The sequence below is a fragment of the Gemmatimonadota bacterium genome (assembly GCA_022560615.1).
GTDB lineage: Bacteria > Gemmatimonadota > Gemmatimonadetes > Longimicrobiales > Gaopeijiaceae > UBA1138.
Genome location: JADFSR010000035.1, coordinates 1 through 45,068, shown reverse-complemented (window position 1 = coordinate 45,068; position 45,068 = coordinate 1). Strand labels below are relative to the sequence as shown.

Here is a 45,068-nt window from a genome sequence, read left to right as displayed (position 1 = left end):
AGCCGTCTCGAGCTTCGAGACCGTTGAGGTCGTGCGAGCAAATCTCCTGATCAGCGCGGAGGCCACCGGGACGGTGGAGCCGATCCGCGAGGTCGAGGTCAAGTCGAAAGCGTCCGGAGAGATTCTCAGGCTGCACGCCGACATTGGCGACGAGGTACGGCCTGGGCAGCTGCTCGCGGACATCGACCCTCGAGACGTGCAGAACCGTTTCGATCAAACCGAAGCGGACCTCGAGGTGGCGCAGGTGCGGCTCGAGATTGCCGAATCCCAGATCGATCGCTCGACACTTCTGCTCGAGCGGGACGTCATCACGGCTCAAGAGCACGAAGGGGCTCGGGTCGAGTATGCCAACTCGAGGGCCAACCTCGTGAAGGCTCGCACGAACCACGAGCTCGCGGTGCTCCAACTCGAGGACGTGCGCATTACGGCGCCTATGACGGGCACGATCATCCAGAAAAACGTCGAAGAGGGCATGGTCATTCAGTCCGCCTCCGGTAACGTGTCGGGTGGCACCACGCTCTTCCTCATGGCGAATCTCGGCGAAATGCAGGTGCGCACGCTGGTCGACGAAACAGACATGGGTCAGCTGAGACCCGGGATGGTCGCCAACGTAACGGTGGAGGCATTCCCCGATCGCACCTTCCAGGGCGAGGTCCAGAAGATCGAGCCGCAAGCGACCGTCGAGCAGAACGTGACGATGTTCGCGGTCATCGTGAGCATCGACAATCGCGGACGGCTCTTGATGCCGGGCATGAACGCTGAGGTCGAAGTGATGGTGGATGAGGCTGTGAATGTTCTCGTCGTGCCCAACAACGCGATCGTGAAGACGACCGATGTCGGTCCGGCGGCGATGGCGCTCGGCCTCGACGTGGAAAACATGGATCTGACCGCGTTCATGGGCTCCGGCAGAGGTGGCTTCAGCAGAGGTGGCTTCAATAGAGGTCGTGAGGGAGGTCAAGGAGCTGGCCGCGGCGGCGACGGTGCCCAGCGCGGCGGCGGTCAGAATGCCGGACGTGGTCAGCGGGGCGGGGGCGACGGACAGAGCGCTGGTTTTGACGGTCAGCGCGGAGGCGGTCAAGGCGGAGCTGCCGCCGCTCAAATGCAAGCGCTTCGAGCTCAACTCGAGGCAGGAGAAATCACCCAGGATGAGATGCGCGCACGCATCCAGAGTGCGATGGCGGGTTTCGCTGGCTCCGGTGGAGAGGGTGGACCGCCGCGCCAGTCCCGGGCGGCGGTCGTATTCGTAATGGGTGCTGACTCGGTGCCGGTGCCGCGACAAGTGCAGATCGGCCTCAACGACTGGGACCGTACGGAGATCGTGAGCGGCGTCGAGGAAGGCGAGGTTCTTGTCGTCGTTGGCGCTGCGCAGCTCATGGCCCAACAGCAGGCGTTCCTCGACCGCATGCGGGAGCGCATGGGCGGGGGTAACCCGTTCGGCGGTTCGACACGCGGCATGGGCGGTGGACGCGGGCCTCGCAGGTAGCGGCTGATCCATGCTTGTCTTCGAGATCATCGCGGTCGCGATGGGCGCGATACGCGCCAACGCCCTGCGCTCCGTCCTGACCACCCTCGGCATCGTTATCGGTGTCGGGGCGGTGATCACCATGGTCGCGCTCGGTGAGGGAGCGCAGCAGCGCGTGCAGCAGCAGATCGAGAGCATGGGTACCACGGTTCTCACGATCCGTCCCGGCCAGCAGTTCTGGGGGGGTGTCTCGCGCGGGGACGCACGGTTGAAGATCGAAGATGCCGAGGCCCTCAGGAGTGCGACGATCGGGCTCCTGAAGGTGTCGCCTGAGCTGCAATCGCGGATGCAGGTCACCTACCTGCGTTGGAACTCCAGCAACACGCTGATGGGCGTATGGCCGGAGTACTTCGAGATCTACCACCACGAGCTCGTCGCCGGGCGCTTCTTCACCGAGGGTGAACTGCGCGGGCGCCGACGTGTCGCCGTCCTCGGGCACAATCTGCCCACGAGTCTCGGCGAGACTCCTCCCGAGTTGCTCATCGGCCAGACGATTCAGCTTCGGGGCATCCCCTTCGAGGTCATCGGGGTGCTCGCGGAGAAGGGCGACGCCGCCTGGGTGCGGCCGGACGACCAGATATTCATTCCGCAGTCCACGGCACAGTTTCGTGTGATGGGGGGCCGTGACCGGCTGAACGCGATCTATGCCGCGACGCAGCACACCGAGGAACTCGACAAGGCGTACGGCGAGATCGATCGAGTCATGCGTCGAGAGCATCGCATTCGCCCCGGCGAGGAGGCGGATTTCAACATCCGCAACTCAGCGGACCTTCTCGCAACGTTCAACGAGACGAACGAGACGTTCACGCTGTTGCTGGCGGGGATCGCGGCAGTGAGCCTGCTCGTAGGGGGCATCGGCATCATGAACATCATGCTGGTGTCGGTGACCGAGCGCACTCGCGAGATCGGTGTGCGCAAGGCGCTGGGCGCGACGCGCCGCGCGATCATGACCCAATTCCTGGTCGAGGCGCTCTTCCTGTGTGTCCTGGGCGGCGTCCTGGGGGTGGCCGTCGGCTACGGGGCGGCGGAGATGATGACGAGGATCGCCGAGTGGGAGACGGTTGTGGCACCCCAGTCGGTGGCGGTCGCGCTCGGCTTCAGCGCCGCGATCGGGCTCTTCTTCGGCATCTGGCCCGCGCGTAGGGCATCTTTGCTGGATCCGATCGACGCCCTACGGTACGAGTAGCTATCTCCGCAGGAGAACCGTCCTGGTCGCCCCCTGGCGAACCAGCGTCAGTGGGATCGTCGCGTCGGTCCGGGACAGTGCCAGTCGCAGGCCCTGCACCGACCGCACGGCGATGCCATCGATCCGGGTGATGACGTCGCCGGGCTTGATCCCCGCTGCCGCCGCAGGCGTCTCGTTCGGCACGTCGGTCACGAGCACGCCGCCGTCGACCTGGAAGTATGCCGCCAACTCTGGGCGCAGATCCATCACTTCAGCGCCTATGGCTCGGTTCTGACCGAGTAGGTAGGGCGCGAGGGGTCGAAACTCGGCTCTCGGCTCCCTCTCCCTCTCCTGGACCCTTCCCGTCGAGAAGGACAGCGCGTAACGGTTGCTCGCAGTGGAAACGGTCGCCTCTTCCATTGCCTTCCGAAGGCCCGAGGAACGCCGCGATAGGTCCTCCAGTACGCCGCGGATCTGCACGAGCTGCCGGTCGTATTCGTTGCCGCGCAGGGTGCCCGAAATGCGCATCAGGTCACGGAGCCGCTCTTCCTCACGCGCCCGCACTTCGCGAAACGAATTGTTCAGTTCGTCCATCTCCCGCTGCAACGAGTCGTGCTGCTCGCCGGGAAAGACGAAGAACGCGAACGGTGCTTGGACCTCCTGGGTCACCCAGCTTCGCGCTGTTGTGCCGAGTCCGGGGAAGAGCCACCGGTCGTCCGGCCGTGTGGGCTCGGTCACGCGACCCACAATGACTTCGCGCGCCCTGATGCGGGCGATCACAGGGTCCGGGTCCGGGGGGTCTACCGCCACGTCAACGAGCGGGACGTTGCGGCCACGGGCTTGCACGAGCCGCACGCGGAGCGACTTCATCGCCCGAAACGCGGTCTCGACCATGGAGTCCGGCTGGAAGCGAAGCGTGTACGTGGGCGCGGGCTCGGCTCGGAAGCGATCACCCGCCCTCAGATCGATCTGGTGCCGTCGTCCGTCTCTCACGTACACGATGTGCACAGGGTCACCGGGATCGAGATACAGCCGACTGGCGACGTTCTCGAAGCCCCTCACGTCACGGATGTCGTTGATGCGGAGAAGCACGTCTCCGGCTCGTAGCCCCGCGGCGCGTGCCGGGCTCGGATCGTTCACGTCCGTGATCACGACGGTAGCTGTCGCGCCATCGCTGGTGGTCTGGGTCCTGACGACGGCGATCGAGATTCCGATCCATCCCGGCGACGCGTCCCCGAAGCGCGCGTCGGCGCGTTGCGCCGGCACAGACGTGGGCATCAGGATCAGCGCTCCGACGGCCGCAAGGCGGTACAGCGTTCGAAGGAGCATCAGAACCAGTTGTCCCGGCTCGCCACCAACCGGGCCGTGGCCTCACGCTCACCGAGCACCGAGACGAGCAGCCCGTTCAGGAACAAATCACCCGGAGCCTGTCGGACCGCCGCCTGACTGACAGCGGCCAGGTGCTCGAGCGCCGCGTACCGACTCATCGGATCGACCCCGGCCTCGATGCCGGACCGTGAGATCAGCAGTTGTTGATACCGAGTGATCGCTGTCACGTAGTTCTGTTCGGCCACCCGCACCGCTGACGCCCCTTCTTCGACGCTCGTGGTATTCGCGAAGAATGCCGCGTTGGAGAGCATCGCGAGCTCGCCCAGCGGCTCCGCCGCGCCCTGCGATGTGAGCAGCGCGCCTGCGCCGGTCCCCGAGAGGAAGAGCATGATCGCGGCGGCGGCTCGCATCCACGCCGGTGTCTGAGCGAGGCCCATCTTGCGGAATAGTCCGGGGTCCTCCACTAGCCCTTCGGAGCGCAAGCGCGCTTCGAGCCCATGCCAATCCCCCTGAGGAGGCCTGATCTCCGGCAGCGAGCGCAGCGCATCCGTCTGACCGCGCATCGCCTCCAATTCTGCGGAGCATGCCCCGCACTCGGCGATATGGGCCGCTTCCTCGGGCCGGGGAGCGTGATCCACCAGCCGTGCCAGCGTCTCAGTGTTTAGATGCTCCATGCTTCTGCTCCATGTTCCTGCGCTGCGCCGTGCAAGACAGTGAGCATCTCTCTCATCTTCGCTCGCGCCTTGAACAGCTGTGACTTCGATGTGCCGGAGGTCACGCCCAGCGTGTCTCCGATCTCCTCATGTGTATAGCCCTCCACATCGTGGAGGATAAGAACGCGTCTCATTCCATGCGGCAGCTCGTCTAGAGCTCGCTCGAGCCGCTGTTGCAACAGTGCATCGCCTCCGCGGGGCGCTACCGGTACCTGGTCGGGTACCGGTCCTTCCCGCTTCTTTCTGGTCTCCGACTTCCGGAGTGCCTGCAGCGCCGCGTTCACCGCGATCCGGTGCAGCCACGTCGAGAAGCGCGCGTCACCTCTGAACGTCGGTAAGGCCCGGATCGCTCGGATCCAGGCCTCCTGCGCATAGTCTTGAGCCAGATCATCGTCGCCGGCGATTCGGCGCACCACGGCATAGACCCTTGGCGAATACCGGTCGTACAGCGTCCGGATCGCTCGGGCGTCACCAGCTGCGGCCAGCCGGATCAACTGACTCTCAGAAGGTCCCGCAGAGATCTCTTTCATTCCTTCGCTTCGATGCGCCGTATCCCGCACAGGGTTGCTTCTACGTGTGTAGATGTCGTAGGCCCCACGCGGATGTACACTCCATGGTGAATGTACACTTCACGAACGATGCCGCTGGCGCGTCCGACGTTCAAACGCCTAGTCTGAATCGATGACTCGCTTCCGCGACCTTGCAAGGCGGTACGGCGTGCGCATGCCGGCGCACGGCCCCACCCGCGGAGTCCCACGCCCGGGACAGGCGTTGGGATTCGTCGCCTTCGTGGCGCTTCTCTTCCTGTTCCTGGGCGTTCGTCTTCAGATCATGCTAGGCGAGAGCGGCCTGCTCGCCGCGGAGTGGCTTCTGCTCTTCGTGCCGGCGCTACTCTTCGTCTACTTGGGGGGCTTCGACCTCGGTCGCACGCTATCGCTCGGCCGCCCCACTCGGCGGGGCGCACTGGGAGCCTTGCTGCTCATCGCGGGGGCGACCCCGGCCGCGTGGTTTGTCGGGTGGCTCCAGACGTTCTTCCTGCCTATCCCTTGGGAGACTCTCGAGGGTCTCGAAGAGCTCGTCACTGCGGACAGCGCGGGGCGACTGGCGTGGCTTCTACTCCTTCTCGCCGTGACGCCCGCGTTCTGTGAGGAGATCGTCTTTCGGGGCGTGCTTCTCGGAGGTACGCGCGCGCTCGATCCATGGCGGTTCGTGCTGCTCAACGGCGCCATGTTCGGCGCGTTCCACCTGTCGTTTCAGACCGTGATCCGGTTCCTCCCGACTGCCTCGTTGGGTATCGTCATTGCATGGGCTGTGTGGCGCACCGCCTCGATCTGGACTGGTGTGCTCATGCACCTCGTCAACAACGCGTCGATCGTCGTACTCGCTTCCATGCCGATGTCGAGGGAGCTCCTGTCGGATCCCGAGGCTCCCCCTCCGCTCTGGCTTGTTCCGTTCGCGGCGATCGCACTGACGCTGGGGGTCCGCGTGCTGCGTGCTGAAGGCGCGGAATCCACCTATGCAACACGAAACGAGAGAGAGAGCTGATGTCGGAGCAGACGCCCCTTCCCGGCGCCACCCACCTCGAGTGCACGGGCTCCGGCGAAGTCGTCGAGAGCGAGCAGTTGATCGGGTTGTCGGCTGCGGGCAAACCGCTCTTCGCACGGTACGACCTGGACGCCATCGCCGACCGGTTCACGCCGGACGCTGTCGCTGGGCGTGAGGCTAGCCTCTGGCGCTACGAAGAGGTTCTTCCTGTTCGGGATCGTTCCGCCCAGGTGAAGCTGGGGGAGGGTTGGACGCCGCTCATCGACGCCCCACGCACCGCGTCACGTCTCGGAGTCAGCAAGGTCTGGATCAAGGACGAGGGTCAGAACCCGACCGGGAGCTTCAAAGATCGGGGCCTCTGCCTCGCGGTTTCGCGAGCCCTCGAGCTGGGCGCGAAGGAGCTCGCGCTTCCCTCTGCGGGCAACGCTGGCAGTGCTGCCGCGGCGTACGGAGCCGCCGCCGGTCTCCCCGTGCACGTTGTCGTTCCCACGGACACGCCGAGGCCGATCCTCGAAGAGATGACGGCGTTCGGCGCGGACGTTCAGCTACTCGATGGCCTCATCAGTGACTGCGGCCGAGTCGTGAAGCAAGGTGTCGAGCAGCACGGATGGTTCGACCTCTCCACGCTCAAGGAGCCGTATCGCGTGGAGGGCAAAAAGACCATGGGCTACGAACTTCACGAGCAGCTGGGCGGGCGACTTCCCGACTCGATCGTCTACCCGACCGGCGGTGGGACCGGTTTGATCGGGATGTGGAAGGCATTCGACGAAATGGAGCGCTTGGGGTGGATCGGCTCCGAGCGACCCAAGATGTTCACCGTGCAGGCCGCCGGCTGTGCGCCGATGGTACGGGCGTGGGAGGCCGGTCGCGAGAGCGCCGAGACGTGGCAGGGAGCCGCGACGTACGCTTCGGGGCTGCGTGTGCCCGGTGCAGTGGGGGACTTCCTCATCCTGCGGGCTCTCCGGGAGTCTGGTGGTGGAGCGGTTGCCGTCGCGGACCATGTGATGGCAGAGTGGGTCCGACACATCGGGACGGACACCGGCATCTTCGCGGCGCCGGAGGGTGGCGCGACGGCAGCCGCAGTCCCCATGCTGATGGAGAAGGGCTTGATCTCTGCAGACGACGAGGTCGTGCTCTTCAATACGGGAAGCGGTCTCAAGTACGTGGGTATGGAGCCGATCGATTAGAAGGCTGTTGAAGAAGTACAGTGGGCCGCGCGCGTGGCGCTTGCGCGCGTTCAGGCAAGGAACGACGAGGAGTCGTAGCCGAGCTACGGCGACGAGGAGAGACGATGGATCAACCGCGTAACCGCCATGCGCCCAACGCCATGGCAGATTTGAACACACAGGTCTGTGGGTTGGGGTGGCACGGCCCCATCTCCGTCGTTGGGGCTCCTAGCCGTAGCGACGGCTATGGCGTCGTCGCCCCGCCTAGGACCTGGGGCCGTGGCATCCCCAACGCGGCCCGCTGTACCTCTTCAACAGCCTTCTAATGGTCGCACTCTTCTGGCTCGTCTTCTGGACCGGACTGGTTCTGCTGGCCTTCGCGGCTGGCATCAGTCTCCGGCTACGCTTGCGTGAGCACCTGCGCCCTCGAATCCCGGTGGTCGACGACGAGGCCCTCGATGCGATCCTGATTACGGGGACCCTGACCGCCGATGAAGATGAGCCGCTCGACATCAGAGAGATCGATGAGGAAGAGCGAAAGTTCTGGTCCGAGAGCTGGGACGAACCTGAGGAATGGTGAGCGTGGCGCAGTTGCATGTGCCTAGTCTTCAGCGCGGCTCGAACCGGTAGTAGATGCCGGGGAGCGGGACCCACCTGCGGTTGAGTGGCCGGTCGTCTTCGGGGTCGGTGCGCCGAACCCAAAGCGCTCGGCTGACGTTGATGCTCGCGCCGAGCGAGTGTGCGCCGGCCACGTTCCAGTCGACACCCACGGGCGCTCTCAGCACGGCTGCGAGGCCGAGTCTCTCGTCCGACGGCTTGGCCGCGACCACCCACAGGCCCGCGCCCACGAAGGGTCTCACGGCGTTGGCCCCAAAGTATTGCTTCACCACGAGCGAGAGACTCAGGTCACGGAAGGCCCACGTGCCCACGGTCAGGTCGAGGCTGCGGTTGCCGTCGAAGTACTCGAGCAACAGACCCACCGTGCTCACGCCGCCAACACTGATGCCTATACGGATGCCATCGTCGTCCGTCGAGCTCTGACAGCGCGCCGCCGAAGGGACGTACGCCGAGGCCGAGATCAGCGCTGTGAGAAGGGCGAAATGCCGCATCGTGGTGGGGAAAGACGTGGGGAGTTGGGTCATGGGAGCCGGAGTATAGACAGGAGGTCGGGACGGGTCCACGGGCGGTCTCGCCTCCTGCGTCCGGCCGGTTTCGCCAACGTCTCTTGGCCGTGCTGGTGTCTGTCGGCGCCCCTCCCGACGCACCGCCGATGCTCTCCAAGCGACTTCCGGCAGCTGTCCTCGAAATCGTCCCGCCGGACGCGGTCCGAACGGTGCCGCTCGGTCCGGGTGGTCGTGTACCGATACCTGTAGTCCGCCAAGAGGCCGGGGGCTGTGCAGGGGGCGCTAGTCGAGGGGTTTGGGGGCGTAGCGATTCTGCCTGGACACCGACGCTGCGGGCTGCTCTCTTCTACGCTCCGTGGGCACCAAGAAGCCCACCCTTTCAGGAGGCGTTATGTCCCGCGAAAAGACCAGGAGCCCCGGAAATCTGGGACCCCTCGCCTTGATGACCCTCGTTGCTACGGTTGTTCTGTCGCAACCGAGCGGCCTTTTCGCAGCGGCCGCGGTACCCGCTCCCTTGCTGCAGCAAGCGAGTGACACGATTCCGCTGGCACCGATCGAGGTCCGGGTTCTCAGGACTCCCATCTTGCAAAACGCGGCGCCGCTCTCCGTCTCGGCGTTGAGGGGGAGGGATCTCCAGCGCGGACGAAGTGGCTTCTTCTTGGGGGACGCGCTCCAGCTGTTGCCCGGTGTCCAGGTACAGAACCGCTTCAACCCGGCCGTAGGAGAGCGCGTGGCGATTCGCGGGTTCGGAGCCCGAGCCCAGTTCGGACTCCGAGGGATTAGGGTGATCGTCGACGGGATCCCAGCGACGCTCCCCGATGGACAGAGCAGCCTCGATCATTTGGATATCGGCTCGCTGGCGCGAGTCGAGGCCCTCCGAGGGCCAGCGTCGGCGCTGTTCGGAAACGCTGCGGGCGGGGTGCTTTCTTTTACGACCCGGGATCCCGCGACGATCCCGTTCGAAACAGAAGTCATGGGCGTGACGGGCAGTGACGGGTTGTGGCGCGGACAGTTGACCGCGTCCGGGACGGTGGAGAACACCGGTTACCTCGTGACCGTGTCAGCCCAGAGGTGGGACGGCTATCGGACGATCGCTGCGGGATCGCCCCGCATCGATACGCTCGGCACGAACTACGGAGGGTCGGACCGGCTCGGGTTCAACGCGCGAGTCACGACGCCGCTTGCGGGAGGCGAGCTGTCGCTGACCGCCAACGTATTGGATCTGGACGCCGAGAACGCGGGATCGAAGACGGATGACTTCGAAAGCGATGTCTACCGTCAGATCAACGACCTATATCTCAGATTCAGAACCGGAAAGACACTGCAGCAGCAGCAGGCTGGTGTGCGCTGGGCAGGCCCTCTGGGAGATGCGCTTCAGGCGGACTTCTCGGCATACGGCGTGCACAGGACCATCAACAATCCGATCCCCTTCGACGTCATCGATCTCTCGAGGAAGGGAGGGGGCTTTCGCGCCCAGTTGGGCAGTACCGTTTCGGCCGGCTCTGCGGACTTCAACTGGCAAGGTGGATTCGACTACAACTTGCAGAACGACGATCGATCGGAGATCGCAAGGGGGTTTGGGACGGGTCAGCCTGCGGCGGGAGCCGCTCCCTTCCTCGATCAAGCTGAGGATGTGCGGAGTGCGAGCGTCTTCCTTCAGGGAACGCTGAAGTTGGTGGGCGGAGCGATCGTTCTAGCGGGCCTGAGGTATGACAACCACGACTTCACAGCCGACGACCGCGTACCTGTGACCCCGGAGAACCCCGACGACTCGGGCACGCGGACGATGGATGCGGTGAGTCCTTCGATCGGGATCAGCGTACCGGCGGGGCCGTCCGTCAACCTGTTCGCCTCGTTCGGCACGGTGTTCGAAACTCCGACGACGAGCGAACTCTCGAATCAACCGAACGCCGCCGGTGGCTTCAACCCGGACCTCGATCCGATGAGAGGAGAGTCCTACGAATTGGGGATCCGTGGTAGCATGGGGTCGAACGCCGTCTTCGAAGTGACCGGATACCAGACGAATCTCCGAAATGAGCTCGTCCGTTTCGAGGTAGAGGGTCTCGACGACGTGAGCTTCTTCCGAAACTCGGGCGAGTCGCGGCATCGCGGTCTGGAGGCGACACTGTCTGTTGCGTCCAGTGACGGGGTCGTCCGGGGAGATGTGAGCTACGCGCACATAGACGCTCAATTCGAGCAATATGAGTTGGGTGGGGACGACCTGAGCGGCAACCAGGTTCCCGGTGTGTCTCCGAACCGAGGCCAGGCTGTCCTGCGCTTCAGCCCGGGTCGGGTGTGGGCGGAGATCGCCGGGACGTATATGGATGAAGTGCCGGTGAACGATCGGAATACGACGACGACACCCTCCTACTTCCTGGTGGACCTCAGGGCTGGGCTCGACGAGATCACCTTGGGCAACATGAACCTCTCCCCCTGGGTCGCGCTGACGAACGCGTTGGACAAGGACTACATCGCTTCCGTGGCGGTGAACGCGTTCGGTAGCCGATTCTTCGAGCCTGGACCCGATCTGTCGTTCCAGGTCGGCTTCCGAGCATCCTGGGGAGGCCGCGACTAGGCTCTACCTGCCGTCCTCGATCGTCACCGTGACGATCGCAACTTCGGCACCCCTTCGCACAAGCGGGCGCCTCGATGCGCCGGCTCCATCCGACCGCGCGACGTCCAGACGCAGGCGCGATCCATGGGGGACATCACAAAGCACGAAGATGCCGCGCGAATCGGTCATCGTCTCAACCGTCGTCCGGTTTTCTTCTGATCCGAGTGTCCACTCCCGCGCGACCTCTCCGCCAAGGCCCCGGGGCACCGCGAGCAAGGGCGGCTTGTAGTCGGCGGTTTTCAGCCACGCCAGCTTTACCTCGATGTTGGCCTGGGGCCGACCCGCCGCGTCGGTCACCCGGCCGAACAGGGGCGCCGTCTGAGGCGGCCGAGGCTCTCCGCCGCACACCTCTCTCAAAGCGTCCGCGAGCGTCGGCACACGTAGGCTGACGTGAGTCATCTGACCGAGCACGCTCTCGACTTCCGTGACCGGGGCCGGCAAGCCGAGCGTGTCGAGCAGTGGGTGCCGAACCACGAGCTTGTGCAGGCCGCCTGCGAGTCCAGGCAGCAAAAACGACCCGTCGGGCTTGATGTCCCCTTCCTCGCCCGTATCCAGCACGCGAACGGTAACCGATAGGGCCGGTCCCACCCGGATGGAGTCTTGTACGGAACCCGAAATCGTTGCGGTGGACGATTCCAGCACGATCTCGCCCGAACGCTCGGTGACCCGCCACGCGACGCCGCCCTCCTCCCTGTACCCGCGCCGACGCAGCCGGCCGTACGCGTCGACCGCCATGATCGGCATGCGGATCCACCACTCACGCACGATCCAAGTCCCGTTGGGCAGTCGCGTGAAGGCCACGTGCCCGCCCGGCTCACCGATCTCCCTGCCCGGGGAGACATTCACGTATGAAAACTCCAGTCGGTCCAGCTCGGCGGTTTCCTCGTCGAGCCACAAGACGCCCTTGATGTCCGGGAGCGTCCGGCCCTCGATCGGCTCGAACACCAGACCGATCGAGCCGGCATCACCGCGACGCACTCCCATGCAATGCGTGTCGAGGAAAGCGTCACTCAGGAACGCCTCGGCATCCGGAGCGTGGTAGATGGTGCCGGAGTCGGGATCCTCTTGAACGAAGCCCTTGGCTACGAGCTCCCCAGCGGGCAGGCTGACGAACGGGGCGTTCGTCGAGCCCCGACTAAAGGACCGCTGCTCGTCCAGGATGTCATCTCCGCTTCGGTCGAGGTCCCGAATGAAATGCAGCAGCGTATAGCGGTAGATCCCCGTCGACTGGGTCCACGCGGCGGCTTCCAGCGCCTTTCGTGTCTCGGCCCACACTCGGGCGGTGACGCGCCCCTCCTCGGGCCGGACTTCGCACCGTGGTGAGCCGGACACGTCGAGCCCGCGAAGCCGGATGGGACGGATCGGTACATCGATGCGCCGGAACGTGCCGCGCACCGGTACGTCGAACGGATCCGTCGTCAGGCTCGAGTACCCGATCCGGTCGACGCGGACGTAGTAGCGGCCGGGGTGGTCCGCCTGCGTGATGAACCCGCCGGTGGCGTCGGTGAGCACTCGGTCGACCACCTCGCCGTCGACGTCGAAGAGAACGACCATCGCGCCGGTGAGAGGGGTCCCGGCGCCGTCCTCCGCTACGACACCTCGCACGGTCTGCGCTGCGGCGTGACCCGCGAGCGCGAGCAGGCACGTCACCCCAAGGCATGGAATTCGCACGCGTAAATCATAAGTCGTGAGCGAGCTTGCCGCTTGCCCTAGCAGCCGGTGGTACTTCTACCACGGGCTGCTGGGGTGCCGATGCCCGGTGGCGGCCGCTAGTTTGCCGCCATGAGCCAACTCCCGACTCTGGACGGCCCTTCGGTCGAGACCTGCCGGCGCAGACGTGAGGCCGTTCTGAGCCGACTGGGCTCCGCAGTCATGATCTTGCCGTCCGCCCCGCAGCGGTACCGCTCGAGAGATACCGAGTACAGGTATCGCCCTGACAGTGAGCTGTACTACGTCACCGGGACGACGGAGCCGGGAACCCTCCTTGTGCTCGTGGGTGGGGACGATCCACGCTTCGTTCTCTTCGTCCGCCCGCGCGATGCGAAGGAGGAGCGGTGGGCAGGTCCGCGGCTCGGGCCCGATGCCGCGGCGGAGCGATTCGGCGCCGACGAATGCTACTCGGTGTCGGAGATGGAGGACAGACTGCCGGGTCTGCTGCAAGCGGGTGATCGCATCCACTATCGTCTGGGGGCGGGCGACCGAGCGGACGACTTCGTTCGCCGAGCCCTGGAGCAGGCGCGCGCCAGCGGCATGCGACGGGGCACCGGACCCCGCGGGCTGGTCGATCCCGGTGAGATCCTGGATGCGTTGCGTTTGCGGAAGGATGCCGAGGAGATCGAGGCGATCCGAGCCGCGGCACGCATCAGCGCCGAGGGTCACCGGTCGGGCGCTGCTGCCATCGCGGCCGGGGTGGGGGAGTGGGTCGTGGAGGCTGCGGTAGACGCTGGGTTCAGGGCCGCGGGGGCCATGGGACCGGGCTTCGCGACGATCGTCGGGTCCGGCGCCAACGCATGTATCCTCCACTACGTGGAGAACCGAGACACCATCGCCGATGGTGCGCTGGTCTTGATCGACGCCGGAGCCGAGGTGGCGCTGTACAACGGAGACGTCACGCGCACGTATCCGGCTGGCGGTGGCTTCTCAGACACGCAACGCGACGTCTATCGAATCGTCGAAGCCGCGCGCCGGGCGGCGGTGGAGCAGGTTGCCCCGGGGGTCACGATCGCCTCGGTTCACGACGCTGCGGCTCGTAGGATCGTCGACGGGTTGGTGGGGCTCGGTGTGCTCTCGGGCTCCACGGAGGAGCTGCTCAGCGAGGCTACGTACCGACCGTTCTTTCCGCATCAGACGTCTCACTGGCTCGGGCTCGACCTGCACGATCCCGCGGACTACGTGGTAGCGGGTGAGTCGAGGGTGCTCGAACCGGGCATGGTCTTCACGATAGAGCCTGGTCTCTACTTCCGTCCGGGTGTCTGCGAAGAATCCGCTCCTCGGTTCTCGGGCATCGGCGTGCGCATCGAGGATGACGTGCTCGTCACCGACGAGGGCTGCGAGGTGCTGACCGCGTCGCTACCCACGGCCGAGGACGAGGTCGAGGCTCTGGTAGGCGCCCGTTGACGACACCCGCTGCCGGACGTCACGCCCTTCTGCTCGAGCGTCTGCACCAGCCCGGTCCGCTCGTGGCCGTGGAGTTACGGCCCCCGCGGTCGGATCTAGAGGCCGAAGACGGCATGGGCGCTTGGATCGACCTGCACCACTCACTCGGCCGGCTGACCAGCGACGACCTCTTCGTCTTCCTCACTGACAACGCGGTGGGGGCGGCCGAAGAGGAGAATCTCGCGCACGTCGGCGCGAACGCGGGTGACGACGTCGACCTGCGCCGCATCATCCCGATTCTGACCGCGAAGCACACGCTCGACTACTGCATGATGTTCGCATCGCGCGCGAAATCCGACGGATTCGATGCGCTCACGGTCCTCGGAGGCGACGAGTCGGTCGGTGTGCCGCGTTGCGTGCCTCACGGACGCGACCTCCGCGAGCTCCTGCGCGGGCGACTCCCTGACCTGGTCCTGGGAGGGTGGGCGAACCCGCACCGCGACGCCGAGGAGCAGGTTGCGTTCCTGGCGGCGGACGACGCCCACGCGGACTTCGCTCTGACGCAGGTCGTTTCGCATCACAGCCTCCAGGGGGTCGAGCGCTTTCTGGAACGCATGCACGCGGTCGGGGCGACGGTGCCCACGGTATTCGGGGTCTTCTTCTACCGCAGTGCCAACGCAAAGACTCTAGAGGTCCTCGGAGGCTTCTTCCCGGTCCCGGCCGAAGAGGTGACGCGCGAATTCGAGAGCGCTTCCGCTGAGGAGATCTGCGCGCGTACGATTCGCGCGCTGCGACGCGTCGGGGCCGAGAAGGTCTACGTCAGCAACCTGGGGAACCGCGGCGCGGGCCGTCGTCTCCGCAGGATCTTGGATCAGGTTTAGCTTTAGCAGCTCCCCAGGGCTACACAGGCATCAAGCGGTCGCGCTGACGCCTGCCTCACGAAGCACGCGCAGCGCTACGTCGACGCGCCGGCTCGGGGCGCTGAGGTGGAATCCTTGCACGTGCGGCCGCACCGCTTCGATCATCTCGAGAGCGATGAGCACGCCTTCCTCGAGGGCGGCGTCAGAACCGCTTTCCTGGGCGCTGCGCATGCGCTCGACGATCTCGTCGGGTACTACCACGCCCGGCACCTCGCACGCGAGAAACTCGGCGTTGCGGAGGTTCAGGAAAGGCCAAATCCCCGCGATGACCGGGATGCTTCCGCTTCCCACGCGCTCGAGGAAGCGCTCGAGTGCCTGCGGGTCGAAGATCGGTTGCGTGACGGCGAAGTCGGCCCCGGCCTCGACCTTGTACCGATAGCGTTCGACTTCGCGCTCTTGATCGACCGCGCCGGGGTTGGCCGCGACGCCGTGCACGAACTCTGTGGGTGTCCCGATCGAGTTGCCGCCCGGATCGATGCCGCGGTTCAGACCGTTCATGACGTTGGTCAGCCCGATGGAGTCGATGTCGAAGACAGCAGTCGCGTCCGGGTAGGGACCCTGCAGCAGCGGTTCGCCACTGACCACGAGAACGTTTCGAATACCCGCGGCGGCGGCTCCCAGGAGGTCCGAGATCATGCCGAGCATGTTGCGGTCCCTACAGGTGTAGTGAACCAGCGATTCGATGCCGACCTCGTGTTCGACGATCAGCGCGGCAGAGAGAGCGCCCATTCGGCTGACCGATCTCGGATTGTCCACGATCGCCAGCGTGTCGACCCCCGCGACCTTCAAGCGCCGGGCGGGCTCGATGAGCGCGACTCGGTCCCAACCGCGCGGAGGAATGATCTCCACCGACACCACCGGCTCTCCCCGAGCCAGCTTGCGGCCCCATGCGGAGCGAACATCGAGCGGTACCGGTTCTCGGGCTGCCTCGACGCCTGCTGCCGCCACGGGCTCGGCGACGACGACGCTCTTCGGTTGCACCGAAGCTACCGCGATCCGGATCTGCTTCACGTGGTCCGGGGTCGTGCCGCAGCACCCCCCTACGAAGCGCGCGCCGGCATCGATCATGCGCTTCGCATATTGCGCCATGTATTCGGGGCTGGCGAGATACATCTTCCGATCTCGCACGGTGCGGGGCAGGCCGGCGTTGGGCTGAGCGATCAGCGGCAAGTTGGTCACCTCTGCCATCTCCTCGATGGCATCGAGCATGACCGCTGGGCCGACCGAACAGTTGAGGCCGACGACGTCGACTCCAAGCTCGGTCAGTTCACGGGCGATCAGCGTCGCGTCGTTTCCATAAGCGGTCTTGCCGCCCGGCCCCACGGTCATCTGGGCTATGATCGGCAGGTCGCTCAGTCCTCGCACGGCCGCGACCGCGCATCCGATCTCGCTCATGTCTGAGAACGTCTCGAGCACGAATCCATCGACCTCCCCCTCGAGAAGCCCGTTCACCTGTCTTCTGAAGAAGTTGACCGCCTCGTCCCGCGCGGTCGGGCCCCATGGCTCGATGCGAATGCCGAGCGGGCCGATGGCGCCTGCGACGCTAGCGCGGTCGCCCGCAGCGGCTCGCGCCAGCTCGGCGGCTACCCGGTTGATCTCTTCGGTTTGCTCGGCCAACCCATACGACGACAGCTTCACCGGGTTGGCGCCGAACGTGTTCGTCTCGAGAATCTCGGCGCCGGCCGCGACATACTCGTCGTGGATCTGACGCACGAGCTCGGGTCGGCGCCTGTTGAGCTCGTCGTAGCAAACGTTGACGAACACACCTCGGCCGTAGAGCAGCGTACCCATCGCGCCATCGAATACGTGAACGAGGTCGTCCTCGATCAATGCTCTCACGGTGTGTCTCCTTCCGGATCGTAACCGAGATTGGGCGACAACCAGAGCTCCGCTTCTTCCATGGTCCACCCTTTTCGCCTGGCGTAATCCTCGACTTGATCGCGCGCGATGCGGCCCACGCCGAAGTACACCGCGTCGGGATGCGACAGGTACCAACCGCTCACGGATGCCGTCGGGGTCATCGCGAAGCTCTCTGTGAGCTCGATGCCGAGCGACTTCTCGACGTCCAGCAGCTCGAAGAGTGTGCGCTTCTCGGTATGGTCCGGACACGCGGGGTAACCGGGGGCCGGCCGGATCCCTCGGTACGTCTCCCGGACGAGCGCGTCGTTCGACAACTGTTCTTCCGGAGTGTACCCCCACAGTTCGCGGCGGACGCGTTCGTGCATGAGCTCGGCGAGTGCCTCCGCGAGCCGGTCCGCGACCGACTTCACCAGAATCGCGCTGTAGTCGTCGTTGGCGTCCTCCAGCTCGCGCGCCATCTCCTCTACGCCAATGCCGGCCGTAACCGCGAAGCCACCGACCCAGTCGGGTTTGCCGGCGTCAGCCGGAGCGACGAAATCCGCCAAACAGCGGTTCGCCCTCCCACCCTTCGCGAACTGTTGACGAAGATGGTGGAGCACGGTGAGGCGTTCTGTGCGGTCAGCTGATGTGTACAGCTCGACGTCGTCGCCGATCGCGTTGGCAGGGAAGAAGCCCACGACGGCGCGCGCGCGCACCCGACCATCGGTTACGAGACGGTCCAGGAGCGCCCCGGCATCGGCCCATAGGCTCTGAGCCTGTTCGCCGACGATCTCGTCGTCGAGGATCGCCGGATATTTGCCTGCCAACTCCCAGGCCTGGAAGAAGGGCGTCCAATCGATGTATGGCCGCAGTTCCGCGATCTCCACGTCGAAGACATGAACCCCTTGCCGCAACGGTGCTGGCGGGTCGTACGAGGACCAATCCAGCTTCTCGGCGCGCTCGCGGGCCACCGCGATCGACAGCAACTCTGTTCGAGCGGTGCGCTGCGCACGCCGCTCGCGCTCGGACTCATAACCAGCTCGCACCTCGGCGATGTAGCCGTCTCGACGCTCTTCATCGAGCAGCGCGGACACGACCCCGACCGCTCGGGAGGCGTCCAGCACGTGCACGGTCGCGCCGTCGTAGTTGCGCTCGATCTTCACAGCGGTGTGCGCCTTTGATGTCGTCGCGCCCCCGATCAGGAGCGGCGTGTCGAAGCCCGTCCTCTGCATCTCCTTGGCGACGTGCACCATCTGGACAAGCGACGGTGTGATCAGCCCGGACAGGCCGATCACGTCGACCTTCTGCGCGCGCGCGGTTTCCAGGATGCGCTCGGCGGGCACCATGACCCCGAGGTCGATCACCGAGTAGCCGTTACACTGAAGCACGACGCCCACGATGCTCTTGCCGATGTCGTGCACGTCACCTTTCACCGTGGCGAGCAGCACGGTGCCCTTGTCGGTCGCGCCCGACTTCTCCGCTTCCAGGAACGGAGTCAGGTACGCCACCGCCTTCTTCATCACTCGCGCGCTCTTCACGACCTGTGGCAAGAACATGCGTCCGCTGCCGAAGAGGTCGCCGACGACATTCATTCCATCCATGAGCGGGCCCTCGATGACGTGGAGCGCCAGCGGAAGCTCCTGGCGCGCTGCTTCCGCGTCCTCCTCGACGAACTTGTCGATGCCCTGCACGAGCGCGTGCTTCAGCCGCTCATGAACGTCGAGCGTCCGCCACGTCAGGTCCTCCTCGGTGCGGCGTTCCGTGGTGCCGGACCGGTTCAGAGCGATTTGAGTGAGGGTTTCGGTGGCGTCTGGAGATCGCGCGAAGAGCACATCCTCCACGGGCTCGAGCAGCTCTGCTGGAATCTCATCGTAGACCGGCAAGGCACCCGCGTTCACGATGCCCATGTCGAGCCCTGCGGCGATCGCGTGGTAGAGGAAGGCCGTGTGCATCGCCTCTCTCACCTCTGGGCTGCCCCGAAAGGAGAACGAAACGTTGCTGATGCCGCCGCTCGTCAGCGCGTGCGGACACGATTGTTTGATTTGCCGTACCGCCTCGATGAACCGGATCGCGTATTCGTCGTGCTCTTCCATTCCGGTTGCCACGGCGAAGACGTTGGCGTCGAAGATGATATCCTCGGGAAGGAAGCCCTCTTCGTCTACGAGGATCCTGTAGACGCGCTCACAGATCTCGACTTTGCGCTCAAGGGTGTCCGCCTGGCCCTCTTCGTCGAACGCCATCACGACTGCTGCGGCGCCGTACCGGCGCACGAGGCGCGCTCGCTCGCGGAACGTGTCCTCGCCGTCCTTCAGCGAGATCGAATTCACGACGCCCTTGCCCTGAAGCGTCTTGAGGCCGGCCTCGATCACGTCCCAGTCGGAGGAGTCGACCATCACCGGGATGCGCGCGATCTCCGGCTCGGACGCGAGGAGGTTGAGGAAGCGCGGCATCGCGGCGACTCCGTCGAGCAGCCCCTCGTCCATGTTCACATCGATGATCTGGGCTCCGCCCTGCACCTGCTGACGGGCGACCTCGACCGCGGCCTCGTAGTCACCTTCCTCGATGAGGCTTGCGAAGCGCTTGGAGCCCGAGACGTTGGTGCGTTCGCCGACGTTCACGAACAGCGAGTCAGGACCGATCGTCAGCGGCTCGAGACCGGACAGCCGCGTACGTCGAGGCGGCTCGGGGACGGTGCGCGGCGCCCGCCCCGCGACGATATCTGCGATCGCCCTGATGTGGTCTGGGGTCGTCCCGCAGCAGCCGCCCACGATGTTCAGGAATCCCGCGTCCACGAAGTCCGACGTCACGCTCGCCATGTGCTCCGGAGTGTCGTCGTATTCGCCGAACTCGTTCGGAAGCCCTGCATTGGGATAGCAGCTGATGGGAAGCCGAGCTACGTCGGACAGCTCTTCCAGGTGCGGTCGCAGCTGGTCGATTCCGAGCGCGCAGTTGAGCCCTACACTGAGTAGCCCGCTCTCGCGACCCGGTCCCGGGTGCACGCCGTGTACGATCGCGTTGTAGAACGCCTCGGGCGTCTGGCCGGAGAGCGTGCGCCCGCTCTGGTCGGTGATCGTCCCGGACATCATCACCGGCGTATCGACCCCCGCTTCGGCGAGCACCAGAGAGAGCGCGTACAGCGCCGCTTTTGCGTTCAGCGTGTCGAACGCAGTCTCGATGAGAAGGATGTCGACTCCGCCTTCGAGCAGGCCATGCGCCTGTTCCTGGAACGCGCGCACGAGCTCATCGAAGGTGACGTTGCGCGCGCCGGGATCACCCACGTCGGGCGAGATGGATGCCGTGCGGTTGGTGGGGCCGAGCGCGCCAGCGACCCAGCACGTGCGGGAGGGATCGCGCGCCTCGATGTCGTCCGCGGCGTCGCGCGCGAGACGGGCGGCCGCGCGATTGAGCTCACGTGCGATCTCTTGCAGCCCGTAGTCCGCGAGTGAGATCCGATTGGCGCTGAACGTATTGGTCTCGATCAGGTCTGCGCCCGCCTCCAGGTACTCCACATGGATCCCGCGAATCAAATCGGGCTGCGAAAGGCACAGGATGTCATTGGCTCCGAAAAGGTCGGAGTCGGTGTCGGTGAAGCGCTGACCGCGGAAGTCCTCTTCGCTCAGATCGTGATGCTGGATCATGGTGCCCATGGCGCCGTCGAGGACGAGGATCCTGCGCTGCAACTCTTCCCGAATCAAACGGGCCCGACCCGCGGATGACGCCATTGATCCCTCGACAAAAAAAGGCCCCTCGCGACAGTGCGCGACGGGGCGTTGGTCTTTTAGCTCGTTCGCGGGCTCATCACCGTGGACGAATCCCGCGGGCCGCAATATTCCTCAAATCGCCCCAAAATCTACTCACAGGAAACTAGCGTCGGTCACCGGGAGCGCCAAGTTGACGGGGCGCGCGAGCCAAGCCACCCGACACCAAACGAAACGACTCATGAAACGCTGGCCTCCCCGACCCAGTCTCGGCACTTCGTTCTACAAGGCACACGGTTTAGGGAACGACTACCTGGTCTTCCGGGAGGGTTCGGCTTGGGCGGCGACTCCCGAGGCGGTCGAGGCCGTGTGCGATCGGCACCGGGGTGTCGGTTCAGACGGGGTCGTGGTGCTTCTCGCGGACCACGATCTCGACGGAATTCGGTTGCGCATGTTCAACCCCGACGGCAGCGAGTTCGAGCGCAGCGGGAACGGACTGCGGATCATGGCGTCGTACCTCGCGCGGGAGGGCCTCGTGGGCGAGGCGCCCTTCACGGTCGAGGTCGGTGGGGCTCAGATCGAGATGACCGTCCACGGGGTTCGGGGAGCCACATACGATGTCTCAGTCGACATGGGGCGGTGTCGCGTCGGGCCCGAAGCCGTCGGTCTGGAGGCGACCGCGCTCGAGGCGCAGGGGGGGCTCACCGGTCCGGATGGCCTGCCGCTCCACGTCGTCCCGGTCTCGGTGGGCAATCCACACCTAGTCACCCTCGTGCCCGACCTCACCGAAGAGCTGCTCGAGAGTCTCGGCCCCTTCCTGGTATCCCACCCCGCTCTGAGCGACGGAGCGAACGTACAGCTCGCGACGCCGCTCGGTCCCGGCCACGTCCGAGCGCTCATCTGGGAGCGGGGCGTAGGGCGCACCAGTGCTTCGGGCACGAGCGCGTGCGCGGTTGCGGTCGCGGCGGTGGCTGAAGGGCTCGTGGAGGCGGGTGACGTCACGGTGGAGATGCCCGGCGGCTCGCTGGTGGTATCGGTGAGCTCCGAGTACCACACCGTCTTGCGCGGGCCGGTCGAGGAAGTGCTGAGCGGCGAACTAGCGGCAGGGTGGGTCTCGAGATTCGCGGCGCCTGTAAGCTACTAAGCTGCGATCACCGATCAGGGAGCACCCTTCGGTCAGGTGCGTACTCGCGCCAGGAGTACCAGAGCCGCCCCAAAAAAGACGAAGTTGGGGAGCCACGCCGCCATGAGCGGCGAGATGGCTCCCGCCTCACCGACCGCCCCGGAGATCTTGAGCATCAGGATGTAGACGATCACGGTCCCGAGCGAGATGCCTATCCCGTAGGCTGTCCCACCCCGCTGGTTGCTCGTCGCCAGCGGCGCACCGAACAAGAGCACGACGAGCGTTGCGACCGCGAGCGACAGCTTCTGCTCACGTTTTACCAGCAGTTCCGCGGCATTGCCCCCCGTGCGCTCGAGGATGCCCGCGAGGTGACCGATCTCAGCGTAGGTCATCTCGTCCGGCTCACGCGGAGCTTCCAACAGCTCGTCCGGTCTCTCGACCATGTCCCGCATGACGAGGCGATTGAACTGGATGGACTGCTCCGCCGAATCGGCCGTGAGCGTGCGCAGATAACCTCGCTGCAACCTCCATCCTTGTATTGAGTCCCAGACCGCAGACTCCGCGAGTATGTGCAGTCCGGTCGAACCGTCCTTGGGTGGACGCTCGATCACTACCCCCGTCATGCGCCCGTCGCCGGCAGTGAGTCGACCGATCTGCCATGTCAGACCGCTCTCGGAGCGGTAGACGAAGTCGGTGCGCCAAGAGCGCCGCGGATCCTCGTTTCGTAGGATCGCCGCGGCGATGCGGTTGCCGCGCGGCTCGAGCTCGGTGAGCGCGAGCGCCACACCGGTGAGCAGCACGCCCATCACCACGATGGGCACAATGATGCGATGAAACGAAATGCCCCCGGCTTTGGCCGCGACGAGCTCACGGTGGGTCGTCATTCCGTGGACCGTGAAGACCGCCGCGATCAGGGCAGCGAACGGGAATGACCATTTGATGAACATCGGCATCATGAACACGTACGCCTCCGCGACCTCGGCGACGCTCAGGCCGCGATCGATGAAGTCGTCCATGTTCTCCGTGATGTGGCCGATGACGAGGAGCGGGGGGCCGGCGAACACGAAGACCAGGAAGTGGCGCAGGAAGGTCCCGGCAACGAGCCGGTCGAGAATCCGGATCACGGGGCCACTCCTTCTCTCCGGCCTCCCAGGAGGCGCGCAAGGCTGTCGCCCGCGTTGCTCAAGAGGTCGTCGAGCATGCCGCCGCCACGGATCGTAGAGCCCGCGCGTCCCATACGGCTGACCAAGACGATGCCGACGATGAAGAAGACCACGTTCGCCATCCACATCGTGACTGCGGGGCCCGCGATGCGGCGGTCCGCGAGGATCTCGCCGCCGATGAGTCCGGTCCAGTAGATGCTGAAGATCATGCTCGATGCCAGCACGACCATGCCGACTCCACCCCGCGGGAAGCGCATCGCGAGGGGCGGGCCGATCAACGTGAAGACGATGCACGCGAAGGCGATCGCGAGCTTCTTGTGGATCTCGACCCTGTAACGGTAAGCGGTCTGTCTCAGCGACGCTGCCCGGATTGCGCGTGTGCGGCTGGAGATCACAGCGCCCTGGGTGACCGCGTCCCGGGAAAGCAGCGTTTCACCGTCCCCGGTGACCGCCACCAGTCCGCGCACGCGCCCAGCCCGCAGCTTCGCGACCGCGGCCGAGTCGTCGCTCGTGGGCCGCCCCAGCGCCAGCCTCACGGCCTCCAAGGTCGCGGCCTGACTCTCGCTCCGCACTGAGTCTAGCTCGATCTCTCTCGCCCTGGCGTTCTCGGCGAGCAGAGCGAAGCCCATCTCGCGGTCCGAGCGGTCGGTACCACCGAAGCGCCGCACCAATTCGTTCCCGACACCGCGCAGCGGGATGATCTGCTTCTCGAAGTAGAGGCGTTGGAAGCCCCCTACGCGGTCGCTCTGCACCTCGTGCACGACGCCGTCGTAGAGCGTCAGGTAGAGATCCGTCTTCTCCTCATTGAAGACCATCTCGCCGCGCGCGGCGTACGTCGTGCGCCGGCGGATCGGATTATTCCCGTCGAAAATCGTGACTTCTTCCAGCGTACTCTCAACGGGGTCGATGCGCGTCGCGATCAAAAAGTACCTGTCGAGCCCCGATTCGATGGGGATCTCGTTTACGATCTGCTCTCGCAACTCAAGCGTCGGGCTCTTGCGAGCGATGTCCACCATGAGGTTCTTTAACCGATGGTTGGATTCGGGCAGCACGACGTCGTTGAAGTACAACATGACGCCTGTCATGAGGGCGCCCATGCCCACGAGAGGTACGAGGAGGCGCGCCGGGCGAATGCCTCCGGCGGACATTGCGGTGATCTCGTTTGACGACGTCATGTCGCTGAATGCGTAGAGCACCGCCACGAGCACCGACATCGGGAGGGACAACGCGATCGTATGAGGTAAGGAGAGGGCCAGAAACTCAACAACCACCTGCCACGGGAGCCCTTTGCCCAGGAGCCCCTCGATTCGTTGTGCGACTGCGTTGAGGAAAAGGAGCGCAGTCAGCGTCGAGAGGGCGAACAGGAAGGGGCCGACGTGGACCCTGATCAGGTATCTGGTAAGGACTCCCATGCCCATCGAAGCGTCCGTGAAGTCGTGGCTGATAGTGTGTCGGCCACTCCCTACCCCGCGTCCGACCCGTCTGTTCGGCCGCTGAGGGAGCTCGTGCGCGTTTTTTCGCTCTTGCTCGGGCTGGCGTTGCTCATGCCGGTGCTTCCAGCCAGCGCCGGGACCCGTGCGCACGCGGCCGTTCCGAGCCTCGAGATCGGGCTCGACACGATTCTGCGCAGTGACCTGTCAGTCCCGGCGACGACCGTCCGTTCGGGCTTGGTCGCCGCCGCGGACGAACCCCATGTGCGGCTCGGGTTGAAGCGAATCCCCGTGTACGAGGGCCGCCTGGGGCTTCGCGCTGCCCACGAAGCGCCCGGTCTGGTCCTTGCGAGGCTTCCCTCCGCCGTCGCCGCCCCTCTGCTCGACCCGACCCAACTGTGGAGGGTGCTCACCTTCGGGCAGAACGCGGCTGATTCGACGTTGTTCCTGCCGGCCGCGCCAGAACCAATTCGTCGTGTTGGCGAAGCTCCAGCGGCGCCGGACGCCCCGCCGAGGTTTCAGAGCGAATACGCCGACCTGGCTCTGATGGTCACGAGCCGGATGGAGGTCGGCGGGGAGTGGGCGCGTTTCCGGCCGTGTGACGAACGGTTCAAGGTCAGTTGCAGACCCAATCTCATACCCCAACTGAGCCCCGAACTGCGGTTCGGCGTGCAGGTCGATGGCACCATCGCGGACCGCATCCGCGTGGATGTGGACTTCGACCAATCGCGCGAGTTCGATGCTTCGAACCGCATCAACATCTTCTACGAGGGTCGGGAGGACGACATCCTGCAGCGTGTCGAGGTAGGCGACGTCGACTTCCGGTTGCCCACCAACTCCCGCTTTCTGACCGAGGGCATCCCCGCCGGGAACTTCGGGTTCCAGGCGGAGGGACAGCTCGGCCCGCTGGAGTTCCAGTCGGTGTGGGCGCAGCAGAGGGGCGACCTGAACTCGCGCCAGTTCAGGCTGACGGGTCTCGGCGACCAGCGCGGCTTCGTGCAGCAAGACACGCTGGTGCTCGATGATGCGGACTATGTGCGGGGTCAGTTCTTCTTTCTGGTCGACCCGCGCGAGATCGACGAGTACCCGCACGTTGACGCGTTGGCCTTGGATCCTGCGTCCGCGCCGCCGTCCGTTGCGCCAGGATTCGACCCGATCCAGCTGTACCGCTTCGAAGACGATCCGGTCTTCCAGCAGCAGGTCGAGGGATTCATCCAAGCGGATGCGGTCGCCGAGAACGAGGAGGGCGCCGTCGGCGAGTCCGGCTGGTTCCGATACTTGCAGCCCGGCCTCGATTACTTCGTGCACCCGAGCGGACTCTGGGTGGCGCTCCGATCGCCGCTGCGAAGAGACGAAATGCTCGCGGTCACGTACGTGACCGCGGTCGGGGATACCGTCGGGGACTACAACCCGGAGAGGATCCACAACGCGGGCGGGCGCCCCACGCTCAAGCTGCTCAAGGCGTCCGGGGCGAACCATCAACCTGGCCGGCCCACGTGGGACCAAGAGATGCACCAGGTCTATCGGGTTTCGGGGTCGCCTGACGTGGAGCACTCGTCAGTGGAGCTCACGATTTCACTCGGCGAGCTGTCCGCTGGCCGAACGTTCAAGCGTGGCCCGACGGGGGAGGACGTCACGTTCCTCAGACTCTTCGGCCTCGACGAGGAGGCTCCCGTCGATGCGCTCGACCCCTCGTTCGTGTACTCGCCGGGTGCGGAGTTTTTCCAGGAGCAGCCACCGGTGCAGGGGACCTTCGTGGTTTTTCCCACGCTGCGTCCCTTCGCCGTGCCACCGCCGCTTCCGGCCTTGGGGCTCACGGACCTCGAAACCAGCCGGATTCTCGGAGAGGACGCCAACGGGCGGATCTACGAGGAAGAGGACCCGTTCGAGCGTGACAACGCGGGCCGGTTTCGGCTCACGCTAGGGTACCGTCTGCGCAGCCAAGGCGTCATCTCGTCCTTCTCGCTCGGGGCGTTCGGGATCCGAGACGGGAGCGAACGCATCTTCCTCGGAGACCGTTTGTTGACGCAGGGGGTCGACTACGAGATCGACTACGACGTCGGCCAGGTCCGGCTGCTCGAGCCGGACCAGCTTTTTGCCGCGAACCCCGACGCCCCGGTTCGTGTGACATGGGAGCAGCGTGCGTTGTTCCAGGTCTCGCCGACCCAGGTGTTCGGCATCAGCACACATGCCGACCTCGGTGTGGGAGGAGGCGTCGACGTGCTAGGGCTCTACCGCTCGGAGCGCTCCGTTGTCAACCGGCCGATTCTCGGGACCGAGCCCGGGGCGACGTTGCTCGGTGGGGTGAGCGGGTCCTACCAGACTCGGGTGGCGTGGCTCGACCGCGTGCTCGACGGGCTTCCCGGGCTGCGCCTCGACGGCGAGACCTCGGTTTCCGTGAACGGCGAGTTCGCCGTGTCGTTACCGAACCCCAATACCAAGGGTCAGGCGTTTCTCGACGACTTCGACGCCCGGGCTCAGCTCCCGGTGTCGTTGCTCTCCTACAACTGGCAGTTGGGGAGCGCGCCGACCCAGAGGGACGGAGCGGAGTCGACTCTGCCGGCCTCGCTCGACGCCTCGACTGCCGTCCCCCTGGTCTGGCAGCACTCCTGGGTGGTCGAGTCGGTGGTCGGTGACAGCGTCGGGGTTCACGAGGGCTTCTTCCCCAGACTCGACATCGACCGAGAGATCCGGGTCGCAGGTGCGGAGGTCCGAGAGCCCGGAATGCTCCTGTCGTTCGGGCAGGGGCCGGTGCGGGAGCCGTCCTGGCGTTCCATCACGACCTCGCTGTCCACGAACGGACTCGACCTGACCAAGACGGAATTCATCGAGTTCTATGCGTCAGGTGCGCGGGAACTCACGCTGGTGATCGACCTCGGCACAGTCAGCGAGGACGCGTTCTTCATAGACTCGCTCGGGAATACGTCCGGCCTGCGCGCCTCGACCGGAGAGCGATGGGGACTTGGTCTGCTCGATCAAGAGGCCGATCCCCGGCTTGGAGAGATCTGGAACGACGAGGCCGACTCTCGCGGCGTCTGGGACGAGACCTGCGAGGGTCAGCGCGGTCGGATCTACCGGATCGCCGACGTGCGCGCGCCATGCACTCGAGGGAACGGGCGCCAGGATACCGAAGATCTCGATCAGGACGGCAACCTGGACGTACGCGAGCGACACCTCCGCTACGTGGTGCGCCTCGATGGCACGTCCCCTTTCTTGGCTCGCACCAAGGAGGAGACCGGCACCGAATTCCAGCTGTACCGGATCCCGATCCGGGGCACGGATGCGATCGAGGTCGGTGGTGCGTTCAGCGATGCGGATCTGCGAGCGGTGCGGCACATGCGCCTTACCGTTTCCGGGGCAGAGAACCGCCGCCTGCAGATTGCCCGCATGAGACTCGTCGGCTCCCGCTGGATCAAGCGAGCCGGAGAGGGCGTCTTGAGCGGCATCATCGGAGACACGCTCGTGGGCTTCGGCCGATTGGAGGTCGCCTCGGTCTCACGGGTCACCGAAGGGGACGAATACGCCTCACCGCCGGGCGTGCTGGAAGAGCTCATCAACCCCACTTCGGCGTTTTCAGGGGAGGGCATCGAGTTCAACGAGAAGTCGCTCGGCATCCGCTTCGAAGACATCCCCGCGCACAGTCGCGCCGAGGTCTATCACCGGTTTGCGCAGAGGCCGCGCAACTTCCTGGCTTACCGGCGCGCGCAGCTGTGGGTCGTCCCTCGCGAGGGCGACTTCGGACCCGACCGACCGCACTACTTCTTCTTCAAGGTGGGGAGCGACGCGGAGAACTTCTACCTGTTCCGGACTCCGCTGCAGGCTCCGGCGAGCTCCGCCGGCGTCACCCCGGGAAATTGGTTGCCGGAGATCGTGATCGACTTCGTCGAGTGGTTCGATCTGCGCCGCCGCGCCGAAGAGGCTCTCCTGCTTACGCCGCGTGGTCCCGGTGATCCACCGGTGACGGTCTGGGGCTCCGACTCGACGTATGCGGTGGTGCTCAAGGACCGCGGACGTGCGCCGAACCTGGCCGCCGTGCGGGAGCTGTCGATGGGGGTTTGGAACGAAGGCATGTTGCCCATCTCCGGTGAGATCTGGATCGACGAGCTTCGATTGGGCCGGCCCGTGCGGGACGCCGGCGTAGCGACGTCGGTAGACTTCGAGTTGGATGGCGCGGGCGTGCTCACGACCCGCGCGAACCTCACCAGTCGGGGTGCGTTCTTCCGGCAGCTCCGTGACGACCCGACGTACCAGAACGACCGCACCATCAACGTAAGGTCGACGCTCGCACTGGACCGGTGGATGCCGGCGGAGTGGGGTATCGATCTGCCGGTCACGCTCGAGCACGACCGTGCGACGCAGGCACCCCTCTTCCTCGCGAACTCTGACGTGCGGGCTGATCGCTTGGAGGGTCTCCGCGCCACGGACACGCGCCAGACCAGAGTCGGTCTCTCGTTCCGGAAGCGGACGCGGTCCGCGAATCCATGGGTCGGCCTCGTCGTGGACGGGCTCAATGCCCGGCTCGCGTATTCGACAGTGGCCGGCTCCTCCGTCACGACCGAGCACGACGCCAGAGCCGTCGATGCGGGATTGGCCTGGGCTCGGGACCCTGGTGTGCGCGACTTTGCCGTCGTACCAGGATTCGCCACCGACGCGGTGCGCGCGCTGCTCCCCGGCTTTCTGGAGGAGAAGGTGCTGGGCTCGCGCTTTCGGTGGAGCCCTGAACGTGTTTCGATCGGGACGAGCTATTCGAGGATCGACAACCGAATCCTGCGCTTCGACCGCATCACCGAGCACGCGGACGACTCGCTGTCGCTCGTGACGCGAGCCCCGCGCGAGGCTTTTCAGACGGCCACCGATGTTCGCTTCAGACCGTTGCCGCCTCTCTCGGCGAGCATCACGATGGCGAGCGTGCGAGATGTGCTCCCGCCGGAAGAAGCCGTGAGCGACGAGCGCGTGCGCGAACTCATACGGGCAGAGCGGACTCGCGCTGCGGGCCTCGACCTCGGGTGGGAGACCAGTCGCTCTCTACAGACCCGAGTGTCCTTCGGGCCGAGTGTGCTCTCATGGCTGAGGAGCGATTTCGATTGGAATACGGTGTACCGGACCGACCGCAACGCGAATCTTCTGGATCGTCAGATTCTCGACGGTGACACCACTCTCGCTCTCGCTCGTAACGCGAGCGGCCGGCGGGACTGGCGAGCGAACTTCTCCCTCGACCCCACTCGGATGGTCGAGTCGTGGCTCGGTCCTGGCCAGGAGGACGATCCCGCGAGTATCGCTGAGTTCCGGTCTGCGATCCGCGCTCTGCGTCCTCTCACAGTGACGTACCAGGACGGAATCGTCTCGCGATTCAATCGCGACCCGGTCGACCCGGGGCTCGGCTATCAGTTCGGCTTTGGAGGCCCCGAGGGCTTTCGAATCATCGAGGGCGATACTGCTGCGACGTTCACGGACCGGTCTGCCTGGACGCTCGGCTGGGGCGTGGTGCTCCCGGGCGGCTTCGGTATCGACGCTGGCTTCCAACAGACCGAGGCCACGACGCTGGACACGCGCAGCGATCGCCGCACGGTGCTCAAGCGGTGGCCGGACGTGCGCGCTCGGCTACCTGCGTTGACCCTGCCGGCCGCGACGAAAATTCGGTCCGTTAGCCTCTCTTCGGGGATTACGCGCATCGAGCGAGAGACCGAATTCGGCGGCGGCGGCGTGCAGCGCCGCTTCGACGAGGACGTGCAGATCCCGATCAACCTCTCGGTCGCCTGGCGGGGGACCCTCGTGACGAGCTACCGGGGGGCGTTTCGAGAGGGGCGCGGCGTGGATCCGACCGGAAACACGGAGCGGGACCGACGTGAGCACCACATCACGGTGTCCTCGCTGTTCGTCCCGCCTGGCGGGCTCGCTCACCGCCTCGATCGTGCGGTCAGACTCTCGCTGATCGCCGGATACACATCGGAGCGTGAGTGCCGCACGACCACCGCTCGCCAGGAATGCGTCGCTTTCCTGGACCAAATCCTCAGGAGCGTGAACCTGTCGCTGGACACCAGCGTCAACGGTTTCGAGATAGGAGTTCAGATGAGCTACGATGACCGTCAGTCTTTCGTCGGGCAGCGTACCGGATCGACGCAGTTCCAGCTCATGCTGTGGGGGCAGCTCCAGTTCTCGGCGGGCACGATCCCGCGGCGCCCGCGTGGTCCGTAGCGTCCGTGGTAGAAGTACAGCGGGGGCCGCCACCCGTGCTACGCACGGGTCCCCGGGTGCCACGGCTCCAGAGGGGAACCCGCGCGTAGCGTGGGTCGCGGTGCGACGACGCCATAGCCGTCGCTACGGCTAGGAGCTCCAACGACGGAGATGGGGCCGTGCCACCGTAACCCACGTCCTGGAAGATCATATGTCACTCGCGGTGTTGGGCGCAGGGGGGTCGCGGCCCAATAGGTCGTCTCTCCTCCTCGGACCACCGCCTTCGGCGGCGGTGCCCGCTACGGCTACGACTCGTCGTCCTTCCTACTCTTGAACTCGCGAGACCCCCGGGTACCCGCTTGCGGGTGGCGGCCCACTGTACTTCTACCACGGGCTGCTCCCGTCCGACCCCTCGGGACATGCGGATGTCCCCGCGGCGACGTCAATTTTCTAGATGCACGACTCCGATTTCTAAATGCACGATTCCGAGACCCGAGCACTGCGCCGGACCGCGCTGTTGTTGCTCGCCGTGAGCGCCGTGCGCTGGGCTTGGCCGGTCGGGGGCGTGGCACCGGACGTCGCCGAGGTGACAGATTCCTTGCTCGCGGTGAGCCAGGAGGGGCTCGCGGATGCTGAGCGCAGGTCCCGGCCACTCGAGCCAGGCGAGCGCATCGACCCCAACCTTGCGACTGTCCAGGAGCTGGATCGGCTCCCGGGGGTCGGTGCGGTGGTGGCGCTGGCGATCGTGGCGGAGCGAGAGCGGACGGGTCCGTTCCGCGACGCCGCCGACCTATCGCGTGTGCGCGGCATAGGTCCGGCCACCGTCGCGAAGTTCGAATCCCACATCGCGGTGTCGAGGCCCCTCCCGGCGCCGCGGGGCCGCCCGCGGCCGCCCCGGACGTCCTCTGCGCCCGCCGTCGACATCAATCGCGCGACGGTGGACGACCTGATCGCGTTGCCTGGGATCGGGCCAGCGCTCGCCGCACGCATCGTCGACATGAGAAGAGAACAGATGTTTGCGAGCGTTGAGGATCTGGTGCGTGTGCACGGAATCGGGCCTGCCACGCTCGAGCGACTGCGTCCTCTCGTGACTGCGGGTGGGAGCCGACGATGACGCCGAGGTCGGTTGGGCCGCAAGGCCGATTGGGCGTTCCGCCATCTCTCTTGTAGAGTGACGGTACGCTTTTGTATTGTTCGTTGGCGGCGCAGCGTCTGCGGCGCCCCCCGCGATGTCCCACAGTTAGGATTGCTCGCCGATGGGAGCCAAGGCTGTACAGGAGATTCGTCTCGGAGACCTGTTCGTTCGTGAAGGCCTGATCACCGAGGAGCAATTGAAGGAAGGCCTCGCCGTCTCCAGGACAGAAGGCCACCGGATCGGGTACGCGTTGGTCCACCTGGGGTTCGTCCAGGAGCAAGAGCTCACGCGGATGCTCGCGAGGCAGTACCGCGTCCCTGCGGTCGACCTCGACAAGGTCACGGTGGACGAGAAGATCCTGAAGCTTATCCCCGCTCATGTCGCTCTCAAGCATCTGGTCCTCCCGCTGCGTCGAGTCGGGCGGATGCTTACGGTAGCGATGACCGATCCCACGGACTTCTCGGCAATCGACGACCTCAAGTTCATCACCAAGCTCGAAATCGAGCCGGTCATCGTCGGTGAGTATACGCTCCGCAAGCACCTCGAGGAGTACTTCAGCCAGACGGACGACGAGCAGATGGCGAATCTGCTCGAGCAGTGGGGTGAGGACGAGGTCGAGATCATCGAGGAGGAAGAGGCCTACTCCCAGATGGCGGCCGAGATCGACTCGGCCCCTGTCGTCAAGTTCATCAACGGCCTTCTCACGGACGCGGTACTAAAGGGCGTCTCCGATATCCACATCGAGCCGTTCGAGAAGGAGATCCGGATCCGGTATCGGATTGACGGTTCTCTTCTGGAAGTCATGAAGCCGCCGTTCAGAATGAGAGCTGCGCTCACCTCTCGCGTGAAGATCCTCGCCGATCTCAATATCGCTGAGCGTCGTATTCCCCAGGACGGCCGCATCAAGCTCAAGATGAAGAGCAAGGTCGTCGACTTCCGTGTCTCGGTCCTGCCGGTGATCTTCGGAGAGAAGATCGTTCTCCGTATCCTCGACAAAGGAAACCTGACCTTCGACTTGACCACCTTCGGCTTCGAACCGAAGGCCGAAAAGGACTTCATGTGGGCGATCTCTCGCCCGTACGGCATGGTTCTGGTGACGGGGCCAACGGGTTCGGGCAAGACCACGACCCTCTATTCGGCGCTGTCACAGATCAACACCATCGAAACGAACATCATGACGGTCGAGGACCCGGTCGAGTTCAATCTGTACGGAATCAACCAGGTTCTGGTCCGTAACCAGGTCGGCATGACGTTCGCCGCGGCGCTCAAGGCGTTCCTTCGACAGGACCCGAACATCATCATGCTCGGTGAGATTCGTGACTTGGAGACGGGTAGTATTGCGATCAAAGCTGCGCTCACCGGTCACTTGGTGCTCTCCACGCTGCACACGAACGATTGTCCGTCCACGATCACTCGACTGATCGACATGAAGCTCGAGCCGTTCAACGTGGCCTCTGCGCTCAACCTACTCACGGCGCAGCGACTCACCCGCCGCATTTGCACCAGCTGCAAGATCGAAGCGACGTACGACGAAGACTTCCTCAACTCAGCCAAGCTCCCGCTCGACTGGGCGGACCAGAACACGTTCTACAGGGGCGAGGGATGCAACGAGTGCGGTGGATCGGGCTATAAAGGCCGCTGCGGCTTTTACGAGGTCATGATCATGTCGACGGAGCTGCGCAAAATGATCATGCGGGAGGTGTCGACAGACGAGCTGCGAGACTTGGCGTGCTCGGAAGGGATGTTGACCCTCCGGGAAGACGGAATGAAAAAGGTCGAGAGAGGCATTACCACGATTGAAGAGTTGGTGAAAGAGACCACGGCCACCACCGAGGAGTAGCCGCGCGCCCCCGACATAAGGATGCCCTAATGGACCAGCCGGCTGCTCCGGCAGGACACCAAAAACGCGAGCAACAGCAGGAGCTGAGTCTCCGCTCGTTGCTCCAGGAAATGCTCCAGCGCGGCGCGTCGGACCTCCACATCACCGTGGGGAACCCGGCCATGATCCGCATCGACGGAGACCTGACCAAGTCGAAGACAGGCCAGGTGCTCACTCCGAAGGACACACTCGCGCTCTCGTACTCCATTCTCACCGAAAACCAGAAAAAGCGCTTCGAAGTCGAAGACGAGCTCGATTTCTCTTTCGGGGTGCAGAATCTCTCGCGCTTCCGCGGCAATGTGTACAAGCAGCGCGGCTGCGTCGGGATGGCGATCCGGCAGATTCCCTACGAGATCATCGCGCTCGACAAGCTCGGGATGCCCCCGATCGTCAACAAGCTCGCCGAACGCCCGAGAGGCCTCGTCTTGGTAACGGGGCCGACCGGCTCGGGCAAGTCGACGACGCTCGCCGCGATGGTCGACAAGATCAACCGGGAGCGGAAGAGTCACATCATCACCATCGAGGATCCGATCGAGTTCATTCACCGCCACAAGAGCTGTATCATCAACCAGCGGGAGGTGGGGTCGGATACGCAGAGCTTCACCACCGCTCTCAAGTATGCGCTTCGGCAGGACCCCGACATCGTGCTCATAGGCGAGATGCGGGATCTGGAGACCATCAGCGCCGCGGTGAGCATCGCAGAGACAGGCCACCTGGTGCTCGCGACCCTGCACACCAACTCGGCGGCTGAGTCGATCAACCGTATCGTGGATGCGTTCCCGGCACATCAACAGAGTCAGATCCGCACCCAGCTGGCGTTCGTTCTCGAGGGCGTCATCACACAGATGCTACTCCCGAAGGCGAAGGGGAGGGGACGTGTCTGCGCGTGCGAGATCATGGTGTGCACACCTGCGATTCGAGCCATCATCCGCGATGACAAGATCCATCAGGTGTACTCGCTCATGCAGGCCGGGAAGAAGCACGGGATGCAGACGATGAACGACGCGCTCCATATGCTGTACATGAAGGGTGACGTCACGCTCGAGGAGGCGCTCAAGCGTTCCGGTGATCAGAACGAGTTGCTGCGCGCAGTAGGCGAGCCGGTGCCTGGTGAGTAACTTCTTCTAGCGTACCCAAGTAAGGTAAAGAGACATGCCAACGTTTGCGTACAGCGCGAGACCAGCGTCGGGCGGCGACATCCAGTCTGGGGAAGTCGACCTCCCCACCAAGGACGATGTCCTCGCCCACATTCACAAGCAGAAGCTGATCCCGGTTTCCGTCCGGGAGAAGTCGAAAGAGATCAGCTTTCACTTCGGGACCGGGATCACGACGCGCGACATCGTGATTTTCACTCGTCAGTTCGCGACGATGATCAACGCGGGTCTGCCGCTGGTGCAGAGTCTCGACATCCTTGCGGAGCAGACCGAGAACATGGCGCTTCGAAAGGTCATCAGTGAGACGCTGTACGACATCGAGTCCGGTCATACGCTGGCCGACGCGATGGGCAGGCACCCGAAGGTCTTCACCGAGCTCTTCGTGAACATGGTCGCCGCTGGTGAGGCCGGTGGTATCCTCGACACGATTCTGCTGCGCCTCGCGACGTTCCTGGAGAAGAACGACGCGCTCATCCGGAAGATCAAGGCCGCGATGATCTACCCGGGTGTGATTTTCTCGGTGGCCGCTGGCGCCATCGTGATCCTGCTGCTCTTCGTGATCCCGACCTTCCAGACGATGTTCGATGCGGCCGGAATCCCGCTACCTCTCCCGACCCTCATCGTCATCGGGATGTCCGCCTTCCTGCAGGGGTACTGGTGGGCCTGCGCCGGGGGGATCATCCTTTTCGTGGTGGGTATTCGACGGTATTACGCCACCGACAAGGGCAACCTGATGATCGACAGGATTCTGCTGACGCTTCCGGTTCTCGGCGACCTTCAACGCAAGTCGGCAGTGGCGCGCTTTACGCGCACGCTCGGCACGTTGGTCTCCTCGGGTGTCTCAATTCTCGAGGGCCTGGAGATCACGGCGAAGACGGCGGGCAACCGGGTCATCCACGACGCGGTGATGGGGTCGCGAGCCTCGATCGCGGGTGGTGAGACGATCGCCGGACCGCTGAAGGAATCGGGGGTGTTCCCACCCATGGTGGTGCAGATGATCAACGTCGGTGAGCAGACCGGTGGGCTGGACGAGATGCTCACCAAGATCGCCGACTTCTACGACGACGAGGTAGATACCGCGGTCGAGGCGCTGCTCGCGGCGATGGAGCCGATCATGATCGTCGTGCTGGGTGTGGTGGTGGGTGGAATGATCGTGGCTATGTACTTGCCGATCTTTGACATGATTAACGCGGTGAAGTAAGGCTCTCTTCGCCTTTCGAGGTTGGGGCCCCGTACGGGGCGCGCGCTCCCAGGGGCCGCTCGCCTGTTCGGGGTTCCTTGCTTGGGGGGCTCGCTTAGCGACGCGACGCGGGGTTTTTGCGGTAAGGTGACTTATTCAGGTGCGTCGCGTCGATACCCCAGGGAGCGCGCGCCCCGTACGGGGCCCTCGAGCCTGTTGCCTCCTTCCACCTGGGGCCGCTCGCCTTCGGGGTGCCTTGGCTTTGGGAGGCTTCGCTTACCATGCGACGCGAGGTCTGTTGCGCGGTAGCGCACCTGCTTTGGGAGCGACTTTCTGGCGTTGGTGAGCGTCGGTCAGCGTTGGAAATACAGGGATTCTGCGTCATTTGCGTCGGCAAGCGTCGGTGGGCGTCGACACAGTTTTTGGCACAGTTTGGGACGGGTTCGTCGCTACGCAGGCCGCCGCTTTTTGGGAAATGTTCACTCGGCGCCTACAACTGGACCAAGAGGGCGGTTGGAGTTCCTTCTTCTATCCCTATCCCTAAGCGTCGGATACCGGTCATCGAGCTGGCTTCACACAACGTTGACATAAACTTCCTCTCCTCTTCGAGCGCTGGGGTGGGGACTTTCCTACGTTGTGTGGGATCTCATAATCGAAAACCTGAAACGGACCGTGGCTCTCTCTTGATCGGGCGGCACTTCACATGACGTCGGGTAGGCACGTCCGAAACCGTATCCTGCTGTCCTTTCTGTTCGGGATCGCTCTCCCGAGCTGCCTCCTGGGCTATCTGGCATTCAGGGGAATCCAAAACGACCGGGCGCTGGTGGAGCGTGAGCAGCGAACGCGGCTCCAGGAGATGGCGAACCAGGTTCGACGGGGGGTTGAGGGGCGATTGGATGGCCTCGAAGACGCGCTTGCATCGGTAGTCGCGGCGGCGGATTCGCGGGGTTCCGATGTCATAGCGGATATCGATAGCCTGGTCCGGGAAGAGCCGCTGATTTGGGCGGTGTTTACGGTCGAGCCCCGAGGTCCTCTGCGCGTCGTGGCGGCGAAAGGCCTCTGGTTCGAGATGGAGCCAGAGCGGCGCGCGCCGGTGTCCGCAAGGGGTGGATGGACGAGCAGCTTCAACGCGGCCAGGGAGCGCGAACTCCGGTCCGGCGACCTTCGTCGATCACTCACACTCTATCGACAACTGATCGAGCGCGCGGCCAACGACCAGGAACGCGGTGATGCTATGAATGCGGTGGCTCGGGTCCGACGGAAACTCGGCAACCTGGCCGAGGCCGGCGAGACGTACCGGAAGATCCGCGACGAACTCGGCCCCGTGCTGATGCCGAGCGGTATGCCGTTCGGCGCATCCGCCGGATTGGAGTACGGCTCGATCCTGTTCGAATCCGGGGACAGCGTCTCTGGGGTGAATGCCTACGTCGACTTGTACGCGTCTCTCGTGGGCGGACGGTGGCCCCTGACTCCGGCACATTTCGAATTGCTTGCCACCCGTACGCGTCAGGTGCTCGAAGAAGTCGTGAAGGACGATGTATATGCCTCATACGGTGATACCGTGGCGGGGCTCATCGCCGCGGAGACGGTGAATCGCGAACGTGCGGCGTCGCTCCTTGAGTTCCAAGTGATGGCCAGCGGGCAGCTCAGTGTGGGAAGCGGCGATGTGCGGCGCTCGGTGGTTGGCCCTGGGGGCCGCGCCTTTCATACGGTGGTGCTCACGCCGGGCGCGGTTCGGACGGCGCCGGTCGACTGGGGATTTCTTCTCGACGCCGAAGCCTTTGCACAATACATCGCCCAGGTAGCACAAACCGAACAAGCAAGTCGCGTGGTATGGGTTTTACGATCGCAGGGCGGTGACACACTCGCTGCGTCTGATGTGGCGCCGCCGGCAAGATCGCTCACGGTAACGGCGAGCCTTGGCGACTTCCCGCCTTGGACTCTGCAACTATCGCCCCAATCGATGGGACTCGCCGAGAATTTTCTGACCTCACGGCGCGCGGTGTATTTCTACGCCTTTCTGCTGCTCGCCGGCATCTTGCTGGGCGGTCTGGTACTCACGATCCGAAGTGTCAGCCGAGAGCTGGAGTTGGCTCGCATGCAATCGGATTTCGTCTCTACGGTGTCCCACGAGTTCAAGAGCCCGCTCACGTCGATACGCCAGTTGGCCGAGATGCTCCAGGCGGACATGGTTCCATCGGAGGACAGACGGCGTCGCTACTACGACGTCCTTGTTGAGCAGAGCGAACGCCTGTCGATGCTCATCGACAACGTGCTCGACTTTGCCCGGATGGAGGAAGGCCGACGAGAAATGTCCAGGGCGGCTGTGGACGTGAAATCGTTGGTCGAGGATATCGTCACGGAGGCGCAGCATCGCGTGCTTCACCAGGGATTTACCGTTCGCACCGAATTGGAAGATTCGCTTCCCAGTGCATTCCTCGACGCCGATGCCATTCGCCAGGCACTCAACAACCTCATCGACAATGGTGTGAAGTATTCCGGCTCGTCGCGAGAGGTGGTCGTGAGGAGCTTCCGCGAGAATGCCCACATCGTCATCGCCGTCCGGGATTTCGGAATCGGATTGGCAGCTGAAGAGGCCGACAAGGTTTTTGACCGTTTCTATCGCGGCGGAGGCGAACTCACCCGAAGTGTCAAGGGCACGGGCCTCGGTCTTACCCTCGTCAAGCAAATCGTCGCAGCGCACGGAGGTGATGTCGAGGTGCACAGTGAACCCGGTCGAGGCAGCACGTTTTCCATGCGCCTCCCGCTAGTCGCCGATCCGTCGGTAACTCACAAACGGGGGCGAACGTGATGCCGAAGATCCTGATCATTGAGGACGAAGAGAGCATTCTCATGGCTCTCGAAGATCACCTCACACTCGAGGGCTATGAGCTGGAGACGGCGCGGGACGGTATATCGGGTTTGCGCAAAGCCAGTGAGTCAAAGCTGGACCTCGTCATCCTGGACATCATGCTACCTGGCATGGACGGTTTCGAGGTGTGCAAGCGACTACGTGGAGAGGGCGTGCAGACGCCGATTCTCATGCTCACGGCCAAGGGACAGGAAATCGATAAGGTGCTTGGTCTCGAGCTTGGTGCGGACGACTATGTCACCAAGCCGTTCAGCCCGCGGGAACTTGGGGCTCGCATCAAGGCCATACTGCGACGTGGGAGGTCCGCACCTGCAACAGCGGATACCTGCAGCTTTGGGAACGTCGAGGTCGATTTCCGGAAGTACGAGGCGACACGGAAAGGCGAGCCACTGGAAATGACCAAGTTGGAGTTCGATCTCCTCAAGTATTTGATCGAGCATCGGCACGAGGCGGTGAGCCGTTCCGACATATTGGATCACCTGTGGGATGATCCCGGTTCCGTCTTTCCCAGAACCGTCGACACGCACATCGCGAACTTGAGAAGGAAGCTCGAAGACGATCCCGCGGCACCCCGACATCTCATTCAGGTCCGAGGCGTGGGATACCGGTTCGCGGAATGAACTTCGCATAGTCTTCACCAAGCGCCCATCCGGGCTTCGGGCAAGCGTCGAAGGACCGGGATATCGTTGCATCGAAATACGATGGCATGTCCCGGTCGGAGGTTACCGATGAAACGTTCCATACTCTGCAGCTTCGCATTGATCCTTCTGCTTGCGGCACCGGCAGTCGCATCACAACAGACGAGCCCTACTGTTCGCCTCGAGGCGGCGCGCTACGAGGTCGACGTCCGCGGAGACGTGCATGCGGCCATCGGTCTCTACCGTAGTCTCATCGAGGATTTTCCCGACCATCGCGACATCGCGGCGCTGGCGCTCGTCGAACTCGGCCAGGCGTATGAAACGCTGGGTCAGGCGCAAGCGCAGGACGCCTACAATCGGGTGCTGCGCGACTATGCGGACCAGCGCGAGGCAGCCCAACGTGCGCGCGCCCGCCTCGCCGTGCTGGTGGGGGACGACGCGCAACGAAACACCGATGAGCATGGCTTGAGGACCCGGCGATTGTGGTCTGCCGACGTGGGCCTCAATCCCGGCGGCCTGTCGCCGGATGGCCGCGAGGTCCTCTTTGTGGACTGGGGACTCGCAGATGCTCCCCCCCTTCGAGGCCATGCGGATGTCGCCGTTTACAACATCCGAAGCGGACGCTCGCGCCTCGTCACTGACCGTTACTCACAGGGCCCGATCGACGGGTACATCACGCGCGCGATTTGGTCCGAGGACGGTGCGTGGTTGGCGTACGCCGAGTGGGTAAAGGAGTGGACGCATCAGCGGCTCAGCGTCGTGCGATCCGACGGATCGCAGGATCGGGTGATCCTCGACAACCTCCAGTTTGCGGAGGTGGTGCCGGGGGCCTTCTCCTCTCGCACTTCGACCGTGGCCGTCATCTTGAAGGGTTGGGACGACGTTTTCAGTGTCGGTCTCGTGTCCACCGATGGGTCGCTCACCATCCTCAAGACGCTTGGGACCCACCGCCCGGCATCTCTCGCTCTCTCTCCCGACGGGCGTTACGTGGCCTTCGCGTATCCTCCAACCGAAGGGGAAGAAACGCACGACGTGTTCGTGCTGGCCACGGACGGATCGGAGGAGATACCGATCTCGCAGCATCCGACCGATGACGAAATGCCCATGTGGACACCGGATGGCGGTCGCATCGTTTTTACGAGCGACCGGTCGGGGCAACGGGGTCTGTGGGCCGTCCGCTGGGAGGACGGGCGGGTCAACGGCGAGCCCGAGTTGGTGCAGCCGAACCTCGGGCCGATGGTTCCGATGGGTCTCACCAGTTCGGGAGCACCGTACTTCCGGGTCCGCGGAAGCGAAAGCGAGGTGTATGTGGCGGAGTTGGACCTCTCAGGCTCCGGATCGCTTGCTAACACGTCGCGACTTACCGAGCTGCACCTCGGCACCAACATGCGGCCGGCGTGGTCGCCCGACGGCGAGCGAATCGCGTATCTCTCCCGTCGCGGCGTTGCCAAGGAGTCATTACACCTGGTCGTGAAAACCCTCTCGACGGGTGAGGAGCACGCTCACCCCCTTCCGTTCCGGTTGCTTGAGAGGGACAGCCGACCCGATTGGTCTCAAGATGGACGGTTCGTATGGGTGGAGGGGGGAGACTTCGAGAGTGATGCGCCGGGTCGTGTGTCGTACCGCATCGATGTGCTGACCGGCGAAGTCGCACGGGAGGACTATCGCCGGGATTTCGCGGGCCTGGCCGTGGGCGATGTGACCGAGTTCCACTTCACCGATGGACGCCAGGCACAGGCACTGCGCTCTTTGGGCATTCGCATCATCGGGCAGACCGACCTTGACCTTTTCTCGAGTGGTGACGAACCGCAACGCCCCGGTGAGGATCTTCTCTTCGTGCGGAACGGAATAAAATGGATCCGTTCGCTCACTGATCAGGAGTCGTTGTTCACGGCACCGAGTGAACCCATACCCCAACTCGCCTATTTGGGGGAGTGGCCCAATATGGGGCAGTGGCAGTTGTCGCCCGATGGCATGACGCTCGCGGCGGCGATGACCAGCGACACGGCGATGATCTCGGTTCTCGTCGTGCTTCCGCTGACCGGGGGCGCACCGCGTGAGCTCGACAGGGTCGAGCATGAGGCCGACAAACACTCAGGGCGCATAGACGCATTGAAGTGGACGCCTGATGGAAAGCAGTTGATTTATGTGGTCGAGCCGACCGGCGGGGATGCGGACGATGTTGAGATCCGGATCGTCGACGTAAGCGGGGGAGCGCCAAGAAGTCTGGACCTCCCGATCACGCCATATCAACTGGCCAACTTGAGGTTCCATCCCGACGGCGTGCGGGTCGCGTACACGGTCATGAAGAGGTTTAACGAGCTCTGGTTGGCCGAAGGCCTTCCCTGGCAAGACGACACCGGACGGTAGGGAAGATCGTGCACCAGTCTTGGCGATTCGTATTCGTGGCAGCCGCGGTTTCGGCGCTCACCGCCGGAGCCGCGCTGCCGGTGACGGCGAAAGCCCAGGCTCGCCGGGCTGCAGCAGCCCCCGGTGGATTGGATCTCTACGTGCCGATACCTCCCGGTGGCAGGGTGGGGCCAGATGTCGTGGCACTTGGGAGGAGACTGTTTTTCGATGCGGACCTTTCCCGCGACTCTACTCTGGCTTGCGCCTCGTGCCATCAGCCGGGACGGGGATTCGCCGACAGCCGGAAAGTCAGTGTGGGGGTGTTTGGTCGGACAGGAACTAGGAATGTCCCCGCCATTTTGAACTTGGCATGGGGAAAGGCGTTCTTCTGGGACGGCCGGACCGCGACGCTCGAGCAGCAAGTACTCCAGCCGCTCGTGGCCCTTAATGAGATGGACGTGACGGTGGATGACGTCGTTCAGCGGCTTCGTCAGAATGTGGATTACCGCCGACTCTTCGATAGAACACTTGGGGAAGATGTTACGCGTGACGGTCTGGCCCGAGCCCTTGCGGCGTACGTCCGGTCCATTCGTGCCGGGGGGTCTCGCTTCGATCGGTTCGCGGATGGCGATCGGGACGCTTTGAATGCACTCGAACGGAGAGGTATGAGCCTGTTCCAAGGGCGCGCACGGTGCGCCCGATGCCACCTCGGCGCGCTGCTCACCGACCTGGCTTTTCACAACACCGGCGTCGCTTGGCGAAATGGGGAGCCGGCGGACTCCGGTCGGGCATTGGTAACCGGGCAGGCCGTGGATGTAGGTGCATTTAAGACGCCCACGCTGCGGCACGTCACGCGCACCGCTCCGTACATGCACGACGGGAGTCTTGCTACGCTCGAAGAGGTGGTCGATTTCTACGACGATGGGGGGCACGCCAATCCGTATCTCGACCAACGTCTACGGCCGCTCGGGCTGACCGACCGCGACAAAGCGGCGCTGCTGGCATTTCTCCGATCGCTCGAAGGACACATTCAAGAAGGCGGCCCGCTGGGTGGATGAAAGAAGTCGGAATGCGCCGATCAACAGCTTCCTACGACACTCGGTCGCCGGCCGACCACCGCAGGCTCGCCCAGGCGTTGGTGCATGGCTCCGAACTGAGGACAGATTCCCCCTTCCCCGAGCGGGAGATCAAGCCACTCGGTAACTGTCCGGCATCCCGAGGTGGGTCATCGTGTTGAGGATCCTGCAACCGAGCTGCACCTCAACTCGTTGTCCAGCCAAGGTTCGACTTCGCATACTTCGACCGATGATCGTTTTGTACCGGTAGACGGTATTCTCCACCAGGCTGCGCCTGCTGTAGCCTGAGTGCGTATGCCACTCGCGTCGACCGAGAGCTCGGATCGAGCGGATGTTGCGGTTCCTCTCCCTCAGGGCGGCCGAGGGCCCATTGAGCATTTCGGCCAAGTGGAAGGGCCAGTTCGGAGCAAGCGGAAGGCTCGGTTCGGAGCAAGTGGCACGGGATCGGAGCGAAGCGACGCTGGGGTGGATTATTGGGTAGCCGAGTCGGACTCGGACGGGGCGTTGGGCTTGTTTCGTCTCATAGAAGGTCCTTGCAGGGTGATACGATGAGCGTGGTGGACGAGGCGGTCTAGGATGGCGTCGCCGAAGGTGGGATCGGCCAATGGCGTCATGCCAGTGCTCGATCGGGAGCTGGCTGGTGACGAGGGTCGCGCGGCGGCCATGGCGGTCTTCGAGGACATCGAGGAGGTCACGGCGCTGCGCATCGGTTAGGGGCGCCATTCCGAAGTCATTGAGCGCGACGAGCTGGGTACGGAGTAGGCGGTTCAGGAACTTTGGGTACGATCCGTCTGCCTTGGCGAGGGCGAGTTCGTCGAGGAACCGGGAGAATCGGAAGTAGCGAGTGGAGAGGCCGTGGCGGCACGCGGCCTGAGCGAGGGCGCACGCGAGATACGTTTTGCCCGTACCCGTCGCTCCAGTGATCAAGACGACCTGGTGGTTGCGGACCCAGTCACAGCCGACGAGACGAAGCACGACGGAGTTGTCGATGCCTCGCGGGGATCGGAAGTCGATGTCCTCGAGGGAGGCATCGAGGCGGAGCTTGGCGAGTTGCAGGAGCCGACGGAGTCGGCGGTTCTCGCGCTCGGAGGAGCGGAGCGAAGAACAAGAGGTGCTGGCTGCGCTCGCGAAGGAGTTCCGTGCGAATCAGGTCGAGGGGGCAGCGGTCATCGCGAGACACGAGCGAAGCCAGCGGTTCTTCAACCGACTGCTTTCAGCCGATTCGGACGAGCTTGCTACGTCCCCACCGGATTCTCTCAGAGCGATTAGGATGCTGCCCAGCGAGCCTTGCTCAGGAGTCCCTGCACACGAAGTTGGCGGCATCGTCGCTGTCACCGCGGCCGGTGTAGCGAGCCACGAGCGGATACAGGCAGATCGGCCGGGTCCAGAGGACGCGTCCTTGCTCGACCCGCAACCCGGAGAGTTGCTCTGGCGGAACGCCCTGTTCCACCCAGTCCTGCAAGTAATCCGTCTCATTATACCAGGCGTTTTGCTCGCCGTCGTGCTCGAGTCGATTGACTCCGACACTGCCCCCACAGTGGAACATGCCCGGGATCATGAAGAGACGGAAGAAGTCGGTCGTCGAGGGTCCCATCTCATCCAGTACGGCCTCGTAATACTGCACTCCTCGAAGCGGATTGAGGGACGTGTCGGCCCACCCGAAGTACATGAGCATCTTGCCGCCATGTTCGCGAAAGCGCCTCAGATCCGGGTCGGTGGCGTCGATGATCCGTCGCAGCCACTCCACTTTCGGGAGATCCTCTACGAAATCGAAGGTTCGCCAATCGGACGCGGAGTCGGGCACTTCGAACGCCATGTACTTGAAGAAGGGTTCGGCAAACCTGCCGACGTCGGGGTTTATAACCCGCTGCCAGCCGCTGAACCGGCCATTCCGGCCCTCCACGAACACTTCCCCCCCGACCACACGGCCGGGGAAGAAGGGCGGCCCGTCGTAGACCTTCTTCAAGGCGTCGATCTGGTCCTGTGTGAAGCAGTCGAGTCCTGCTGATGCGCCGTCACAGACGGGCAGATCCGTGGCGGGATCAAAGCCACACGCGGGTGGGTTCTCGATGACCCCGTCCTCGAGGCCGTCCGACCCGTCGCACTTCTCGTAGACGGCCGCCGACAGGATCTCCAGTTGCTCGACGCCGATGGCGGCGCGCTC

General features: G+C 64.3%; 29 protein-coding genes. 18 read left to right on the top strand and 11 right to left on the bottom strand.

The window, feature by feature from the left end; translation table 11 throughout:
• Together IIB36_16150 and IIB36_16145 are read left to right on the top strand one after the other, a co-directional pair.
• Positions 1-1,483 (top strand): efflux RND transporter periplasmic adaptor subunit (locus tag IIB36_16150; GenBank protein MCH7533269.1); only part of this gene is annotated, 1,483 nt, incomplete at its 5' end.
• A 10-nt stretch (positions 1,484-1,493) separates the two neighbouring features.
• Positions 1,494-2,708: an ABC transporter permease gene (locus tag IIB36_16145; GenBank protein ID MCH7533268.1), complete on the top strand. Its 1,215-nt coding sequence runs from the start codon at positions 1,494-1,496 to the stop codon at positions 2,706-2,708.
• On the opposite strand, the gene IIB36_16140 is transcribed toward IIB36_16145, so the two are convergent.
• From IIB36_16140 to IIB36_16130, 3 genes are read right to left on the bottom strand one after another with little or no spacing between them, the layout of a single operon-like run.
• Entirely contained in the window at positions 2,709-4,016 is a 1,308-nt protein-coding gene (locus tag IIB36_16140; GenBank protein ID MCH7533267.1) for a PDZ domain-containing protein, read from the bottom strand.
• Positions 4,016-4,690 (bottom strand): hypothetical protein, encoded by a 675-nt coding sequence (locus IIB36_16135; protein ID MCH7533266.1) that lies wholly within the window; start codon positions 4,688-4,690, stop codon positions 4,016-4,018. Before IIB36_16135 ends, IIB36_16140 begins: the two co-directional genes overlap by 1 nt.
• Positions 4,678-5,259, bottom strand: a complete 582-nt coding sequence (locus tag IIB36_16130) for a sigma-70 family RNA polymerase sigma factor (protein ID MCH7533265.1) — start codon at positions 5,257-5,259, stop codon at positions 4,678-4,680. The genes IIB36_16135 and IIB36_16130 overlap by 13 nt, the downstream gene beginning before the upstream one ends.
• A gap of 151 nt (positions 5,260-5,410) precedes the next feature.
• Between IIB36_16130 and IIB36_16125 the strand changes: the two genes are divergently transcribed.
• The 3 genes from IIB36_16125 (at position 5,411) to IIB36_16115 (ending at position 8,020) form a co-directional block, all read left to right on the top strand.
• Positions 5,411-6,274, top strand: a complete 864-nt coding sequence (locus tag IIB36_16125; GenBank protein ID MCH7533264.1) for a CPBP family intramembrane metalloprotease — start codon at positions 5,411-5,413, stop codon at positions 6,272-6,274.
• On the top strand, positions 6,274-7,461 hold the full coding sequence (locus tag IIB36_16120) for a threonine synthase (protein MCH7533263.1): 1,188 nt from the start codon (positions 6,274-6,276) through the stop codon (positions 7,459-7,461). Before IIB36_16125 ends, IIB36_16120 begins: the two co-directional genes overlap by 1 nt.
• A gap of 304 nt (positions 7,462-7,765) precedes the next feature.
• On the top strand, positions 7,766-8,020 hold the full coding sequence (locus IIB36_16115) for a hypothetical protein (GenBank protein MCH7533262.1): 255 nt from the start codon (positions 7,766-7,768) through the stop codon (positions 8,018-8,020).
• 28 nt (positions 8,021-8,048) lie between these two features.
• Here IIB36_16115 and IIB36_16110 read toward each other — a convergent pair whose 3' ends face one another.
• Positions 8,049-8,582, bottom strand: coding sequence for a hypothetical protein (locus tag IIB36_16110; GenBank protein MCH7533261.1), 534 nt, complete (start codon positions 8,580-8,582; stop codon positions 8,049-8,051).
• A gap of 373 nt (positions 8,583-8,955) precedes the next feature.
• Between IIB36_16110 and IIB36_16105 the strand changes: the two genes are divergently transcribed.
• A complete protein-coding gene (locus IIB36_16105) occupies positions 8,956-11,139 on the top strand; it encodes a TonB-dependent receptor (GenBank protein MCH7533260.1) in 2,184 nt (727 codons plus the stop codon).
• A gap of 3 nt (positions 11,140-11,142) precedes the next feature.
• Here the strand turns inward: IIB36_16105 and IIB36_16100 are convergent, their stop codons facing one another.
• Positions 11,143-12,849, bottom strand: a complete 1,707-nt coding sequence (locus tag IIB36_16100; GenBank protein MCH7533259.1) for a carboxypeptidase regulatory-like domain-containing protein — start codon at positions 12,847-12,849, stop codon at positions 11,143-11,145.
• A 111-nt stretch (positions 12,850-12,960) separates the two neighbouring features.
• On the opposite strand from IIB36_16100, the gene IIB36_16095 reads away from it, so the two are divergent.
• Together IIB36_16095 and IIB36_16090 are read left to right on the top strand one after the other, a co-directional pair.
• Positions 12,961-14,295, top strand: a complete 1,335-nt coding sequence (locus IIB36_16095) for an aminopeptidase P N-terminal domain-containing protein (protein ID MCH7533258.1) — start codon at positions 12,961-12,963, stop codon at positions 14,293-14,295.
• The gene (locus tag IIB36_16090) at positions 14,292-15,155 is read left to right on the top strand and encodes a hypothetical protein (protein ID MCH7533257.1); all 864 of its coding nucleotides are present in this window, start codon (positions 14,292-14,294) and stop codon (positions 15,153-15,155) included. Before IIB36_16095 ends, IIB36_16090 begins: the two co-directional genes overlap by 4 nt.
• A gap of 30 nt (positions 15,156-15,185) precedes the next feature.
• On the opposite strand, the gene IIB36_16085 is transcribed toward IIB36_16090, so the two are convergent.
• The gene (locus tag IIB36_16085; GenBank protein MCH7533256.1) at positions 15,186-16,985 is read right to left on the bottom strand and encodes a bifunctional homocysteine S-methyltransferase/methylenetetrahydrofolate reductase; all 1,800 of its coding nucleotides are present in this window, start codon (positions 16,983-16,985) and stop codon (positions 15,186-15,188) included.
• A 44-nt stretch (positions 16,986-17,029) separates the two neighbouring features.
• Positions 17,030-20,755 carry a methionine synthase gene (gene metH / locus IIB36_16080; GenBank protein MCH7533255.1) on the bottom strand — a complete coding sequence of 1,242 codons (3,726 nt, stop codon included), beginning with the start codon at positions 20,753-20,755 and terminating at the stop codon, positions 17,030-17,032.
• 217 nt (positions 20,756-20,972) lie between these two features.
• On the opposite strand from metH, the gene dapF reads away from it, so the two are divergent.
• Positions 20,973-21,875, top strand: a complete 903-nt coding sequence (gene dapF, locus IIB36_16075; GenBank protein MCH7533254.1) for a diaminopimelate epimerase — start codon at positions 20,973-20,975, stop codon at positions 21,873-21,875.
• Positions 21,876-21,907: 32 nt separating this feature from the next.
• On the opposite strand, the gene IIB36_16070 is transcribed toward dapF, so the two are convergent.
• Positions 21,908-22,978, bottom strand: a complete 1,071-nt coding sequence (locus tag IIB36_16070) for an LptF/LptG family permease (GenBank protein ID MCH7533253.1) — start codon at positions 22,976-22,978, stop codon at positions 21,908-21,910.
• Positions 22,975-24,435 carry an LptF/LptG family permease gene (locus tag IIB36_16065; GenBank protein MCH7533252.1) on the bottom strand — a complete coding sequence of 487 codons (1,461 nt, stop codon included), beginning with the start codon at positions 24,433-24,435 and terminating at the stop codon, positions 22,975-22,977. The genes IIB36_16070 and IIB36_16065 overlap by 4 nt, the downstream gene beginning before the upstream one ends.
• An 87-nt stretch (positions 24,436-24,522) precedes the next feature.
• Between IIB36_16065 and sprA the strand changes: the two genes are divergently transcribed.
• The 9 genes from sprA (at position 24,523) to IIB36_16020 (ending at position 42,886) form a co-directional block, all read left to right on the top strand.
• Positions 24,523-30,642, top strand: a complete 6,120-nt coding sequence (sprA, locus tag IIB36_16060; GenBank protein MCH7533251.1) for a cell surface protein SprA — start codon at positions 24,523-24,525, stop codon at positions 30,640-30,642.
• Between the two features lie 706 nt (positions 30,643-31,348).
• Positions 31,349-31,735, top strand: a complete 387-nt coding sequence (locus IIB36_16055) for a ComEA family DNA-binding protein (GenBank protein ID MCH7533250.1) — start codon at positions 31,349-31,351, stop codon at positions 31,733-31,735.
• 142 nt (positions 31,736-31,877) lie between these two features.
• Positions 31,878-33,596 (top strand): type IV-A pilus assembly ATPase PilB, encoded by a 1,719-nt coding sequence (gene pilB / locus IIB36_16050; GenBank protein ID MCH7533249.1) that lies wholly within the window; start codon positions 31,878-31,880, stop codon positions 33,594-33,596.
• A gap of 29 nt (positions 33,597-33,625) precedes the next feature.
• Complete coding sequence (locus IIB36_16045; GenBank protein ID MCH7533248.1) at positions 33,626-34,753, top strand: type IV pilus twitching motility protein PilT; 1,128 nt, start codon at positions 33,626-33,628, stop codon at positions 34,751-34,753.
• A 34-nt stretch (positions 34,754-34,787) separates the two neighbouring features.
• Positions 34,788-35,990 (top strand): type II secretion system F family protein, encoded by a 1,203-nt coding sequence (locus IIB36_16040; protein MCH7533247.1) that lies wholly within the window; start codon positions 34,788-34,790, stop codon positions 35,988-35,990.
• Between the two features lie 682 nt (positions 35,991-36,672).
• The gene (locus tag IIB36_16035) at positions 36,673-38,781 is read left to right on the top strand and encodes a hypothetical protein (protein MCH7533246.1); all 2,109 of its coding nucleotides are present in this window, start codon (positions 36,673-36,675) and stop codon (positions 38,779-38,781) included.
• A complete protein-coding gene (locus IIB36_16030; protein MCH7533245.1) occupies positions 38,781-39,461 on the top strand; it encodes a response regulator transcription factor in 681 nt (226 codons plus the stop codon). The genes IIB36_16035 and IIB36_16030 overlap by 1 nt, the downstream gene beginning before the upstream one ends.
• A gap of 108 nt (positions 39,462-39,569) precedes the next feature.
• A complete protein-coding gene (locus IIB36_16025) occupies positions 39,570-41,849 on the top strand; it encodes a PD40 domain-containing protein (GenBank protein ID MCH7533244.1) in 2,280 nt (759 codons plus the stop codon).
• An 8-nt stretch (positions 41,850-41,857) separates the two neighbouring features.
• A complete protein-coding gene (locus IIB36_16020) occupies positions 41,858-42,886 on the top strand; it encodes a cytochrome-c peroxidase (protein MCH7533243.1) in 1,029 nt (342 codons plus the stop codon).
• 129 nt (positions 42,887-43,015) lie between these two features.
• Here the strand turns inward: IIB36_16020 and IIB36_16015 are convergent, their stop codons facing one another.
• Together IIB36_16015 and IIB36_16010 are read right to left on the bottom strand one after the other, a co-directional pair.
• Complete coding sequence (locus IIB36_16015; GenBank protein ID MCH7533242.1) at positions 43,016-43,960, bottom strand: ATP-binding protein; 945 nt, start codon at positions 43,958-43,960, stop codon at positions 43,016-43,018.
• Between the two features lie 235 nt (positions 43,961-44,195).
• Positions 44,196-45,068: tannase/feruloyl esterase family alpha/beta hydrolase (locus IIB36_16010; GenBank protein MCH7533241.1), on the bottom strand; the 873-nt coding region annotated here is incomplete at its 5' end.

Bases quoted from the DNA above. Each gene is read 5' to 3' on its own strand.
- pilB (MCH7533249.1), top strand. From the start codon at position 31,878: ATGGGAGCCAAGGCTGTACAGGAGATTCGTCTCGGAGACCTGTTCGTT.
- IIB36_16145 (MCH7533268.1), top strand. From the start codon at position 1,494: ATGCTTGTCTTCGAGATCATCGCGGTCGCGATGGGCGCGATACGCGCC.
- metH (MCH7533255.1), bottom strand. From the start codon at position 20,755: ATGGCGTCATCCGCGGGTCGGGCCCGTTTGATTCGGGAAGAGTTGCAG.
- IIB36_16140 (MCH7533267.1), bottom strand. From the start codon at position 4,016: ATGCTCCTTCGAACGCTGTACCGCCTTGCGGCCGTCGGAGCGCTGATC.
- IIB36_16085 (MCH7533256.1), bottom strand. From the start codon at position 16,985: ATGGGTACGCTGCTCTACGGCCGAGGTGTGTTCGTCAACGTTTGCTAC.
- IIB36_16125 (MCH7533264.1), top strand. From the start codon at position 5,411: ATGACTCGCTTCCGCGACCTTGCAAGGCGGTACGGCGTGCGCATGCCG.
- IIB36_16035 (MCH7533246.1), top strand. From the start codon at position 36,673: ATGACGTCGGGTAGGCACGTCCGAAACCGTATCCTGCTGTCCTTTCTG.
- IIB36_16040 (MCH7533247.1), top strand. From the start codon at position 34,788: ATGCCAACGTTTGCGTACAGCGCGAGACCAGCGTCGGGCGGCGACATC.
- IIB36_16130 (MCH7533265.1), bottom strand. From the start codon at position 5,259: ATGAAAGAGATCTCTGCGGGACCTTCTGAGAGTCAGTTGATCCGGCTG.
- IIB36_16110 (MCH7533261.1), bottom strand. From the start codon at position 8,582: ATGACCCAACTCCCCACGTCTTTCCCCACCACGATGCGGCATTTCGCC.
- IIB36_16045 (MCH7533248.1), top strand. From the start codon at position 33,626: ATGGACCAGCCGGCTGCTCCGGCAGGACACCAAAAACGCGAGCAACAG.
- IIB36_16025 (MCH7533244.1), top strand. From the start codon at position 39,570: ATGAAACGTTCCATACTCTGCAGCTTCGCATTGATCCTTCTGCTTGCG.
- IIB36_16030 (MCH7533245.1), top strand. From the start codon at position 38,781: ATGCCGAAGATCCTGATCATTGAGGACGAAGAGAGCATTCTCATGGCT.
- IIB36_16115 (MCH7533262.1), top strand. From the start codon at position 7,766: ATGGTCGCACTCTTCTGGCTCGTCTTCTGGACCGGACTGGTTCTGCTG.
- IIB36_16105 (MCH7533260.1), top strand. From the start codon at position 8,956: ATGTCCCGCGAAAAGACCAGGAGCCCCGGAAATCTGGGACCCCTCGCC.
- IIB36_16095 (MCH7533258.1), top strand. From the start codon at position 12,961: ATGAGCCAACTCCCGACTCTGGACGGCCCTTCGGTCGAGACCTGCCGG.
- dapF (MCH7533254.1), top strand. From the start codon at position 20,973: ATGAAACGCTGGCCTCCCCGACCCAGTCTCGGCACTTCGTTCTACAAG.
- IIB36_16065 (MCH7533252.1), bottom strand. From the start codon at position 24,435: ATGGGCATGGGAGTCCTTACCAGATACCTGATCAGGGTCCACGTCGGC.
- IIB36_16135 (MCH7533266.1), bottom strand. From the start codon at position 4,690: ATGGAGCATCTAAACACTGAGACGCTGGCACGGCTGGTGGATCACGCT.
- IIB36_16120 (MCH7533263.1), top strand. From the start codon at position 6,274: ATGTCGGAGCAGACGCCCCTTCCCGGCGCCACCCACCTCGAGTGCACG.